Source organism: Pseudomonas sp. ADAK21, assembly GCF_012935735.1.
In the GTDB taxonomy this organism is placed as follows: Bacteria; Pseudomonadota; Gammaproteobacteria; order Pseudomonadales; family Pseudomonadaceae; genus Aquipseudomonas; species Aquipseudomonas proteolytica.
The window spans coordinates 2,277,745-2,335,229 of record NZ_CP052857.1 but is presented as its reverse complement, the minus strand read 5'-3'; the positions used below and the strand labels follow the sequence as shown (position 1 = coordinate 2,335,229).

The window sequence follows — 57,485 nt, the reverse complement described above, 5'->3', positions numbered from 1 at the left end:
CCTGCGCGGCATGGCCAAGTTCCTGCTGTTGTGGGAGCGCCAGGCCCAGGCCGAAGGCAAGGAGGCGGTGTTCGACCACGACTTCCTCAATGAACACACGGTCAACGTGCTGGATTACCTGGCGAAGATCGACGATACCTCTTGGGATGAAATCGTCGAGCAGTCCGGCCTGAGCCTGGTGGAGATCGAGCAGGCGGCGCGCATGTACGCCAAAGGCAAGAACGTGATCATGTGCTGGGCAATGGGCATCACCCAACATCGGCACTCGGTGCCGACCATCCAGGAAATCGCCAACCTGATGCTGCTGCGCGGCAACATCGGCCGCCCCGGCGCCGGCCTGTGCCCGGTACGCGGCCACAGCAACGTGCAGGGCGATCGCACCATGGGGATCAACGAACGGCCGCCCGTGGCCTTCCTCGATGCTCTGGAGCGCCGCTTCCAGTTCAAGGTACCCCGCGACAACGGGCATAACGTGGTCGAGGCAATCCACGCCATGCTCGAAGGCCGCGCCAAGGTGTTTATCGGCCTGGGCGGCAACTTCGCCCAAGCCACGCCCGACAGCCCGCGCACCTTCCAGGCCTTGAGCAACTGCGACCTGACGGTACAGATCAGCACCAAGCTCAATCGCAGCCACCTGGCCCACGGCAAACAGGCCTTGATCCTGCCGTGCCTGGGCCGTACCGACATCGATATTCAGGCCGACGGCCCGCAAGCGGTGACGGTAGAAGACTCGTTCAGCATGGTGCACGCCTCCAACGGCCAGTTGCAGCCACTGTCGAAGCTGATGAAGTCGGAGCCGGCGATTCTCGCCGGCATCGCCGCTGCCACCCTGGGCAGCAAGCCGGTGGACTGGAACTGGTTGGTAGCCGACTACCGCCGCATCCGCGACTTGATCGCCGATACCATTCCCGGCTTCAAGGACTTCAATGAGCGCGTGCAACACCCAGGCGGTTTCTACCTGGGCAACAGCGCCGGCGCACGCCGCTGGAACACGCCGTCAGGGCGCGCCAATTTCCGCGCCAATATCCTGCCCAAGGACCTGGTGCATGAACGCACCCGCGCCACTGGCCAATTGCCCGACCTGATCATGCAGTCCATGCGTTCCCACGATCAGTACAACACCACTATCTACGGCCTGGATGACCGCTATCGCGGGGTCAAGGGCCAGCGCGACGTGCTGTTCGTCAACGAAGCCGACATCATCCGCCTGGGCTTCAAGCCAGGGCAGAAGGCCGATATCGTGTCGATCTGGGATGATGGCCGCGAGCGTCGGGTCAAGGGCTTTACCTTGCTGGCGTTCGATATTCCGGCGGGGCAAGCGGCAGCCTACTACCCTGAGGTCAACCCGCTGGTGCCACTGGAAAGCACTGGGGACGGTAGCCATACGCCTACTTCCAAGTTCGTGGCGATCCGCCTGGAAGCGGCCAGCGAGACTGGTTTGATAATGGCCAGAATCGCCTGATCGACTCCACGCCGGGGAACGATCTTACGGGCACAAAAAAGGCCGCTTTTGCATAAAAGCGGCCGTTCCGAAGTAGCTAGAGACCGGCAAAAACGACTTAAGTTCCCGAGTTAAAACAGTAACTTAGCTAATTGTATACAACCTGCACCACTGGTCGGAATTCGATTGTAAGAATATTCCGACAACCTCAGGATCGCGCCGTCATCCCCTTGAGGTTCACCTATGAAGTTCTCCTCGATTCTCTTGTTGTCCCTTGGCCTGGTCAGTGGCGCAGCCATGGCCGGTGGCACCACCGAAGCCGGTGTAGGCGGCGCATTGGGCGGGGTTCTAGGTTCAGTCGTCGGCCAGCAGATCGGCGGCAATACCGGTTCGGCCATTGGTGCGGCCCTGGGTGGCGCCGGCGGTAGCGCAGTGGGCGCAGACAAACGCAGCCGAGGCGAAGCGGCCATTGGCGGCGCGCTGGGCGCAGCCGGCGGCAACGTGGTCGGTCGTAGTGTCGGCGGCAACACCGGTAGCCTGATCGGTGCGGCAGCAGGCGGTGGTGCCGGCGGCGCGCTGGGCAACTACATGGGCAACAAGAGCGACGACGACGACCGTCGCTATCGCGGGCGCGATAACCGTCGCTACGACCGCGATGATCATCGTGGCCGTGGGCATGCCTATGGGCATCGCAAGAACAAGCATCACTACCGTCACCGGTAAATCCAAAGAACACTGCATACCCCGTGTGGGAGCGGGCTTGCCCGCGATTGCGGTGGGTCAGTTATTGGATACTTGACTGATCCACCGCCATCGCGGGCCAGCCCGCTCCCACATTCGCTTCGGTGGCGTTTATGCGTTCGCGGTCAGATCACTAACCGCTGCAAAGCCTCGCGCAACACCCCCGCAATCGCCACCGGCTGGTTTGTCGCCCGGTTGACAAACACATGCACAAACCGCCCCGCCGCGCAGGCTTCGTCTTCGCCAGCCTTGAACACCGCCAACTCGTACTGCACTGAACTGTTGCCCAACTTGCCCACCCGCAGGCCGATATCGATACGGTCGGGAAAGGCTATCGACGCGAAATAATCGCACGCCGAACTCACCACAAACCCCACCACCTTGCCGTCATGGATATCCAACCCACCCTGCTCGATCAGGTAGGTGTTCACTGCCGTATCGAAGAAGCTGTAATAGGTGACGTTATTCACATGGCCATACACGTCATTGTCGTGCCAGCGCGTAATGATCGGCTGGAAGTGGCGGTAATCGGCACGCTGCGGCATTGAGTCAGGCATGGGCAAGTCTCGTGAAAGTGAATTTACAGGTCGTTCAGATGGACCCCGGCCCAATCCCGCACCTGGGCATACGGATACTCTTCCAGCGCGGCAAACCCTGGAATCCCGCGGGCCTTGAGTTTGGTAAACAATGGCACGCTGATCCCGCATAAAAACCGCGTCAACCGTTCAGCCCCCGGCAAGCTGCCGGTGTGCTGATGATGCCTGTGGATAAAATCCGCGCACAATGCCTGGAAGCTTTTATCCACAAGCGGCGCCAAGCCAGGTGGCGCTGGGAGATGGGCGATCTGGCCACGGCACACCGAACAATGCCCGCACTGGCGGGGCGCATCCGCATCACCAAAATACTCGGCCAGCCGAAAGCCCAGGCAACGCTCGCTGGCGAACAGCGCCAGCATCCCATGGATCCGCGCCACTTCCGTGACTTCGTGCTGCTTGAAGCCTGTGTGTAACTCGGCGCTCATGGCCTGGGGATCGAACCCGCTATCGAGCAGGCTGTAGACCTCGGTCATCTGCTTGCTCTCCAGCTCGATCAGGCCCTGCTCCTGGAAATAGTCCAGCGCCTTGACCACCCGCCCACGCTCGGCCTGGTGCAGTTGATAAAGCGCGTCGAAATCCACAGTGGCCCAGCTACGGGCCCGTTTGCATACCTGGATGATCGCGGCGACAAACTGCTGTCGCTCGCCGGAAAAACGCGCCAGCAACACATCCGGCTCCACCAGGTACTTGAAGCGATACTCGGCATAAAACGCATAGCGCGGTGCAATAACCCCCTTGAGCTCCAGTTGCACCAGCAAGGTCTTGAGCGGTAGCTCACGGATATTGCTCAGCTCTGCCAACGAGCGCAGCAGAAACTCCCATTGCCCGTCATCCCGGGCTGCCAGCAACTCCTCCAGCACCAGCCGGATGCCTTCCTGCTCGGGCGTATCGCCGTACACGAAGTTCTCCAGCACTGTGAGGCTGTCGCGATTGGCCAGCACCAGGCACTCGGAAGGCTGGCCATCACGACCGGCGCGCCCGATTTCCTGGCTGTAGTTCTCGATGGACTTGGGCAGGTCGAAGTGCACCACGTTGCGGATATCGCTCTTGTCGATGCCCATGCCGAAGGCAATGGTGGCGACGATGCAATTGGACTGCCCCCCCATAAACCGGCGCTGAATGCCCTCGCGTTGATCATGGGGCAGACCTGCGTGATAAGCCTCGGCCTGGATGCCGTGGCGGTTCAGGTGCTCGGCGATCTGCTCGGCGGTTTTCTGCAAAGTGACATAGACGATACTCGGCTGGTTGGCCCGCTCACCCATCCACTCCACCAGGCGCCGGCGCTTGTCCACGCCGCTGACCGGCTCTACCCACAGGTTGAGGTTGGGCCGGTAGAAGCCCGTGGTGATCACATCCGCGGGGGCGATGGCGAACTTGGCCTGCATATCCGCAATCACCTTGGGCGTCGCGGTGGCCGTCAACAGCAGCGCCTGGGGAATCTTGAACTGGCGCTGGTAGTCGGGGAGCTTCAGGTAGTCCGGGCGGAAGTTGTGGCCCCACTCGGAAATACAGTGCGCCTCGTCTACCACGAGTAACGAAATCGAAACGCTGTGCAAAAAGTTGCGAAAGCGCTCGTTCTTCAAGCGCTCCACGGAAATCATCAGGATTTTCAGCTCACCGGAGCGGGCCTGGGCCATGACGTCATTGGCCTCCTCGCGACTTTGCGCCGAATCGATGCTGCCGGCCGAAATACCATGACGCTGTAAAAAGCCCAACTGGTCCTGCATCAACGCCAATAGCGGCGACACCACCAGCGTCAGGTGCGGCAGCAATACGGCTGAGAGCTGATAACAGAGGGATTTGCCGGAACCGGTGGGAAAGATCGCCGCCGCCGACCGACCGGCCAGCACGGCGCTGACAGCGGCCTCCTGGCCTGGGCGAAACTGGGGGTAACCAAAGACCTGCTGGAGGGTGTCGTGCATAAGCTGTCACTCCATTGACCGCTGAACAGACCTAAAACATAGCCCGGTATTTTCAGCGGTTCGAGAAAGGTCGCGAGGAAAAGAGAGACAGGATGATACACAGGCCAGGAGGCCCAGTCGGCAATCCGGCAAACACTCAAAAACCAATGTGGGAACGGGCTTGCTCGCGAATGCGGTGTATCAGATACACATTCAGTGACTGACACTACGCATTCGCGGGCAAGCCCGCTCCCACATTTTTTACAGCGTCGTTACAGCTCGATCAGCGGTTTTGCACACGCTCAATGGCTTTGTCATACACCGGGTTGGCCTTCTGCTCCTTGGCCAACTGGTAGTGACGCAGCGCATCGGCAAACTGCCCGGCTGCTTCGTAGATCCGCGCGATGTTGTAGTAGGACCCGGCACGCACGGTAGCGGCGGTCGGGCCGCTGGCCAAAGCGATGGCCTTGCGGTTGGCCCAGATCGACTCTGCGGTGTTGCCGGCTTTCTGATAAGCCAGGCCGAGGTTGCCGTAGGCTTTGCCGAACGAGTTATCCAGTTCGATCGCCTGGCGGAAGTAGTCAATTGCCTGGTCCAGGTTACCGGCCTGGTAGGCAGCTTCGCCTTTGAGGTTCAGTTTTTTCGCATCACCCTGGACAGCAGAACTGACCACCACGGCATCAACCGCAACGCTGTCGTTGAGCAGCGGTTTGACTTCGTTGAGCACGTCCTTGGCTTCGACCAGCACGCCGGTGAAGGTATTGATGTCCTGGAAGTCGCCGCTGCCGGTCATGCGGAACACCGTCCACAAGTTGCCGGTACGATTGGTCGGCACGTAGTAGGTGCGCACCAGGGACTGGCCCATGTACACAAACACCTTGGCCTGGCTCTCGGACAGCGCCGTAGAGCCGGTGTTGGTGCGGTTGGAGAAGTCATGCACGGCGTACACATAGCTTTCGCCGTAGTGTTTTTTCTGCAGGGTGATGGTTTCCGGGCCGTAGCTGTCGGTGTCATCCACATCCAGCTCGGCGTCGGTGCCGGTCTTGCTGTTGAAGTAGATATTGTTGCCAGGGAAGATCATGTGGGAGTCAAGGTCCGAAGGCGATTGCCCCCAGGTCAGCACCACACGCAGGCCGTCGAGGTTTTCCATCACCGGGCTGATGGCGTAGGTCATGCCTTTGCACGGGCACTTGACCACCAGGTTGGAGTAGCCAGGCTTCTTGATGATCAGCAGGTTGTCGGCGCCATCGGCCACTTCGCTGGTGAGGGTGACTTGACCCTGGGCGTTGGTGCGCCCCACCACGTTCTGCGCGCCGTTGCGTTGCAGCAAGACTTCGGCGTCGGCGATTTTCTGGTCCTTGACCACCGCACTGAGCACTTCAATCGGCAACTGCTCGGCCTGGACGGCAAACGCCAGCGCACACAAAGACATCGCCGAAGCGACACGAAGCAAACCCATGCTTAACTCCCTTTAAGTAGTGGGCGGAATCGCCCTACAAGATTTTGCGGTGAAACATACGCTGAATTCAGGCGGCTTGCCGGGATTTTATACAAAATGTGACGTGGTTTTTATCCCAACTATGGGTGGGCGCCTCATAGCCCAACTTCAAGTATCGGAAGCCTCTGTAGGAAATCGCCAAGCAAGGCACCATACGCTTCCCAAACTACCTCCAGTGCAAACTCAACCCCCTACAGAATCAACCAAGCCTGATCGAAACTAGCGCCCTCTCAACCCTCTCGGCAAGAAATCCGTGGACCTTGAAAGGACTCAATACATTGGCCATTACGGGGTCACGTTCAGCGTGATTCGTTTCACCGTACGACCCAACAACAAGCAAGCACTTGCCAGTCTTTGCTTACTAGAAGCAAAGACCTCAGCGCAGGAAGTTCGCCTGCAACTACAAAATCTGTATGAGCGAATGCTCGCCCAAGACCTCCCTTGCCTCATGACAGTGGTCATTTCAAAACCGCTGACTAGAAAACAGGCAGATAGCTTGAACAACCGGAACAACGTCATCAAAGAAACTATATCGGGAGCGGTGGCAGCCCCAATTGGGCTCATGTCCAGCAAGGCAGAATCAATGGTCGAAAAAGCTACCAGCGATTTGATATCGCGCCAGCTACGCAACTTCCAGCATGCAGACATCATCATCGGCCTAGAGGCTCAGGTCAGCGGGGGAATTGGCCCGCAGCGCTCCAGCCTCTCACTACACGTGTACTCAAATGAGCCATAGTCAAATGCTCTATCTACAGGCGGCGATCTTCTTCGCCTTTTATCTGTTGCTGTATTACAAGATCACCGACTGCACACTCAGAAAACGTTTTGCTGTCACGTTTATAGCAAGCGGTTTGATCCTGACATTCTGGCTACCTTACGTAGCGATCATTCTTAGTATTCAACTGCTCCCCCTCGCTCTGTTCTTGATAGGCTTGGCACTGTTCTTCACCCGCAACAAGTACCGCTATCGCCATGACCACCCCCCTCACCCACTCCGGCGTGCCCCCACCATGAACCTGGCCCCGCACTTCCCAGAAGACCCCGTCATGCAGCAGCTCCTGCAATTGCTGCATGAAGAAATCGGCCTGCCCAAGCACAAGACCATCCGCCTTAAAACTTCGCTCAACTTCGACCTCGGGTGCGACGGCGCGGAGGCCAGGCAGTTTATGGAAGCGCTGGAGCAGACATTTGATCTGGACCTGGGCGACTATGATGCCTACCGTTACTTCAACCCACCGGTGTTTGACGTGTTCCTCAAACATCGCGCCAAGGGCCGGGGCGAGAAGATGCCGCTCACCATCGGCATGCTTTACCTGGCCATCAAGACTCATAGCTGGGATACGCAGACGCTGGAAAATCTGAGCTAAAGAACACTGCGTCATTAATGTCTGTGGGCTCGTGATAGCGGTGGGTCAGTCAATGCATCCAGCGGTTGATACACCGCAATCGCGAGCAAGCCCACATTCGGATCTGCGCCTTTTGCCGTCCTGCTCTACGTTCATAGAGATTTGCGCGCGCACAAAAAAGCCGCCCACTAGGGGCGGCTTTTTAACAGCTGGCGAATCTTACAACTTAGGACCCGCTGCCTTGATCGCGTCGCTCACTTCAAACTTCTTGAAGTTCTCGACGAACAGGCCGGCCAGAGCCTTCGCGGCTTCGTCGTAGGCTGCTTTGTCAGCCCAGGTGTTACGTGGGTTCAACAGGCCAGTCTCAACGCCCGGTACGGCCAATGGCACGTCGAGGTTGATGGTGTCCAGGTGCTCGGTTTGCGCACCGATCAACGCGCCGCTCTGGATCGCTGCGATCACTGCACGGGTGGTAGGGATGTTGAAGCGCTTGCCAACACCGTAGCCGCCGCCGGTCCAGCCGGTGTTGACCAGGTAGACCTTGGAGCCGAAGCCGCGGATGCGCTTGATCAGCAGCTCTGCGTATTCGCCAGCCGGACGCGGGAAGAACGGCGCGCCGAAGCAGGTAGAGAACGTCGACTTGATGCCGCTGCCCGAGCCCATTTCAGTCGAGCCCACCAGTGCGGTGTAGCCGGACAGGAAGTGGTAGGCCGCTTGTTCTTCGTTGAGGATCGACACCGGTGGCAGCACGCCAGTCAGGTCGCAGGTCAGGAAGATCACTGCGTTCGGCTCGCCACCCAGGTTCTTCTCGGAACGCTTGGCAACGTGCTCCAGTGGGTACGCGGCGCGGCTGTTCTGGGTCAGGCTGACATCGGTGTAGTCGGCGTGCTTGGCATCGTTGATCACGACGTTTTCCAGGACTGCGCCGTGCTTGATGGCTTTCCAGATTACCGGCTCGTTCTTCTCGGACAGGTCGATGCACTTGGCATAGCAACCGCCTTCGATGTTGAACACCACGCCTTCGCCCCAACCGTGTTCGTCGTCACCAATCAGGTAACGGCTTTCGTCGGCAGACAGGGTGGTCTTGCCGGTGCCGGACAGGCCGAAGAACAGGGTCACGTCGCCGTCTTCACCGATGTTGGCAGCGCAGTGCATTGGCAGCACGTCAGCCACCGGCAGCAGGAAGTTCTGCACCGAGAACATGGCTTTCTTCATCTCGCCGGCGTAACGCATGCCTGCGATCAGAACTTTCTTCTGGGCGAAGTTGAGGATCACGCAACCATCGGAGTTGGTGCCGTCACGCTCAGGTACGCATTCGAAGTTGGCAACGTTGAGCACTTGCCATTCTTCACGACCGGCCGGGTTGTACTGGGCCGGGTTGATGAACAGGCAACGACCGAACAGGTTCTGCCAGGCAGTCTGGGTGGTCATTTTCACGGCCAGGTAGTGGTCTTCGGCAGCACCAACGTGAACGTGGGAAACGAAATGCTCTTGCGCGTTGTTGAAAGCCTCGACGCGAGCCCACAGGGCATCGAACTTGTCGGCCGGGAACTTGCGGTTGATCGGGCCCCAGGCAATGGCGGCCTGGGTGGACGGCTCTTCAACGATGAAACGGTCGACTGGCGAACGCCCGGTACGGTGACCGGTTTCTACGACCAGCGCGCCGGTATCGGCAAGCACGCCTTCACCGCGCTGCAGGGCTTCTTTGACCAGATCGTCAACACTCAGATCGGTGTATACGGCGTTATTGGCTTGCGTCATGAGGTTCCCCGTCGGCCTATGGCCGAGTGCTCCAAACGTTTTGTAGTAGAAAGTTGCGCACTACTACCGCGAAAAAAGTGGGCCGGATTATGCCAGAAAAGCCCAAAAAAAGTAGGGCCCTCCCGTCAGAACACCTCTAATCCGGCGTTTGTCAGGTGATTTACCTGTGCTTAAACGTTTTAGTGGTGGGTGCCCGAAGGGGTGTCAACGCCAGCGCCAGCGAACAATTGGGCGATATCGGCAGCGTCGAACAGGTAGCGTTGATTGCAGAACTGGCAGTCGATTTCGATTCGGCCACCATGCTCCACAGCCAGGTTTTGCGCATCTTCCAGGCCCAGGCTCACCAGGGCATTGCCCGAACGCTCGCGGGAACAGCTGCAATGGAAACGCAGCGATTGCGCATCGAACAGACGCACCTCTTCTTCGTGGTACAGGCGGTGCAGGATGGTTTCGTTGTCCAGGCCCAGCAGCTCTTCGGCAGTCAGCGTACCGGCCAGGGCAGTGAGGCCGCGCCAGCTTTCTTCGCGCTCATCCTCATCCTTGATGCGGTCGGCCGGCAGCTGTTGCAACAGCAGGCCACGGGCGCGCTTGCCATCCGCATTGAGCCAGAAGCGGGTGCCCACTTGCTGGGACATGACGAAATAGTTGGTGAAGCAGTCGGACAGGGTTTCACCGTCCAGGTCGACAATGCCCTGGTAGCGCTGGCCAACGGTCGGGTCGATGGTCAACGCCAGTACGCCGTTGGGCATCAGGTCGGCGAGGGTCGCGTCCGCCGGGATCTGGTCCTCTTCATAACGGGCCAGGCCACGGATTTCGCGCTCGCTGGAGCACTCGATCATCAGCATGGGAACCGGGCCTTCGGAACGGGCCTGCAGAATCAGCAAGCCATCGAACTTCATGGTGCCCACCAGCAGCGACGCGGCGGCCATCAGTTCGCCGAGCAGCTGTGCGACCGGCTCCGGATAGGGGTGCTTGGCAAGGACTTCGGCATAGCTGCGCTCCAGGGCAACCAGTTCGCCACGAGCGTCGTTGTCGTCAAAGAGGAAACGTTGGGTGAAGTCGGTATCCGGTAGATCAGTCATAGGTCTGGGTATCTGAATTGATGACAAAGTGATGACAATGTTTCTAAAATTATGCGCTTTAGCACCAATTTGGTGCGCTTTTCTTCCGATAGATGAAGAGTTTTAGAGCGAAGAGGAAACAGTTTATGAACAATCCGGGTTTGTTCCAAGCCAAGTGGAACCTCGGGCGATTGGCCCTGTGCAATTTACTCGCTCTGGGGCTGCTGTGTTTTTGGCTATGGCCCGCAGGCCAGATGCTTTGCGTGATATTCGACGAATGGCTGTTTCATCTACTCAACGACCCTCTGGCCAGCAACCCGACCTGGCTGCATGTCTGGGCAGTAGCGAGCCTGCGACCATTTGATGCGGTGGTCGGGGTAATCCTGCTGATGCTGCTGATTCGCGGCGAATGGGTGTTCAAGGCGATTGAGGTGCGCCAGGCGTTTTTTGGTTTCCTCGCGATCCTGCTGTTACTGCTGTTTATCCGCATGCTGTTTTCCAAGCTCGCGGCGCAGATGGGCTGGCAGCACAACAGCCCCTCTATGGTGATCAGCGGGGCGATCCACATGAGCGACTACTTCCCTGACCTGGAAAAAACCTGGGAGTTGAAGGACCGCTCCAGCCAGAGCTTCCCTGGGGACCACGCTTCGGTGCTGCTGATCTGGGGGATGTTCATGAGTGTATTTGCCAAGCGGATCGGGCAAGTCGTGCTGGTCTGGGGGCTGGCGCTGCTGTTCATGATGCCGCGCCTGGTGGCCGGTGCACACTGGGGGCAAGACGACTATATCGGTGGCGTGCTGCTGGCGCTGTTGGCACTGGGCTGGGGTTATTACACGCCGTTTGCTGCGAAGGTCTCGGGTTGGCTGCTGCGCGTGACCGAACCGGTATTCGGGTTGTTGCAACGAGTACCTGTGATCAATCGCTTGAGCGTGATCCGCAACGCCTGAGCCCAGGTGCAGGAGCCTGGCCGGCTCCTGCACGTAAAGCCTCACTCATCATTGCCGCTGCCGCGAAACTTGAACAGGTCGCGGCGCTGTTTCTTGCTTGGCTTGCCGTCGGTGCTCATACCCAACGCTCCGGCCTTGCGCATGGCGGCCGCATTCTCGCGCTTGGCGATACTTGCCGGCGTCTCGGTATACAGCGCCTGCGCTTCGGGAGCGCCCCGGCGGACGATGGAAAGCGCCTGCACCACCACGGTCTTCTCTTCAAAGCCAACACGAATCTGCAACTCGTCGCCAATGTGCGGTTCCTTGCCCGGCTTGCAGCGTTCGCCACGGCAATGCACCTTGCCGCTCTCGATGGCGGCCTTGGCCAAGGCCCGGGTCTTGTAGAAACGCGCAGCCCACAACCACTTGTCCAAACGGACTTTTTCGTCATCTTCCTGCTTTTGAGCCACTTGAATTCCTCGCTCTGAAAAATGTCGCAACTTAACCGTCGAACCCCTTCGACGCACAAACGCCAAGGCTCACCTAAGATACGCCAGGTGTCAGGCAGTTTCCCTTCAGCCATGGTTTTTTATGGCGTGAAGATATCTGTCGCCATTTGGTGAATATTCTGCGTGAATACCGCGAATTCGGCTCCAAGCGCCCGTCAACGTTCCAGGGTTGTCATAATCCGTGAGCAGTTGGACGCTAGTGTCGTTTGACGTCGAAATATTTCTGATTGCCGGTTGTTCATATTGAAGACATTTGACCATTTGACCGTTGTCGGTCTGCGTGAATGGGTGGCGCTTCCCGATCTGGGAGTGGCGGGCCTGCGTGCGAAGATCGACACCGGGGCCAGTACCTCCAGCCTGCATGCCACCGAGATCGAGACTTTTGAGCGTGACGGTGAAAAGTGGGTGCGTTTCACGGCGCACCTGGGCAGCGTGGTGCAACTGCGTCACCGGCGTTGCGAAGCGCCGCTGGTGGCGATGAAAACCATTAAAAGCTCCAACGGCCAGGCGCAGGTGCGCTACGTCATCAGCACCACCCTGGCCCTGGGTGATCGGGTATGGCGGGTGGAGTTCACCCTGGCTTGCCGCAAAACCATGCGTTACCGCCTGTTGCTAGGTTCCAAAGCCCTGATCGACGGCCAGTTGGTGGTCAACCCGGGGCTCAAGTACGTTCAAGACAAGCCGGTGTTCCCGGTCTCTACTATTGCTGCCACAGGTGTTGCATGAAGATCGCTGTGCTGTCGCGTAACCCGCGTCTGTATTCCACCCGTCGTCTGGTCGAGGCCGGCACCGAACGGGGCCATGAGATGGTGGTGATCGATACGTTGCGCGCCTATATGAACATTGCCAGTCATAAGCCGCAGATCCACTATCGGGGCAAACCACTGGAAGGCTTCGACGCGGTGATCCCGCGCATCGGCGCCTCGGTGACCTTCTACGGCTGCGCGGTACTGCGCCAGTTTGAAATGATGGGGGTGTTTCCGCTCAACGAATCGGTGGCCATTGCTCGCTCCCGGGACAAGCTGCGCTCCCTGCAGTTGCTGTCGCGCCGCGGTATCGGCTTGCCAGTGACCGGCTTTGCCCACTCCCCCGATGACATTCCCGACCTGATCGAGATGGTCAACGGCGCTCCCCTGGTGATCAAGGTGCTGGAAGGCACCCAAGGCATTGGCGTAGTGATGTGTGAAACTGCCACGGCGGCTGAGTCGGTGATCGAGGCGTTCATGGGCCTCAAGCAGAACATCATGGTCCAGGAATACATCAAGGAAGCCGGCGGCGCTGATATCCGTTGCTTCGTGGTGGGGGACAAGGTGATTGCGGCGATGAAGCGCCAGGCCAAGCCAGGGGAGTTTCGCTCCAACCTGCACCGGGGCGGCAGCGCCAGCCTGATCAAGATCACCCCGGAAGAACGCATGACCGCCCTGCGTGCGGCCAAGGTCATGGGCTTGAGTGTGGCGGGAGTGGATATCCTGCGCTCCAACCACGGGCCACTGGTGATGGAAGTGAACTCTTCACCGGGCCTGGAAGGGATCGAAACCACCACCAACAAGGATGTGGCGGGGATCATCATTCAGCATCTGGAGAAGAACAGCGGGCCGAACATGACTCGTACCAAAGGCAAGGGCTGAGAACCCTTGTAGGATCTGGCTTGCCAGCGATGACTGACTAACATTCAACATCAATGTCGACTGTTATATCTTCGCGCAGGCAAGCCAGCTCCCACATTTGATATTCGTAAGGGTTTAGACCGCATCTCGGGGCAACATCAGCCCCAACGGCAAGCGCACCCGCGCCTCCAACCCGCCATCGGCACGGTTGCGCAGTTCGACATTGCCGCCATGCATCGAAGCAATCCGCCGCACAATCGCCAACCCCAGCCCGGTCCCCTTGCCACCACGGGCCCGATCGCCACGGGTGAAGGGGTTGAAGATGCCCTCCAGTTCCGCCGGATCGATCCCTGCACCACGGTCCATGACACTCAACACCACATAAGGCGCGTTGGTATCACCCGACACATAGGCGGCGACTTCCACCTCAGTCCCCGCGTGATGCAGGGCATTACCGATCAGGTTGTTCAGCAGGCGTTTCATCGAGACCCGACGCAAGGCAAAGGGCTGGATCGGCTCCAGGCGCATGCGCACCTGCTCGCCGTTCTGGTTATAGGGCGCCACGACCTCGCGTACCAGGTCGGTCAAGTCGACTTCCTCTACCACCTCATCGCGACCATCGCGGATAAACGCCAGGAACTGGTCGAGAATCGCATCCATATCTTCGATGTCGCGGACCATGTCATCGGTAAGATCGGTGTGGTTGCCCATCAATTCCAGGGACAGGCGCAAACGTGTCAGGGGCGTGCGCAGGTCATGGGATACCCCGGCCAACATCAGCTCGCGTTCACGCCCGGCCTGTTCGACATCTTCGGCCATTTGATTGAACGCGCTGTACACCTCGGTCATTTCGCTGGGCGTGTCGCTGATTGGCAGGCGCACACTGCGACCTTGCCCCAGTTGCCTGGCAGCAAACACCAGGCGCTTGAGCGGCTGGTTGAGTTGGCGCACGAAAATCCAGGCCGACGCGGTGGAAAGCAGGCCAATGGCCAGGAACCAGCCGAGTACGTTCCAGATTTTCTGCCCCCGTAGCGGATGGGGATACAGTGGCACTTTCAGCCATCCATCCCCCAGGCTAGGGGCTCGAACCCACAGGGCTGGCGAAACATGCATGCGTAGCCGCACCTCAGTGTCCTCGCCCAGTTCGGCCTGCATCTGGCGCTGGTAGATCTCGCTATAGGGCCAATGCTGCTCGCCCTCGGGAACACCCGCGCCCACCACGCGAGTCAAGGTCGCTGCCTTGGCGATTTTTTCACGGTTCTCCGGATCGGCAGCCCAATAGGCACGCAATGTCAGCGCCACACCGTGGCTGTACTGTCGATCCACCAGCACGTCTTCGTTCATCAGCAGGTAAACGAGGGTCAGGGCCTTGGAAAACAGAACGACGATCAGCACCAGCCAAAGGGTGCGGGAGAAGAAACTCTGGGGGAACCACAGCGGGGTTTTCATAGAAGACAGCTAGACACCTGGCAAGAGCGAGCACGGCTCGCAGAATTGCAGACGCCGGGCATCCGGCCGACCCATTGGGATCGAACTCCGGAGTACCCGCCTGTGCAAATCATCGGTTACTTGGTTGCTGTGCCATCCGGCACAAACACGTAACCCACGCCCCACACTGTCTGGATATAACGCGGCTTGGACGGATCCGGCTCGATCATCCGGCGCAGACGGGAAATCTGCACATCGATGGAGCGCTCCAGGGCATCCCACTCGCGCCCCCGGGCCAGGTTCATCAGCTTGTCACGGGTCAGCGGTTGGCGAGCGTTCATCACCAGCGCCTTGAGTACCGCGAATTCACCGGTGGTGAGCATATGGACTTCTTCGCCACGCTTGAGCTCACGGGTCGCCAGCGACAGTTCGTAGTCACCGAAGGTCACGCTTTCGTCTTCGCTGCCTGGAGCGCCCGGGACGGGAGCCGCCTGGCGACGCAATACGGCCTTGACCCGAGCCATCAGCTCGTCGGGGTTGAACGGCTTGGCCAGGTAATCGTCGGCGCCCAGTTCCAGGCCCTTGATACGACTCAGCTCGTCGCCCTTGGCGGTCAGCATGATGATCGGGATCTGGTTGTTGCTACTGCGCAGGCGCTTGCAGGCCGTCAGGCCGTCTTCGCCCGGCAACATCAGGTCGAGTACGACCAGATTGAAGACTTCGCGCCCCAGCAGGCGGTCCATCTGCTCGGTGTTCGGCACCGCGCGGGCACGGTAGCCCTTGGAGGTGAAGAACCGCTCCAGCAGGCTGCTCAGCCCCGGATCGTCATCAACGATGAGAATTTTTTCGCCTTCAGCAGTTTGTGCAGTGCTGCTCATTGGATGCTCCTCTTATCTGGCGCGCATTATGGCTTAGCTGCCGTTATACGCACGGTACGCATTGTTAGCAGATTTTTCTCCAACCACCAGTGCACGTGCCCTTGGCGCAATCCCCCCAAGAAGTGAACGCTGGTTATAATGCCGCGCCTCAGTGCCCGGCCATGCCATGGCCGGCCTGGTGTTTTTTCATCTGCTTGTCGTGACTTTTTCGATTTCGAGGGTCAATAGGCTGCCTCTTGACCCAGGCAGCGGCGCCAGTCGGGCCGCTCAACCAGCCGCGCACGGCCTTGTTTTCCGGGCCTGCGAACTGCTTTCAAGAATTTCAGGTGGTTTTATGGACAGCATCAACAGCCGCATCGCCGAGGAACTCGGTGTACGCCCACAACAGGTCGAAGCGGCCGTCGCTCTACTGGATGAAGGCTCCACGGTGCCCTTCATCGCCCGTTACCGTAAAGAAGTGACCGGCAGCCTCGATGACATCCAGCTGCGGCATCTGGAAGAACGCCTGCGCTACCTGCGAGAACTCGACGAACGGCGTGTCAGCATCCTCGCCAGCATCCAGGAGCAGGGCAAGCTGACCCCGCAACTTGAACGCGATATCAAGCTCGCCGACACCAAGACCCGCCTCGAAGACCTGTACCTGCCGTACAAGCAGAAGCGCCGCACCAAGGGCCAGATCGCCCTGGAAGCCGGCCTCGGCGAGCTGGCCGACGGCCTGTTCAACGACCCGTCCCTGGCCCCGGAAGCCGAAGCTGCGCGCTTTGTCGATGCTGAAAAAGGCATCGCCGACGTCAAGGCTGCCCTCGAAGGCGCCAAGTACATCCTCATGGAGCGTTTCGCCGAGGATGCCAACCTGCTGGAAAAATTGCGTAACTACCTGAAACAGGAAGCCACCCTCAGCGCCCGCGTCATCGCCGGCAAAGAGGAAGAAGGCGCCAAGTTCCGCGATTACTTCGAACACGACGAACCGCTGAAAAGCATGCCGTCCCACCGCGCACTCGCCATTTTCCGTGGTCGCAACGAAGGCATTCTCAGCTCCGCATTGAAAGTCGGCGACGAACTGCCGGGCACCATGCACCCGTGCGAAGGCATGATCGGCCAACAATTCGGCATCCAGAATCAGAATCGTCCTGCGGACAAGTGGCTCAGTGAAGTCGTGCGCTGGACCTGGAAGGTCAAGCTCTACACCCACCTGGAAACCGACCTGCTGGGCGAATTGCGCGACGGCGCCGAAACCGAAGCGATCAACGTGTTCGCCCACAACCTGCACGACCTGCTGCTGGCAGCGCCAGCCGGCCCGCGCGCGACCCTGGGCCTGGACCCGGGCCTGCGCACCGGTTGCAAGGTCGCCGTGGTCGACGCCACCGGCAAGCTGCTGGACCACGCCACCGTGTACCCACACGTGCCCCACAACAAGTGGGACCAGACCATCGCCATCCTGGCCGCCCTATGTGCCAAGCACGCGGTAGATCTGATCGCCATCGGCAACGGCACCGCCAGCCGCGAAACCGATAAGCTGGCCCTGGAGCTGATCAAAAAATACCCAGGCATGAAAATGACCAAGGTCATGGTCTCCGAAGCCGGCGCTTCGGTGTACTCGGCGTCGGAACTGGCCTCCAAGGAATTCCCCGACCTCGATGTGTCGATCCGTGGTGCCGTATCCATCGCCCGCCGCCTGCAGGATCCCCTGGCCGAGTTGGTGAAGATCGACCCCAAATCCATCGGCGTCGGCCAGTACCAGCACGATGTGTCGCAGCTCAAACTGGCGCGCGGCCTGGATGCGGTGGTGGAAGACTGTGTGAACAAGGTCGGCGTCGACGTAAACACCGCCTCGGTCGCCTTGCTCGCACGGATTTCCGGCCTCAACGCCACCCTGGCGCAGAATATCGTCAACCATCGTGACGAAAACGGCGCGTTCAAGACCCGTGCAGCGCTGAAAAAAGTCGCACGCCTTGGCGAAAAAACCTTCGAACAAGCCGCCGGTTTCCTGCGTGTCATGAATGGCGACAACCCGCTGGACTCCTCGGCCGTCCACCCGGAGGCCTATCCGCTGGTACAACGCATTGCCGCCGAGACCGACCGCGATATCCGCTCGCTGATCGGCGACGCCGCGTTCCTCAAGCGTCTGGATCCGAAGAAGTACACCGACGAAACCTTCGGCGTGCCGACCATCACCGACATCCTGCAAGAGCTTGAAAAACCAGGCCGCGACCCGCGCCCCGAGTTCAAGACCGCCGAGTTCCAGGAAGGCGTCGAAGACCTCAAGGACCTGCAACTGGGGATGATTCTCGAAGGCGTGGTGACCAACGTGACCAACTTCGGCGCATTTGTGGACATCGGCGTGCATCAAGACGGTTTGGTGCACATTTCTGCGCTTTCGGAGAAGTTCATCAAGGACCCGCGCGAGGCAGTGAAGGCCGGTGACGTGGTCAAGGTCAAGGTCATGGAAGTCGATATCCCACGCAAACGCGTGGGCCTGTCGATGCGCATGAGCGATACCCCCGGCGAGAAAATCGATGGCGCCCGTGGCGCACGTCCGGGTTCGGCACCGCGCCAGTCGCAAAACCGCTCGGAAAACAGCGCACCACGCAAGGAAACCGCCACCGCAGCCCCGGCAAACAATGCCATGGCTTCGCTGTTCGCCAACGCCAAGCAACTGAAGAAACGCTGATGGATCTGCCCGCCGGCCAGACCCACAGCGCCTTCAGCCAACTGCTCGGCTGCCGCCTGCAACGCCTGGACCAGGGCGTTGCCGAGGTGACCCTGAGCCTGGAGCCACACCTGCGCAACCGCGCAGGCAAGCTCCATGGCGGGGCGATTTTCAGCCTGGTGGACATTGCCATGGGGCTGGCCTGCTCCAGCGCCCATGGCTTTGACCAACAAAGCGCGACCATCGAGTGCAAAATCAACTACATCCGCGCCGTGTCCGACGGCGACGTGCTGTGTACCGCCCGGGTCATCCACCCCGGCCGGCGCACGCTGGTGGTCGAGGCCGAGGTGTATCAGGAGCAAAAACTCGTCGCAAAAGCACAAGGCACCTTCGCTGTCCTATAGCTCCCTGTGATCAATTTGGGTTAATTTCGGCGCTGCGAAAACAGCGTCGGAATTTTCTTCCTGCGTAATAGCCTAATTCAGGGAATGAAGTCGGCACTTTCAGAGCAGGTTATTCCGGCTCGAAAACCAGGCGATAACGCCAGTTTTAACTTCACCCTTGTAGACCGTCTTGCCCACCCCCATATTGGGGCGACTGACGCGTGAAGGAATCCAACTTGAGCGAACTTCTCAACCGCCGCCTGGCTCTGCTCGGCAAGCGCGAACACCTCTCTTTGCTTGAGCACTGCCTGCACGGCATCGAGCGTGAATGCCTGCGTGTCACCGGCGGAGGCCGCCTGGCTCAAACGCCGCATCCAGAGGCCCTGGGCGCCGCATTGACCCATGAATCGATCACCACCGACTATTCCGAGTCGCTGCTGGAGTTCATCACGCCGGCACTGCCAAACCCGGCAGACACCCTGCGCAGCCTCGACCGAATTCACCGTTTTGCCTACAGCAAGCTCGGCAACGAGTACCTGTGGAGTCCATCGATGCCGTGCCCGTTGCCGGCCGAGGAAGATATTCCGATTGCCTACTACGGCACCTCCAACATCGGACAGCTCAAGTACGTGTATCGCAAGGGCCTGGCCCTGCGCTACGGCAAGACCATGCAGTGCATCGCCGGAATCCACTACAACTTCTCCCTGCCGGAAGAGCTGTGGCCGCTGCTCAAGGAAACCGAAGGCTTCGTGGGCACCGACCGTGACTACCAGTCCACGGCCTATATCGCCCTGATCCGTAACTTCCGCCGCTACAGCTGGCTGCTGATGTACCTGTTCGGTGCCTCGCCGGCCCTGGATGCAGGCTTTTTGCGCGGGCGCTCCCATCAGCTTGAACAGTTCGATGCCGACACCCTCTACCTGCCGTATGCCACCAGCCTGCGCATGAGCGACCTGGGCTACCAAAGCAACGCCCAGGCCGGCCTTACTCCTTGCTACAACGATCTGGCCAGCTACACCGACAGCCTGCGTGAAGCGGTGGCAACGCCCTACGCACCTTACGTCGAAGTCGGCACCCATAAGGATGGTGAGTGGGTGCAACTCAACACCAACATCCTGCAGATCGAAAACGAGTACTACTCCAACATCCGCCCCAAGCGCGTGACCTACACCGGCGAACGGCCGATCCAGGCGCTGATGGCCCGTGGCATCCAGTACATCGAAGTGCGCTGCCTGGACATCAACCCGTTCCTGCCGATGGGTATCGATTTGCCAGAGTCGCGCTTCCTCGATGCGTTCCTGCTGTACTGCGCGCTGAATGACAGCCCGTTGTTCGAAAACAACGAGTGCGGGAATGCCACATCGAACTTCCTCAGCGTGGTCAAGGAAGGCCGGCGCCCGGGTCTGCAATTGCAGCGTCGCGGGCAACCCGTGGAAATGAAGGCATGGGCCGCCGAACTGCTGGAGAAAATCGCCCCGCTGGCCGCACTGCTGGACCAGAGCCATGGCATCAATGAGCACAGCCAGGCGCTGGATGCCCAATTGGCGAAGATTCAGGACCCGTCCCTGACCCCGTCGGCCCAGGTGTTGGCGGCGATGCAGGAGCGCAAGGAAAGCTTTGCGCAGTTCTCCCTGCGCCAGAGCGAAGTGCATGCCGAGTACTTCCGCAGCGAGCCGTTGCCGGCGGACGAACAAGCACGCTTTGAAGAGCTGGCCCGCAGTTCCCTGGCACAACAGGCCGAGCTTGAGCAGAACGAAGTGGGCGATTTCGATGTGTTTGTCGGGTCTTACCAGGCCAGCATCCTGGCGATCAGCAACTGACACGCCCTTTGTAGGAGCGAGCTTGCTCGCGAAAAACTCAAGCACGCCGCGTTTATCCAAGCCGAACGCGTCATCGTTAAGGTTTTTCGCGAGCAAGCTCGCTCCTACATAAGCTAATTCGAAAATGTTATTTATTTTCGGATTCTTAGATCATTTAGTCTCCTCCCACGCCGACCCTCGGCCGCCTGATGAGGAGCTACACCATGAAACTGCCTTCCCCTTTGCGCCTCCTGGCGGCTGTATCCCTGGCCGGCGCGAGCCTGTTTGCCCAGGCGGCCGACGTGACTATCGCCTACCAGACCACCGTTGACCCGGCCAAAGTCGCCCAGGCCGACGGCGCTTATGAAAAAGCCACCAACGCCAAGATCGACTGGCGCAAATTCGACAATGGCGCCGATATCATCGCCGCCATCGCGTCCGGCGACGTGCAGATCGGCTATCTCGGTTCCAGCCCGCTGACCGCCGCCATCACCCGCAAAGTCCCGGTGCAGACCTTCCTCGTCGCGACCCAGATCGGTGGCGCCGAAGCCCTGGTGGCGCGCAACGGTTCCGGGATCAACAGCCCCCAGGACCTGATCGGCAAGAAAATCGCCGTGCCGTTCGTGTCCACCGGCCACTACAGCCTGCTGGCCGCGCTCAAACACTGGAACATCGATCCCGCGAAAGTCACCGTGCTCAACCTCGCCCCGCCGGCCATCATTGCGGCGTGGAAGCGTGGCGATATCGACGCTACTTATGTCTGGGACCCGGCCCTGGGCGTGGCCAAGGAAAACGGCAAAGTGCTGATCACCTCCGGCGAACTGGCCAAGTTCGGCGCGCCGACCTTCGATGCCTGGATCGTGCGTAAGGACTTTGCCGAGAAGCACCCGGAAATCGTCAGCGCCTTCGCCAAAGTCACCCTCGATGCCTACGCCCAATACCGCAAAGACCCACAAGCCTGGCTGGCCGACAAGGGCAACGTCGACAAACTGGTGAAGCTCTCCGGCGCCAAGGCCAGCGACATTCCGCTGCTGCTGCAAGGCAACGTCTACCCGCTGGCCGCCGACCAAGTGACGCTGCTTGGCGCCCCCACCACCAAGGCTGTGACCGACACCGCCACGTTCCTCAAGGAACAAGGCAAGGTCGAGGCCGTGCTGCCGGACTACGCCCCTTACGTCAGCGCCAAGTTCATCACCAACTGATCGGGAGTTCACTGCGATGGCCTTGCTACAGCTGGAGCGCATCAGCGCACAGTACCCCGGCGCAACCACGCCCGTGCTGGCGGATATTTCCCTGACCCTTGGGCCCCAGCAATTGCTGGTAGCCCTCGGCCCTTCCGGCAGTGGCAAGACTTCGCTGTTGAACCTGATTGCCGGCTTCGTCGAACCCAGCGCCGGGCGCATCACCCTCGACGGCGTACCCGTCAAAGGCCCGAGTGCCGAACGTGGCGTGGTGTTCCAGGACGACGCACTGCTGCCCTGGCAGGATGTGCTGGCCAATGTCGGCTTCGGCCTGGAACTGGCCGGCGTGCCCAAGGCCCAACGGCAAGTCCGCGCCCGTGAAATGCTCGCGCTGGTGGACCTGGCGGGTTTTGACAGCCGGCGCATCTGGCAACTGTCCGGTGGGCAGAAACAACGCGTGGGCCTGGCCCGCGCCCTGGCCGCCGACCCGCGGGTATTGCTGATGGACGAACCCTTCGGCGCCCTCGATGCCTTCACCCGTGAACAGATGCAAGAGCTGCTGCTGCAAGTCTGGCGGCGCACGGCCAAGCCGGTGTTCCTGATCACCCACGACATCGAAGAAGCGGTATTTCTCGCCACCGACCTGATTCTGCTGGCCCCCAACCCCGGGCAAATCGTCGAGCGCCTGAGCCTGGATTTCGGCCAGCGTTACGCTGCCGGCGAATCGGCGCGCGCGATCAAGTCCGACCCACGGTTTATCGAAACCCGCGAGCACGTGCTGGGCAAAGTGTTCTCGCAACGGCAGGTGTACGCATGAGCAGTTATGAAATCCCGGCCACTGCCGTCAGCCAAGCCAGCCCACCGCTGCGTCGCACGTTGAGCACGCGCTGGATCAGTGTGCTGACGCTGGTTGCGCTGCTGGCGCTGTGGTGGGCCGTGACCGCCAGCGGGCTGATCGAGCCGCTGTTCCTGCCGCCGCCGGCGGCCGTATTGCAAAAAGGCTGGCTGCTGGCAACCAGCGGCTACATGGACTCCACCCTCTGGCAGCATCTGGGCGCCAGCCTGGGTCGCATTGGCCTGGGCCTGGGCTTTGCGGTGCTGACCGCCGTGCCGGTCGGCATTGCCATCGGCGCCAACCGTATCGCCCGTGGCATTCTCGACCCGCTGATCGAGTTCTACCGCCCGATCCCACCGCTGGCCTACCTACCGCTGATCGTGATCTGGTGCGGCATTGGCGAGCTGTCCAAGGTGTTGCTGATCTACCTGGCGATCTTCGCGCCAATTGCCATCGCTACCGCCACCGGCGTACGCACCGTAGACCCGGCCAAATTGCGCGCAGCGCAGTCCCTGGGCGCGACGCGGGCGCAGTTGATCCGCCATGTGATTCTGCCCAGCGCCCTGCCCGACATCCTCACCGGCGTGCGCATCGGACTGGGCGTGGGCTGGTCGACCCTGGTCGCCGCCGAACTGATCGCCGCCACCAGCGGCCTGGGGTTCATGGTGCAGTCAGCGGCGCAGTTTTTGGTCACCGATGTGGTGGTGCTGGGCATCCTGGTCATCGCCCTGATTGCCTTCGCCATGGAAATGGGCCTGCGTGCCCTGCAGCGCAAGCTGGTGCCATGGCATGGCCAGGCCCACTGAATAACAACAGCACTGACTACGCCGGCATCTCGGCGCCCGACATTTGCGAGAAGAGCATGAGCCGCCTGACCGTTACCCCCTTAAGCAGCGCCCTGGGCGCCCAGATCAGTGGCGTCGATATTGCCCAGCCGCTGAACCTCGAACAGCGCGACGCCATCGAGCAGGCGCTGCTCCAGCATTCGGTGCTGTTCTTTCGCGACCAGCCGATCACCCCGCAGCAGCAAGCGCGCTTCGCGGCGAATTTCGGTGACCTGCACATTCACCCGATCTACCCCAACGTGCCGGAACAACCCGAAGTGCTGATCCTCGACACCGCCGTCACCGACGTGCGCGACAACGCCATCTGGCACACCGACGTGACCTTCCTGCCCACGCCAGCCATGGGCGCCGTGCTCAGCGCCAAACTGCTGCCGGCCTTTGGCGGTGACACGTTGTGGGCCAGCGGCATCGCGGCCTTTGAGGCGTTATCGGAACCGATGAAGGGCTTTTTGACCGGCCTGACGGCGACCCACGACTTCACTCGCTCGTTCCCTCTGGAGCGTTACGGCAACACCGCCCAAGACCTGGCTCGCTGGGAAGAAGCACGCAGGAAAAACCCGCCACTGTCGCACCCGGTGATTCGCACGCACCCGGTCAGCGGGCGCAAATCGCTGTTTGTCAGCGACGGCTTCACCAGCAAGATCAACGAACTGGAACCAGCCGAAAGCGAGGTCATCCTCAAACTGCTGTTCGCCCACGCCACTCGCCCGGAATTCACTATCCGCTGGCGCTGGCAAGCCAACGACGTGGCCTTCTGGGACAACCGCGTCACCCAGCACTACGCCGTGGACGACTACCGGCCACAACGACGGGTGATGCATCGGGCAACAATCCTGGGTGACGTGCCCTTCTAACAGGCCCTTGTAGGGGCGAGCTTGCTCGCGAAAAACCCAAGGACGCTGCGGGGCATCAGATGCCCCGCGTTTTCGTTGGCGATCTTCACGAGCAAGCTCGCGCCTACAGTTTGTTCAGCGCACCAGATGCAGGAACTGCAGATGCCGCTCGTACTGGTCGAGGATGTCGTTGATGATCTGCTCCTTGGTGTAGCCCACCAAGTCGTAGTCCTGGCTACCCTCGCTCAAGTGTACTTCCGCGCGGTAGTAGCGACGGTTGTTCATCTCTTTGGAGCCCATGCCACCACGGGCAAAGGACGGCGTGAAGTAGCCGCGCATCTGCACCTGGTAGACAAACGGATGCTCTTCGCCGTGGCCGATTTCCAGGCTGACGCTGTCGTTGGACGGGTCGGGCTGGGTGACGACGTTCAGGCCTTTCTCGACAAACACCGCAGTCACTTCCTCAATGGCCGGGCGTACTGTGGTTTCGAGGAAGCGGTAGACCTCGTCCCGTGAAGGAAAGTGCACCGCCTGGCTCAAGCGCTGGCGCCAGCCGCCACGGCCCTTGCGGGATGCCGATACCGGGGCCAGGGAGTGCAGTTGGGCAATCTGCTTCTGGGATTCGAGGTAGAACGCCTTGTGCAGCCCCCACATCATCAACAGCAGGATCAACGAGAACGGCAGCGAGGTCAGTACGACTGCGGACTTGAGCGAGTCTATGCTGCCGGCAAACAGCAAGGCGCTGGTCACCAGCGCGGTCATCGCGCCCCAGAACACCCGCAGCCACTTGGGCCCGTCTTCATCGGCGTTGCCACCCTTGGACGACAGGGTCGACAGCACCACGGTGCCGGAGTCGGCCGAAGTGACAAAGAACACAAAACTGATAAACACCGTGACCGCGATCACGGTCTTGCTCCACGGGTAGGTTTCCAGCAGCAGGTACAGGCTCATCGAGGGGTCGTCGATGGCCGACTGACCCAGGGCGACCATGCCGTGGTTGAGCACCTGGTCAATGGCGCTGTTGCCGAAGATCGACATCCACGCCAGGGTGAAGCCCAGCGGGATCAGCAGCACGCCGAAGACGAACTCGCGGATGGTGCGGCCACGGGAAATCCGTGCGATGAACAGGCCCACGAACGGCGACCACGCGATCCACCAGGCCCAGTAGAACACGGTCCAACCGCCGAGCCAGTCGCTGGGCTTGTCGTAGGCGTACACATCAAAACTCTTGCTCGGCAATGCGCCGAGGTAGTCACCGATGTTCTGGATCAGGGTGTTGAGCAAATGCTGGGTGGGCCCGGCGAACAGCACAAACAGCAGCAGCGCACAGGCCAGCAGCATGTTGATGTCGGACATGACGCGCACACCCTTGTCGACACCGGCCACCGCGACCAGGATCGCCGCGCCCATCATCAGGGTGATCAGGCCGACCTGGATCCATTGGGTGTGGGCAATGCCGAACAGGTAGTCCAGGCCCGAGTTGAGGTGCAGCACCCCAAAGCCCATATCGGCCCCCAGGCCGAACACCGTGGCAATAATGCCAAAGCCATCCACTGCATAGCCAATAGGGCCGTTGATGCGCTTGCCGATCAGCGGGTACAGCGCCGAACGCAAGGCCAGCGGCAGGTTATGCCGGTAGGCGAAGTACGCCAGGGCCATGCCGACGAACGCAAATACGCCCCAGCCGTGCAGGCCCCAATGCAGGAACAGCACCTGCATGGCCTGGCGCGCCGCATCGGCGTTCAAGGCCTCGCCCTGGGGCGGTTGCACCAGGTGGGTCAAGGGCTCCGAGACGCAGAAGAAAAACAGCGTGATGCTGATCCCGGCGGCAAACAGCATGCCGGCCCAGGACAAATAACTGAATTCGGGCTCGTCGTGGTCGGCACCGAGTTTGATCTTGCCGTAGCCAGACAACGCGGTGACCACCACGAAGACCAGATACAGGGTCATCGCCAGCATGTAGTACCAGCCGACCGTATTGGCCGCCCAGTTTTGCGCGGCCAGCAACCAGGCGCCGGCCTGTTCGGGGATCGCGATGACGGTGAGGCCAAACAGCAGGATGAAGCTCGCGGCGAAGTAAAACACCGGCGCATTCATGCGCACCAGGCCGCTTGGAGGGGCAGACGATGCACTCATGAACGGTGCACCTCGAGGGTGTTGGATGTGGCTGTATAAAACGGACTCAGCAAAGGTAAGCCTCCTGTTGTGAGCGGGCAGCGAACCACCGGTTTAACTTGAACGAACGTTCAAGTTAAACATGAATAGGCGGTCTGGGACTAATCGCAAGGCTGAGTGGTAGGTAATTCCTACACTAGCTCAAGGAAGGGTATGACGGGCGGGAAAGGCAAAACGTTCAGCGATTACTGGTTGAATTTGGAATACAGGCAAAAAATGTGGGAGCGGGCTTGCTCGCGAATGCGGTGTGTCAGGCACAAAGTCAGTGGCTGACACACCGCATTCGCGAGCAAGCCCGCTCCCACATTAGATCGTCGCTACTTCAACACTATTTCTGCGTCCCATCATCATGCTGCAAATTCGCCTGTGTGATGTTCGCCCCCGCCGGCACGCTGCGGGTCAGCCACACATTGCCGCCAATGGTCGAGCCCTTGCCGATGGTGATCCGCCCCAGGATCGTCGCCCCGGCATAGATCACGACATCGTCCTCCACAATCGGGTGGCGCGGATGGCCCTTCTGCAACTGCCCATCCTCATCCGCCGGGAAACGCTTGGCGCCCAGGGTTACCGCCTGGTAGATACGCACCCGCTCGCCAATGATCGCCGTCTCGCCAATCACCACACCCGTACCGTGATCGATAAAGAAGCTCGGGCCGATCTGCGCGCCAGGGTGGATATCGATGCCGGTGGCCGAGTGGGCGATTTCCGCGCTGATCCGCGCCAGCAGAGGCAGCCCGGCGCGATACAAATGGTGGGCTAGGCGATGGTGGATCACCGCCAGGATCCCCGGGTAGCACAGCAACACCTCATCCACACTGCGCGCGGCCGGGTCGCCGTGATAGGCGGCCAGCACATCGGTGTCCAACAGGCTACGCAACGCCGGCAGGGCCAGGGCAAAGTCCTGGATCAGGCGAATGGCCAATGCATCGACTTCATTATCGGCATGGCCGCCTTGGCGCGCGGCATAGCGCAACTCCAGGCGGGCTTGGGCGAGCAAGGCATTGAGCGCCACATCGAGGGTATGGCCGACGTAAAAGTCCTCGCTCTCCTCGCGCAAATCCACCGGCCCCAGGCGCATGGGGAACAGTGCGCCACACAACGCCTCGAGAATCTGCGCCACCGCATCACGGGAAGGTAATTCGCGACCGCCCTGCTCGCCGCTGACCCGGCCGTTGCGCGTGCGCCACTGGTCCCGGGCGCCACGCAACTGGCTGACGATGGTCTGTAATTGCCAATGACTGGAACGCTCGCTCACGGTATTCACTCCTGACGTAATGGCCATCACTTTACGGTATGCAACCGGGCCGCCCTTAAGAACCAATGGTGCAATGCTAATAACCGCAGAGCATAAGCAACTGGCAGTTGCCCGCGCAAAAAGCCCTGCCTATAGTCCTTCCCATCTCCTCTTACCCGTGCGTGACCATGATCAAACAACAGCTCGACCGTTTTAATCGTCTGGAACTGCTGGGTGGCGCCACCGCCCTGGAAAAACTCGAACGACTGTCGACCTGGCTGGGCCGTGATATCTACATCAAGCGCGACGACACCACGCCCCTGGCCATGGGCGGCAACAAACTGCGCAAGCTCGAATACCTCGCCGCCGATGCCCTGGCCCAGGGCGCCGATACGCTGATCACCGCCGGTGCGATCCAGTCCAACCATGTGCGCCAGACCGCCGCCCTGGCGGCCAAGCTGGGCCTGGGCTGTGTCGCCCTGCTGGAAAACCCCACAGGCACCGACGACCCCAACTACCTGGGCAATGGCAACCGCTTGTTGGTAGAGCTGTTCGACGCCAAGGTCGAACTCGTCGAAAACCTGGACAACGCCGACGAGCAACTCCATGCCCTGGCCGAGCGCCTGCGCAGCAATGGCAAAAATCCCTATCTGGTGCCGATCGGCGGCTCCAACGCCCTGGGCGCCCTGGGCTATGTGCGCGCCGGGCTGGAACTGGCCGCGCAGATTGACGCCAGCGGCCTGCAATTCGCGGCGGTGGTCCTGGCATCCGGCAGCGCCGGCACCCACAGCGGCCTGGCCCTGGCATTGAGCGAGGTGCAGCCGGACTTGCCGGTGATTGGTGTCACCGTATCGCGCACCGACGAAGCGCAACGGCCCAAGGTCCAAGGCCTGGCCGAGCGCACGGCGCAGTTGCTGGGAGTGGAGGTACCCGACGCGTTCAAGGTGATCCTGTGGGACGAATACTTCGCCCCGCGCTACGGCGAACCCAACGCTGGCACCCTGGCGGCAATCAAGCTGCTGGCGAGCCAGGAAGGCCTGCTGCTCGACCCGGTCTACACCGGCAAGGCCATGGCCGGGTTGCTGGACGGCATCGGGCGCGGGGCGTTCGAAGACGGGCCGATCATCTTCCTGCACACCGGCGGGGCGCCGGCGTTGTTTGCCTATGACTCATTGTTCTGACCGAATGTGGGAGCGGGCTTGCCCGCGATTGCGGTGGTTCTGTGATGAGTCGGGCGCCTGACACACTGCTATCGCGGGCAAGCCCGCTCCCACATTGAATCTCCACTTCATATTCAAAAATAGAATATAAAACTGAATTTATATTATTTTTAACGCTTTAAACCTCGCCCTATAGTCGCGCTCCCACACACCGCGTTTTTAGGGCAGGATACGACCACTGCGTCACCTGCTTCGCACACCACAAAAAACACAGGGGCTTGTCATGACTATTTCTGTATTGCGTCGCACATTGCTGGTTGGCACATTGGGCCTGGCCCTTGGCGCCGGGTTGCTGGGCCAGGCGGTGGCCGGCGAGCAACTGGGCAAGATCAAGAAGGCCGGCGAGATCAAGATCGGCCTGGAAGGTACCTACCCACCGTTCAGCTTCGTTGATGAAAGCGGCAAGCTCAGCGGCTTTGAAGTCGAGCTGTCCGAAGCCCTGGCCAAGGAGCTGGGCGTCAAGGTCAAGCTGCAAGCCACACCGTGGGACGGCATCCTCGCCGCACTGGAATCCAAGCGCCTCGACGCCGTGGTCAACCAGGTGACGATCTCCGAAGAGCGCCAGAAAAAGTACGATTTCTCCAAGCCCTACACCGTCTCCGGGATCCAGGCCCTGACCCTGGCGAAAAACGTCGACACCATCAAGACCGCCGATGACCTGGCCGGCAAGAAAGTCGGGGTAGGCCTGGGCACCAACTACGAACAATGGCTCAAGGACAACCAACCCAAGGCCATCATCAAGACCTATAACGACGACCCGACCAAGTTCCAGGAACTGCGCATCGGCCGTATCGACGCGATTCTGATCGACCGCCTGGCGGCCCTGGAATATGCGAAGAAAGCCACGGACACCGCCGCTGCCGGTGAAGCCTTCTCCCGCCAGGAAGCCGGGATTGCCCTGCGCAAAGGCGAGCCTGAGCTGCTGGAAGCGGTCAACCAGGCCCTCGACAAACTGCGCGCCGACGGCACCTTGAAGAAGCTGTCCGAGAAATACTTCAACGCTGACGTCACTCAATAATGGAAGCAGGTTTCCAACTCGCGCTCGACTCCGCGCCCTTTCTGCTCAAGGGCGCGTACTACACGGTGATCCTCAGCCTCGGCGGGATGTTTTTCGGTTTGCTGCTGGGCTTCGGCCTGGCCTTGATGCGCCTGTCGCGCTTCAAGCTCTTGAGCTGGACCGCCCGGGTGTACGTCTCGTTCTTTCGCGGCACGCCATTGCTGGTACAGCTGTTTTTGATCTACTACGGCTTGCCGCAAGTGGGGATCGAGCTGGATCCGATCCCGGCGGCGATGATCGGCTTTTCGCTGAACATGGCCGCCTACGCCTGTGAAATCCTGCGCGCCGCCATCGGCTCCATCGAGCGTGGCCAGTGGGAAGCGGCCGCCAGTATCGGCATGACCCGTGCGCAAACCCTGCGCCGGGCCATCCTGCCGCAAGCCATGCGTACGGCCCTGCCGCCTTTGGGCAACAGCTTTATTTCGCTGGTCAAGGACACGGCGCTGGCCGCCACCATCCAGGTGCCCGAACTGTTCCGCCAGGCCCAACTGGTGTCTGCGCGCACCTTTGAAATTTTCACCATGTACCTGTCCGCGGCCCTGATCTACTGGGTCCTGGCAAGCATCCTGGCGCATTTTCAAAATCGCCTGGAAGACCGGGTCAACCGGCATGACCTGGAGTCTTGACGCATGATCGTGGTTGAAAAACTGACCAAACAATTCAAGGGCCAAGTGGTGCTCAACGGGATCGACCTGGAGGTCAAGGAAGGCGAAGTCGTCGCCATCATCGGCCCCAGCGGATCTGGCAAGACGACCTTCCTGCGCTGCCTGAACTTCCTTGAAGAACCCACCAGCGGCCGGATCAAGGTCGGCGACATCCAGATCGACGGCAGCCGCCCGCTCAACCAGCAACAAAGCCTGGTGCGGCGCCTGCGCCAGCATGTGGGCTTTGTGTTCCAGAACTTCAACCTGTTCCCCCACCGCACCGCGCTGGAAAACGTCATCGAAGGCCCGCTGGTGGTCAAGAAGATGCCACGCGAAGCCGCCGACCGCCTCGGTCGCTCGCTACTGGCCAAGGTCGGCCTGGCGGGCAAGGAAGACGCCTACCCCCGGCGCCTGTCCGGTGGCCAGCAGCAACGGGTGGCAATTGCCCGGGCCTTGGCAATGGAACCGGAAGTCATCCTGTTCGATGAACCGACCTCGGCCCTCGACCCAGAGTTGGTGGGCGAAGTACTGGCGACCATCCGCAGCCTGGCCGAAGAGAACCGCACCATGGTCATCGTCACCCACGAAATGAGTTTTGCGCGGGACGTGGCCAACCGGGTGATCTTTTTCGACAAGGGCGTGATCGTCGAGCAAGGCGAAGCCAAGGCGCTGTTTGCCAACCCCAGGGAAGAACGGACCCGGCAGTTCCTCAGCAAATTCCTCACCCACTAACCCCCCACTCACTGTAGGAGCGAGCTTGCTCGCGAAAAACGCCCAGACGACACGGTTAATTTGATTCTCCGCGTTATCGTTGACGTTCTTCGCGAGCAAGCTCGCTCCTACAGGGATCGGCGCTCATCACATAGAAAAGCACCCTACCCAAACCCGCCTTTACACCCCCTCCCAGTCAGACCCATCTGAATAATCCCAAACCCGCCGTTTAGCCTTTTGCCGCCATTGACGCCCCCTGGCCAACCCTCTTATCTAAGGCCCAGAGGATTGGATCCTATCCTGGCTTTTCAAAAAAATCGTTCCTTTCGAACCCCCCTCCGGGGCTCGGAACGATCGCTGCTGGCTGCATCAAGGAGATTATTTATGAAGCACCTTCCCCCCCTGGCCATGTTCGCCGCGCCGACAGTGCCCCAGGCCCTCAAACAAGGTATCAATGCGCACGCCGCCACCCATTTGCAGGTCGATATCGCCCCCTACCCAAACATGGGCAAGGGCGACCTGATCGAGCTGTTCTGGAACAACTGCTTTGCCGCCTCCAAGCGCGTAGGCGCCGCCGATATCGGCCAGCCCAGCAGCCTGCGGGTGCCCGAGAGTTTTGTGCAAAATGGCGCCGCACGGATTCATTACCGGGTCATGCAAGTGGGGCGCGGCCCGGCGCGCTCCCTGATCACCCGCGTGCAGGTCAAGACCGCGTGCCCTGGCGGCCAGCCATCGGTGCTGTGTGGTGAAGAAAACCAGAGCCTGGCCCCGGTCGGCCTGCCGGAAACCATTCGCCGCCATGGCGTCAACCCCAGCCAGATCCGCCGGGGCGTGCCGTTGATCATCGAACCCTACCTGAACATGGCCACCGGCGATGCAATCACCCTGCGCTGGGGCGACGCGCGCCTTGACCTGCCGCCCATCCAGGCCCATGAGGTGGGCCGGCCGGTGCATGTCTGGGTGCCTTCGGCGCTGATCCTCGACGCGGGCGACGATGCACGCCAGGAGGTCACCTACTGCGTGATCGACCGTGTGGGCAACAACTCCCGCTGGGCCCCGCCACGCACCGTGAGCATCGGCCAGGCCCAGGCCCATGGACCGGCCGGCCATCCGTCGGTGTACCAGCCACGGCGCCCTGGCTCGCCTTGCGAGCCGGGGTGACAGACCTTCTATGCATATTCCTAAAAGTTAGTTTATTTAAAAAATAAACACGCTTAGGGTATATACACCGGACCACCGGACATTCCTGATTTTTAAGCTTTCCACGGATGTGAGGTAGGTATGGTCAAAATTACCCCGGTGCACAACGCCAGGGCATTACGTGTAGCCACGCAGGGGCGCACCGATGTCTAACTTGGCGCAATCGCCCCTCCAGAGCGATCTGGATATCGCCCCGCTGCTATTGCCCGCCAAAGTGCTGCGCAACGACAGTGAAGCCCTCGCCGCCGCCCACGAGCTTGCCCAGGCTGCCCGCCTGCAAGCCGGGTTGCGCGACCGCCAGCGCAAACTGCCCTGGGCCGAACTCGAACAGTTCACCCGCAGTGGCCTGGGCAGTATTTCCATCCCCCGCGAATACGGTGGCCCGCAAGTGTCGTTCGTGACCCTGGCCGAGGTGTTCGCCATTATCAGCGCCGCCGACCCGGCCCTGGGGCAGATCCCGCAGAACCACTTCGGCATCTTGCACGTACTGCAAGGTGCGGCCAGCCAAGAGCAGAAAAAACAGCTGTTCCAAAGCGTGCTGGATGGCTGGCGCATCGGCAACGGCGGCCCGGAACGCGGCACCAAAAACACCCTGGATTTGAAGGCGCGGATCAGCGCCGAGGGTGACGGCCTTGTCATCAACGGCCAGAAGTTCTACTCCACCGGCGCGCTGTTCGCCCATTGGGTCGCGGTCAAGGCCCTGGATGACGAAGGCCGCCAGGTCATGGCGTTTGTGCGACGGGGCACGCCGGGCCTGCGCATCGTCGATGACTGGTCGGGTTTTGGCCAACGCACCACCGCCAGCGGCACCGTGCTGCTCAACAATGTGCCGGTAGACGCCGACCTGGTGGTGCCGACCTGGCGCCTGGGGCAAACCCCGGGCATCCAGGGCGCGGTCTCGCAATTGATCCAGGCGGCCATCGACGCCGGCATCGCCCGCGGCGCCCTCGACGACACCATCAGCTTCGTGCGTGAGCGCGCACGACCCTGGATCGACGCCAAGGTCGAGCGGGCCAGTGATGACCTCTACGTGATTGCCGATATCGGCAAACTGAAAATCGAGCTGCACGCCGCCGAAGCCCTGTTGCGCAAGGCCGGCCAAGTGTTGGACCAGGTCAGCGCCGCGCCCATCACCGAGCACTCCGCCGCCCGGGCCTCGATTGCCGTGGCCCAAGCCAAGGTGCTGACCACCGAAGTCTCGTTGCTGGTCAGCGAGAAGCTCTTCGAACTGGCCGGCAGCCGCGCCACCCTCGCCGAATTCAACCTCGACCGCCACTGGCGCAATGCCCGGGTACACACCCTGCACGACCCGGTGCGCTGGAAATATCACGCGGTGGGCGCTTGGCACCTCAATGGAACATTGCCGGCCCGGCATTCCTGGATCTGACGACCAGACCTCTGGAGAAAAACATGACGCTTTCCCATCCCGTCGCGGTCATCACCAGCGATGAACAAGCCCTGATTGTCGCCAGCGACCTGGCCGAAGACTTTCGCCGTGACAGCGCCCTGCGCGACCGCGAACGGCGCCTGCCGCTCGCCGAACTGGAAGCCTTTTCCCGTTCCGGCCTGTGGGGCATCAGCGTGCCCAAGGCCTACGGCGGCGCTGGCGTATCCAACGTCACCCTGGCCAAGGTCATCGCCCTGATCGCCCAGGCCGATGCCTCATTGGGGCAGATCCCGCAGAACCATTTCTATGCCCTGGAAGTGCTGCGGGTAAATGGCAGCCCGGCGCAGCAACAGCGCCTGTACGCCGAGGTCCTGGCCGGCCAGCGCTTTGGCAATGCCCTGGCGGAACTGGGTACCAAGACCGCCCATGACCGGGTGACCGCGATTACCCGTGACGGCGACGGGTTTCGTATCAGTGGCCGTAAGTTCTACGCCACCGGCGCGATCTACGCCCAGCGCATTCCCACATCGGTGGTGGACGAGCACGGCGTGCAGCAACTGGCCTTTGTCCCGCACGACAGCCAGGGCCTGACGGTGATCGACGACTGGAGCGGCTTTGGCCAGCGCACCACCGGTAGCGGCTCGGTGGTGTTCGACAACGTTTGGGTCGCGGCCGCAGACGTGATCCCGTTCCAAAGCGCCTTCGAGCGCCCGACCACCGTGGGCCCGCTGGCCCAGATCCTCCACGCCGCCATCGACACCGGCATCGCCCGCGCGGCCTTTGAAGATGCCCTGCATTTTGTGCGCACCAAGACCCGGCCGTGGATCGACTCGGGCAACGACAAGGCCAGTGAAGACCCACTGACCCTCAAGAGCTTCGGCCACCTGAGCGTGCGCCTGCACGCCACCGAAGCCCTGCTGGAGCGCTCCGGCGAATTCCTCGACCGCGCCCAGGCCGACAGCACCGCGCAAACCGTCGCGGCGGCCTCGATTGCCGTGGCCGAAGTACGCGCCCTGAGCACCGAGATTTCCCTGGCCGCCGGCAGCACCCTGTTCGAACTCGCCGGCAGCCAGGCGACCCTCGCCGAACATGGCCTGGACCGCCACTGGCGCAACGCCCGGGTGCATACCCTGCACGACCCGGTGCGCTGGAAGTACCACGCGGTGGGCAATTACTACCTCAACGATGAAAACCCGCCACTGCGGGGGACCATCTGATGGCGAAGAAAAAGATCCTGCTCAATGCCTTCAACATGAACTGCATCGGGCATATCAACCACGGCCTGTGGACTCATCCACGGGACACCTCGACCCAATACAAAACCCTCGAATACTGGACTGAACTGGCGCAACTGCTGGAGCGCGGCCTGTTCGACGGTTTGTTTATCGCCGATATCGTTGGCGTGTACGACGTCTATCAAGGCTCGGTCGACGTGCCGCTCAAGGAGTCCATCCAACTGCCGGTCAACGACCCGCTGCTGCTGGTCTCGGCCATGGCCGCCGTGACCAGGAACCTGGGTTTCGGCCTGACCGCCAACCTGACCTATGAGCCGCCGTATCTGTTCGCCCGGCGCATGTCCACCCTGGATCACCTGAGCCGTGGGCGGGTGGGCTGGAACATCGTCACCGGCTACCTGGACAGCGCCGCCAAGGCCATGGGCCTCACCGAACAGGTCGAGCATGACCGGCGCTACGACCAGGCCGACGAGTACTTGGAGGTGCTGTACAAGCTCTGGGAAGGCAGCTGGGAAGACGACGCGGTACTCAACGACCCGCAACAACGCATCTATGCCCAGCCGGGCAAGGTGCACAAGGTCGAGCACCATGGCGAGTTCTATCAGGTGGAGGGTTATCACCTCTGCGAGCCCTCGCCGCAGCGCACGCCGGTGCTGTTCCAGGCCGGTAGCTCGGAGCGCGGCCTGCTGTTCGCCGGGCGCCATGCCGAGTGTGTATTTATCAGCGGGCAGAACAAGGCCGCGACCCAGGTGCAAGTGGACAAGGTCCGCGCCAGCGCGGTCGAGGCCGGGCGCAACCCGCACGACATCAAGGTGTTCATGGGGCTCAACGTGATTGTCGGCGCCACCGAGGCACTGGCCTGGGCCAAGCATGCCGAGTACCTGAGCTACGCCAGTGCCGAAGCCGGCGTGGCGCACTTCAGCGCCTCCACCGCCATCGACTTCTCACAGTACGAACTGGATGAACCGATCCAGTACGTGAAGAGCAACGCCATCCAGTCAGCCACCAAGGCCTTGCAAAACAACGACTGGACCCGTCGCAAACTGCTGGAGCAGCACGCTTTGGGCGGGCGCTATATCACCCTGGTGGGTTCGCCTGCGCAGGTGGCCGATGAGCTGGAGTCCTGGATCGCCGAGACCGGCCTGGATGGCTTCAACCTGACGCGCATTGTTACGCCGGAAAGCTATGTGGACTTCATTGATCTGGTGATTCCCGAGCTGCAAAGGCGTGGGTCGTACAAGACCGCTTATGAGACCGGGACACTGCGCGAAAAAGTGTTCCACCGCGATGCCCGTTTACCCGAACAACACACCGGTTCCACCTACCGCCACTAACCCCTGTAGGAGCGAGCTTGCTCGCGAAAATCGTTAACGATAACGCGGGGTATCTGATTCCCCGAGGCGCCCTCAGGTTTTTCGCGAGCAAGCTCGCTCCTACATTTGGAATATCAATGATGAAAAAAACACTGCTCTCCCACCCAGTCAAGGCACTGGCCCTGGCCCTCGGCCTGTTCAGCTCGGCGGTTTTTGCCGCCGATGCGCCGCTCAAAGTCGGCACCACGGCCGCCTTCGCCATTCCCCTGGAGGCTGCCGTCGAAGAGGCCGGCAAGCAGGGCCTGAAAGTCGAGCTGGTGGAGTTCACCGACTGGATAGCGCCCAACGTCAGCCTCGCCGCCGGCGATATCGACGTGAACTACTTCCAGCACATCCCGTTCCTGGAAAACGCCAAGGCCGCTGCCGGTTTTGACTTGGTGCCGTTCAAGCCCGGGATCATCAACAACGTGGGCCTGTACTCGAAAAAATACAAAAGCTTCGATGAGCTGCCCCAAGGCGCCAGCGTGGCCATCGCCAACGACCCGATCAACAGCGGGCGCGGCCTGCAACTGCTGGCCAAGGCAGGCTTGATCACCCTCAAGCCGGGCGTGGGCTACAAGGCCACCGAAGAAGACATCGTCGCCAACCCGAAAAAAATCAAGATCCTGCAAGTCGAAGCGGTGCAGCTGGTGCGCGCCTATGACGATGCCGACCTGGTGCAGGGCTACCCGGCCTATATCCGCCTGTCCAAGACCTTCAATGCCGAGTCGGCGCTGCTGTTCGACGGCCTCGACCACCCGGAATACGTGATCCAGTTCGTGACCCAGCCCAAAGGCACCAGCGACCCACGGGTGATCAAGTTCGTCGAGATCTACCAGCACTCGCCGGTGGTCCGCGCAGCCCTGGATAAATCCCTGGGCAAGCTCTACCAAGTCGGCTGGGAAGGCTGAATATGAGCGCCGCCAACGCCCAACTGCGCGACCTCGGCACACCGCCCGCGGACGCCCGGCAGACAGAGCTGCATCCGGACTTGAACCACGCCCATGTGCGTTTTATCAACCTGGGCAAAACCTATGACGGCACGGTGCACGCGCTGCAAGGCATCGACCTGGCGATCCAGCGCGGCGAAGTGTTCGGCATCATCGGCCGCAGCGGCGCTGGCAAGTCGTCGCTGATCCGCACCATCAACCGCCTGGAACAACCCAGCAGCGGCCGGGTGTTGATCGACCAGGTGGATATCGGCGGCTTCGACGAAGACCGCCTGGTGGCCCTGCGGCGGCGCATCGGCATGATCTTCCAGCACTTCAACCTGATGTCGGCCAAGACCGTGTGGCAGAACGTCGAACTGCCGCTGAAAGTGGCCGGTGTGCCCAAGCCACAGCGCGAGCAAAAAGTGCGTGAGCTCCTGGAATTGGTCGGTTTGCAGGACAAGCACAAGGCGTACCCGGCGCAGTTGTCCGGCGGCCAGAAGCAACGGGTGGGCATCGCCCGATCGCTGGTGCACGACCCGCAGATCCTGCTGTGCGACGAAGCCACCTCGGCCCTGGACCCGGAAACCACCCAGTCGATCCTCGGCCTGTTGCGCGAGATCAACCAGCGCCTGGGCCTGACCATCGTGCTGATCACCCATGAGATGGCCGTGATCCGCGAAATCTGCGACCGCGTGGTGGTGCTCGAACATGGGCGGATCGTCGAGCAAGGCCCGGTGTGGGAGGTGTTTGGCAACCCTCGGCACGAGGTCAGCAAAACCCTGCTGGCGCCCCTGCAACACGGCTTGCCCGATGAGCTGCAAAAACGCCTGCAGGCCACGCCGCAGTCGGCGCATGCGGCGGTGGTGCTGCGCCTGCAGTTCACCGGCGCCAGTGCCGATGAACCGGACCTCGCCGCGCTGTTCAGCGCCCTGGGTGGGCGCGTGCGCCTGCTGCAAGGTGGGGTCGAACGCATCCAGGGCCACGCCCTGGGGCAATTGCTGCTGGCGGTGACGGGCTCAACCCTGGACGCCGACACATTACGCACCCGCGCCACGCGCTGGGCACAACAGGTCGAGGTGCTGGGTTATGTGGTTTGATCGTTTATTGCAGGGCGCCATCGACACCTTGTTGATGGTGGGCGTGTCATCGTTGATCGCGTTGCTGGTGGGGATCCCGCTGGCGGTGTTCCTGGTGACCAGCGACAAGGGCGGCATCTACCAGGCCCCGGCGTTGAACCGGGTGCTGGGGGCGTTCGTCAATCTGTTCCGCTCCATCCCGTTCCTGATTCTGATGGTGGCGCTGATCCCCTTCACCCGGCTGATCGTCGGCACCACCTATGGCGTGTGGGCAGCGGTGGTGCCGCTGACCATCGCCGCCACGCCGTTCTTTGCGCGGATCGCCGAAGTCAGCCTGCGTGAAGTCGACCACGGCCTGATCGAAGCGGCGCAGGCCATGGGCTGCCGGCGCTGGCATATCGTCTGGCATGTGCTGTTGCCGGAAGCGCTGCCGGGGATTGTCGGCGGGTTCACCATTACCCTGGTGACCATGATCAACTCCTCGGCCATGGCCGGGGCGATTGGCGCCGGCGGCCTGGGGGACATCGCCTACCGCTACGGCTACCAACGCTTCGACAGCCAGATCATGCTCACGGTGATTGTGCTGCTGGTGATTCTGGTGGCGGTGATCCAACTGGGCGGCGATCGCCTGGCGCGCGGGCTCAACAAGCGCTGAGGTATAGTCGGCACCTCTCTTTGCCCTGGTGCCGACTGCCATGAAACTCGCCCCCGACGACCTCCACCAGATTACTTCCACCACCCTGGGCCACTACAACCAGGTGGCCGAGGATTTTCGCGAAGGCACCCGCGACCATGATGTGAGCCAGAACATCGACGCGTTGCTGCGGCATATCCAGGGTGATGCACCGTTTACCGTGCTGGATTTCGGCTGTGGGCCGGGGCGCGATTTGCAGACATTCACCCGCCTGGGACATATCGCCGTCGGGCTCGACGGCGCCGAGCGGTTTGCACAGATGGCGCGCCAGGACAGCGGCTGCGAGGTACTGCACCAGGACTTCCTCAAACTCGACCTACCGGCCGGGCGGTTCGATGGGATCTTTGCCAATGCGGTGCTGTTTCATATTCCCAAGCAGGAATTGCCGCGCATTCTCAGGCAACTGCATGGGGCGTTGACGCCGGGTGGCGTCTTGTTCAGCTCCAACCCCCGAGGGGAAAACCAGGAGGGCTGGAACGGGCCGCGGTATGGCTCGTACCACGACCTTGCGGCCTGGCAGGGGCTGCTGACGACGGCGGGGTTTGAGGAGCTGGAGCACTACTATCGCCCAGCAGGCCTGCCGCGCGAGCAACAGCCTTGGTTGGCCAGTGTGTGGCGCAAGGTTGGGGTTGTCTGAGCGGACGCCATCGCGGGCAAGCCCGCTCCCACATTGGAATGCATTCCCCTGTAGGAGCGGGCTTGCCCGCGATGGACTCAAGAACACCGCTAATCCACCTGATACACCACCGGCCCTGCCCCCACCACCAACGCCGTCACACTGCGCCCCGCATAGCCTTCCCTTTGCTCCTGCGCAAAATTGGCCACCAACCGCGTGCCATCGGCAAAGGTCGTCTGCTGCACCAGCCGGTCGCTGCTCAGCCAGCGGAAATCCGTCAGTGCCTGGGTCGCGAGGCGCTCATGTAATGGGCGAAAGAACCCATCCTGGCGCTGGATCATTGGCAAGCGCTGCTTCAACGTAGCGGCACTCAGGTGATAGAGCGGCGGCACGTTGTAAAGCAGCTGGGTCAGCTCGTTCTGCGCCTGCACATTGCTCAGTTTCAGGCTGTCGAACAGCCAGTGATGGGTGGTGATGACCGAGCCATGGAAGACCGCCTGATACAACGGCAGGCGCATCGCCGGGGCGAAGTACACGGTGCGCAGCGGCTCTTTGAGTGGCACACGCTTGAAGAATACCGCTGGCTGTTCCGGTGGGTACCAGGCCCCAACGTAGTAAGGCGATTGTTTGTCCTGGGTCATCTCGCGGTCGCCCCAGCCCATGACCGGCGTCTGCATGCCATGGGCGAACAACACACCCCGGGCGGTGGTGGCGTTGCCGTCTTCGGAGCCCACCGGCACCTGGAGGTGGCTGCCGATCCAGCGTGCCGCATCGACATTGCCTTCAGCGTTCTGCGCCTGGGTCATGCCCAGCACTGAGCGGTAGCTGTCAAACAGCATGCCGGTGGCATAGGCATCGAGAAACCAGGCATTGAAACCGGCCGCGGCCTGCACCGCTGTCACCCGTGCCTGCAGCAACGGGCGCACGCAGCGCGGGTCGGTGTAGTGCCCGGATTTCTGGAAACCCGTCTTGAGCTGGCCGTTCTTGAGCATGATCGCGCAGTCTCGGTGGGCGCGGCTGCCCAGGTGCGCGGTGATCCAATCGGGGTTTTCGCTATCCGCCAGCGCGGTTTCATAAGAGTCATAGGGCGCCATCAAGTATCCGGCCTCGACCCCCTTGCGCACCGCCTCGGGGTGCCAGAGCCCGCCTTCCCAGCCCTCCCCCAGGGTCAACAGCAGGCGTTGCAGGCCGCTGTCCTGCAGGGTCTTTATCGTGGCTGTCGACAACGTGCTGCCCCAGCCTTGAGGGGCGGAGTTCAAGGCGCTGGCAAACGCCAACGCCAGTTCCTCACGGACTGCGCCGTAGCCGGCGACGAGTGCCTGCATATCGGGCTGCACCTGGGCCTGCCAGTTCAGCCGCGCCTTTTTGTTCAGCGCAGCGTTAAGCCCTCTGAGCAGCACGCCTTGCTGATAGCGATCCAGAAACGGCAGGGTGACTTGCACCACCTGCGCCGCTTGCGGGTCCAGCAGGCCATTGAGTTGCGCGCCCAGCCCGTCAGGGGCGCGCAGCAATGTGCGTAACTGCGCCCAATCGCGCACATCGCCCAGGCCCAGCAGGTCATTGCCCCACAGGTACACATGGCTGGCGCCCAACAGTTTTTTGCCGGCGGGGATCTGTTGCAGCTTGTCTGCCAAAGGCTCGTAGCGCCCCTGCTCTATCAACCATTGGCGATAGCGTTTGGCGCCGGCCAGCAAGTCGGCCTCGCCAAGGTTCAGACGCAAGCTCATGGGCGCGGTGGGGTCCAGGGCGGTGAATTCATGGCGCAGCGACAAGCCCAGGCGCGAGCCCTCGGCCTGCCACTGCAAGCGATTGTTGTAGGGGTTGGTCAGCAGCCAATTGAGGGTAAAGCGGCCATGGTCGACGCCCCATAACGGCAGGCTCAGGTCCTGGGTGCTGTTCACGTCGCCCTGCTCAAGCAGGAAGTCCTGCCAGAGACGATTGCCGGCAGGGATGTAATGCCCCTCGGCCAACGGCCAGATCAAGCCGTTGCCCATGGCACTGGCGGGCTGGCGGATAAGCTCAAGCTCCGCGGCCTCGCGTGCGGTGACGGTGAGAATCAGGTCGCGCTGATCCAGTGTCGCGCTCAGGCGATAGGCGCCGTTGTCCCATTGCCAATTGGCCTGTTGCTTGGACTGTTTCAACCGGCTGACCTGATGGGCCGCCACGCCACTGGCGGCTTGCACCGGTTCGCGTCCCGCCGGGGTCACGCGCACGGCCAGGGTCGCCGCGTCGAGTTCGACGCGCCACTGGGGGTTTTCCAAAACGGTGCTGGCCACTGCCAGGGGCGAGAGCAGCAGCAGGCTGATGCACAGGACACGGCGCAGGTTACGGGTCATGACGTTGGCCTTCACAGGAGCGAAAGCCCGAGGGTAAAACAATTCGGGGATCGGAACTTTTCCAAAGCCCATTTAAAGATTTTTCCCACTGCCTGGCCCTGTGGGGAGGGGGCTTGTCCCGCTGGGTTGCGAAGCAGCCCCAGTAAGCCTCACCCAGGTCTATCAGATAGACCGAGATAGCAGGTTTTGGGGCTGCTTCGCAGCCCAACGGGGGTGCCCCCTCGCCACAGTTTGAGTTACGGCGCGGTCTTGGGCTCGCGGATTTTGTACCAGGCCACATACAGCGCCGGCAAAAACAGCAACGTCAGCAAGGTCGCGATGATGATACCGCCGATCATCGCGTAAGCCATCGGCCCCCAGAACACCTCCCGCGCGATGGGGATCATGCCCAGGCTGGCCGCGGCTGCCGTCAGCAGGATCGGCCGACGCCGGTGTTCGGTGGCTTGCACCACCGCGTCCCACGGCGTGTAGCCATCACGCTCATAGGCGTCGATCTGGGTCACCAGGATCACCGAGTTGCGGATGATGATGCCGATCAGCGCCAGGATCCCCAGGATCGCCACAAAGCCCATGGGCGTGCCGGTGGGAATCAGCGCCAGCACCACGCCGATCAAGCCCAGCGGGGCCACACTGGCCACCAGGAACATTTTCTGCACGCTGTGCAACTGGATCATCAGGAAGGTCGCCATCAAGAACAGCATCAACGGCACCACGCTGGCAATCGGGCCCTGAGCCTTGCCGCTTTCTTCCACGGTACCGCCGGTTGCGACCTTGTAGCCCACCGGCAACGCGGCGCTGAACTTGTCGATTTCAGGCTTGAGCTGCTTGACCAGGTCGGTCGGCTGCATCTCGTCGCGCACGGCGGCCTTGATGGTGATGGTTGGCTTGCGATCGCGCCGCCACACCAGCGGCTGCTCCAACTCGTAGCGCACGGTGGCAAAGGCCAACAGCGGGATCGAGGTACCGCTCGGCGTGACAATCTGCAGGTTCTGCAAGGTTTCCGGGGTACCGCGTTCGGCGTCTTCGGCGCGGCCGACCACGTTGATCAAGTAGATATCGTCGTGCACCTGGGTCACGGCCGAGCCGCTGACCACGCTGTTCATCAACTGCGCCACATCTTCGGACGACAGCCCGAGCTGGCGCGCCTTGTCCTGGGCGATATCGACCCGCAGCACTTTGCCAGGCTCGTTCCAGTCGTAGATGATCTCGCCCAGGTGGCTGTTTTTATCCAGCAGTGTCGCCAGTTCGATGGCGTGTTTGCGCACCTGGTCGATGTCCTTGCCCGATACCCGGTACTGGATCGGGCGCCCGACCGGCGGGCCCATTTCCAGGGGTTGGACAAAACTGCCGACGCCCACGAAGTCATCGCGCAAACGTTTTTGCAGGCGCTCGATCAACGCGCCGCGCTCTTCCAGGCCTTTGCTGACGATCACCAACTGCGCGTAGTACGGGTTCTCCAGTTGCTGGTCCAGGGGCAGGTAGAAACGGATCGCACCCTGGCCGATGTAGGTGCTCCAGCGTGCGATGTCCGGGTCGTCCTTGATGATCGCTTCAAGCCGGTCCACCGCCTTGCGGGTTTCATTGATCGAGGCATTTTGCGGCAGGTTGAGGTCGACGAGGATTTCCGGGCGATCGGACGACGGAAAAAACTGGTTCTGCACAAACTGCATGGAAAACACCGACGCCACGAACAGCAGTACCGTGAGGCCGATCGCCCACCAGCGATTGCGCATGGCCCACAACATGCCGCCATTGAAGGCCCGGCCAATACGCCCCGGCTCTTCATTGTGCGGTTTGACCTTGCTGCTGAGGATATGCACGCCAATCACCGGCGCAAACAACACGGCCACCACCCACGACACCAGCATCGCCACCGCAATCACCGCAAACAGGGTGAAGGTGTATTCGCCGGCCGAGCTGGCGTTGAGGCCAATAGGCACAAACCCGGCCACGGTCACCAGGGTGCCGGTGAGCATCGGGAACGCGGTGGAGGTGTAGGCGTAGGTCGCAGCCTGCTCCAGGGTCTCGCCTTTTTCCAGGCGGGTGATCATCATTTCCACGGTGATCATCGCGTCGTCCACCAGCAAACCAAGGGCGATGATCAACGCGCCCAGCGACACCCGCTGCATGGTGATGCCGCTGTACTCCATAAACACAAACACCAGCGCCAGCACCAGCGGGATCGAGCATGCCACCACCAACCCGGCACGCAGGCCGAGGCTGATAAAGCTCACCACCAGCACGATGATCACCGCTTCGAACAGCGCACTGGTGAAGCCGCCGACCGCTTCTTCCACCACCTCTGCCTGGTCCGACACCTTGTGCACGCCAATGCCCACCGGCAGGTCGGCCGTCAGCTCGTCCATGCGCTGGTGCAGCGCCTTGCCAAATTCCTGGATGTTGCCGCCCTTCTGCATGGCGATGGCCAGGCCGATGGCTTGCTGACCGTTGAAACGAAACATCGGCCGCGCCGGATCCACATAACCACGGCTGATATCAGCGATATCCGCCAACCGATAGAAACGATCATTGAGCCGCAGATTGACGTCGGCCAGATCCTTTTCCGAGGCGAATTGCCCCGAGGTACGCACCGAAATCCGCTCCGGCCCGGCCTCGATCACCCCGGCCGGGGTCACCGCGTTCTGCGATTGCAGGCTCTGCACCACCTGGCGCTGGTCGATCCCCAGGGCGGCCAGTTTGCGCGTGGAAAAATTCAGGTAAATCACTTCGTCCTGCTGGCCGATCATCTCGACCTTGCCCAACCCCGGCACAGCCCGGATCTCGGCGCGCACCTGCTCGACGTAATCGCGCAACTGGCGCATCGACATGCCGTCGGCGGTAAAGGCATACACCGAGCCAAACACGTCACCAAACTCGTCGTTGAACGAAGGCCCCTGCAAGCCCTGGGGGAAGGTGCCGCGGATGTCGTCGATCTTCTTGCGCACCTGGTACCAGATCTCGGGGATCGCCTTGGCGCTGGTGGTGTCCTTGAGGAACACGAAAACCGTGGACTCACCGGGCCGGGTGTAGCTTTTCACATAGTCCAGCGAGTCCAGTTCTTCGAGCTTTTTCTCGATGCGGTCGGTGACCTGCTTGAGGGTTTCTTCCTGGGTCGCGCCCGGCCAGCGGGTCTGGATCACCATGGTCTTGATGGTGAAGGACGGATCTTCCTCGCGCCCCAGGTTCATGTAGGAAAACACGCCCATCAGCAGCGCGACGAACATCAGGTACCAGACGAAGGACTGATGCTTGAGTGCCCAGTCGGATAAGTTGAAGCTCCCTTTCATCGCGGGCTGTCCTCGTCGGTTTTGACTTTTTGTCCGGGTTTGAGGCTGTTGACGCCGGCGCTGACCACACGCTCCCCAGGCTGCACCCCGCCGTTAAGCACGACACGGCTGGCATCGCGGCTGACCAGGGTTACATCACGGGGCTGCACGCTCTGCTGCTGCGTATCGATGACCCAGATACGGGCCTTGCCTTCGACATCCTGCACCGCGCTGGCGGGCAACTCGATACGCGGGGCGATGGCCGAGCTCAGGGTCACGCTGATCGCCGTGCCCAAGCGGAACGCCGGCGGCGTCTGGGCCAGGGTCAGGCGTGCGCGCCGGGTGCGGGTTGCACTCTGCGCCTGGGGCTCGATCTCGCGCACGGTGGCGGTGGTGTTGATGCCGGGGTCCAGCTGGCTGGCCACCAGAAACACCACATCGCTCGGCAGGCGCTCGGCGAGGCCGGCGGGCAGGTCGATCACCGCTTCCTTGATATCCGGACGGGCCAGCGTCACCACTTGCTGACCGGCACTCACTACTTGGCCGGCCTCGGCATTCCAAGCGGTGACGATGCCGCCATGGTCGGTGCGCAACTCGGCGTAGTTGAGCTGATCCCTGGCCTGGTCCACCGCCGCCTTGGCCTGGTCGAGTGAGGCCTGGGTGGTTTTCAGGTCGGTCTGGGCAACGTCCAGTTGTGCCTGGGCGCCAACACCACGATTGAACAATTCCTGCTGGCGACGGGCATTGGCCTGGGCATTGATAAATTGCGCCTGGATCCGCGCCAGGTCGCCCTGGGCGGCGCGCAGCTGGTTCTGCTGGTCAGTGGGGTCGAGCACCGCCAGCAGGGCGCCCTTGTCGACTTCGGCGCCCACATCGACCGCACGCCGCGCAATGCGCCCCGGCACCCGGAAGCCCAGGTTGCTTTCATAGCGCGCCTGGATACTGCCGGCGAAGCGCCCAAGGTGCTCCTGGTCTTCGGCTTTTACCTCGACCCAAAGCACCGGGCGCACCGGTTCCGGCGCCGGTTCTTCCTTGGAACAGGCGATCAGCAACAGGCTGCTGGCGAGGATCAGCGTCTGGCGCTTCATGGCTGCACTCCCTGGGCCTGGGCCTGGTCCGGCGCCTGGGCGATCTCCACTAGCATGCCCGGATGCAGCAATTGCCCACCGGCCACTACGACGTTTTCGCCGCCCTTGAGGCCATCGCCGATGATCACCTTACCGGTCAGGTAGCGGGCGACGGTGACCTTGTGCAGTTGCGCCTTGCCGTCGCCATCCACCAGCCACACGGCGGGCTCGCTTAGATCCTTGGTCAACGCGGCCCAAGGCAGCTCGATGCTGGCCTTGGCTTGCCCGTTGGCGGTGGCACTGACCACCGAGCCCAGTTGCATGCCCGTGGGCAAGGCATCCAGGGCGATCTTCACCTGCACGGTGCCGCTGTTGGCCGCAACGGCCGGGGTCACTTCACGCACCCGGCCCACGGCCTTGATGCTCGGGTTATCCAACAAGCTGACGGTGATCGGTACATCCGGCGCAGGTTCGGCCAGCAGCGACTCGTAGACGTTGAACACCGCGTCGCGCTCGCCATCGCGGGCCAGGCTGAAGATCGGTACGGTGGCCTGCACCACCTGGCCCACTTCGGCCTGGCGCGCGGTAATCACCCCCGGCGCTTCGGCGATCAACGCCGTATAGCCCAACTGCTCGCGGGCATTGGCCAACTGCGCCTGCGCGGCAGCCAGGGCGCTTTGACTGCTGCGCAATGCAGCCTGGGCGGCATCGTATTCACTGCGGCTGGTGTAGCCCTTGGGCAGGAGTTTTTCCTGGCGCACAAAAGCCGCCGCTGTCTGTTTGACCCGTGCCTGTTCTGCCACCACCTGGGCCTGGGCGGAATCGACATTGGTCTGCAAATCCTTGGGATCGAGCTTGGCCAGCACTTGCCGGGCCGTCACGCGGTCGCCGACATCGACCATGCGCTGGATAATCTTGCCGCCCACGCGAAATGACAAATCGGTCTGCACCCGCGCCTGGATATCCCCGGTGAGGGTCACCGCCGCTGCAAAATCGGTCGGCTGCACCGTTTGCACAAACACCCTGGAATGGGCCTTGGGCTCAGGTTTTTCCTGGCCGCAGCCGCTCAGCAGCACCAGCAGGGCAACGCTACAAATAACTGTTGAGGTGGGACCGCCCATGCAGACTCCTTTCGCGTGATACCGACGTGCCAGTGTGTATGCGACTGTGAGCTTAGTTCAGGGTTCCACCTTCGCCTATGGGAATTGCGCGACGTCGCCTGATCGCCGGCAAGCCGGCTTCCACAGGGTAAGATGGCAGTCCATGCCGGCCGGGAACGCCCCTGATGCTGAAAACCTTAGCGGTGGCCAATTACCGCTCGATCAATAAATTGGTGGTACCGCTGGATCGGCTGAACCTGATCACCGGCCCCAATGGCAGCGGCAAATCCAACCTGTACCGCGCCTTGCGCCTATTGGCAGAAACCGCCCAGGGCGGCGTGATCAATGCGCTGGCCCGCGAAGGTGGCCTGGACTCGACGTTCTGGGCTGGCCCCGAAAGCATCAGCAGACGCATGCTCAATGGTGAAGTCGCGGTGCAAGCCAGTGTGCCCCACGGTGCCAAGCGGTTGCGCCTGGGATTTGCCGGGGACGATTTCAGCTACGCGATCTCCCTGGGTTTGCCAGAGCTCAGCACGTCATGTTTTTCCCTCGACCCCGAAATCAAGAAAGAATGCATCTGGGCCGGCCATGTCTACCGTCCCGCAAGCCTGCTGGTGCAGCGCTCCGGGCCGATGGTCCGTGCCCGAGACGGGCGGGCCTGGGATGTGCTGGCCCAGCACACGCCCAACTACCACAGCCTGTTCGATCAGGTCGGCAGCCTGCGCGGCTCGCCGGAGGTGCTGATGCTGCGCGAAAGCATTCGCGGCTGGCGCTTCTATGATCACTTTCGCAGCGACGCCAATGCACCGGTACGCCAGCCGCAGTTGGGCACCCGTACACCGGTCCTGCATCACGACGGCCATGATCTGGCGGCAGCGTTGCAGACCATCCGTGAAATCGGCGATCCCCAAGCATTGCAACAGGCGGTGAGTGATGCGTTTCCTGGCGCGCGCTTGCATATCGCGCCCTTGCAGGGCGGGCGTTTCGCCATTGAGTTCTATCAGGAAGGATTGCTGCGCCCACTGTCAGCGGCGGAGCTCTCGGACGGCACCTTGCGCTACCTGCTGCTGATCGCCGCGCTGCTGACGCCACGCCCGCCAACGATGATGGTGCTCAACGAGCCGGAAACCAGCCTGCACCCGGATCTGCTGCCAGCCTTGGCACGCCTGATCATCCAGGCATCCAAGCAATGCCAGGTGTGGGTGGTGTCCCATGCCAGCCGCTTGATCGCGGCGCTGCAGCAGGATGAGGGGTGCAATTCGATTGTGCTGGAGAAGGTGCTAGGGCAGACACAGATTGTGGGCCAGCGGGTGTTGGATGAGCCGGCTTGGCATTGGCCTCAGTAGGCGGCGCCTGTACTGCCGCCATCGCGGGCAAGCCCGCTCCCACATTTGGAATGCATTCTCCTGTGGGAGCGGGCTTGCCTGCGATAGCGGTGGAGCATTCAGTACAGGATCAACCCTGCCACTTACCCCCCTCAACAATCACACTCTCAGGCTTGGTGTCATCGCTCAGTTCTTTACGCACGTACTGGTCATACAGCTTGAGCAAGAACTTCTCTTCACCCAACTTCGCCAACTCGGCATTCACCCAGTCGCGCAGTTCGATATTGCCCTTCTTCACCGCCGGCGCAATCGGCGCTTCATCACCCAGCTTCTCTTCAAGCACACGGTAGCCCGGGTTCTGCTTGGCCCAGCTGAACAGCACCAGGTTGTCTTGCGCATAGGCATCGCCACGCCCAGCCGACAGGGCTTGCAGCGACTCGGAGTTTTTCTCGAACTTGAGCAGTTTCCAATCCGGGTGGTTCTTGGTCAGCCAGATATCGGCCGTGGTGCCGGTGGTGACGATGGTGGTGCGGGTCGCCAGGTCGTCGAGGCTTTTGACCACGCTGTCGTTAGGCACCAGGGCCTGGACCGCGACTTTCAGGTTGGGGTTGGTGAATTCCACCGCTTCCTTGCGCTCGGGGGTCACGGTCATGTTGGCCAGGATCAGGTCGACCTTGTCGCTCTGCAGGAACGGGATGCGGCTGGCCGGCTCCACGGCCACGAACTCGACCTTGTTTTCGTCGCCCAGCAGGTCCTTGGCAAACTGGCGGCCGATGTCGGTATCAAAACCCACGTAGCGCCCGGCTTCATCAACAAAGCCAAACGGCGGCTTATCGGTAAATACGCCGACGATCAGCTTGTCGCGAGCTTTGATCTTGTCGATATAGCTCACCGCCGCCGGCGCGGCAGCGGCGGGTTTGGCCGGTTCTTCGGTTTTGTTGCAGCCGGCCAGTAAGGCGAGGCCGAGCAGCGGCAGTAACAACTTGGCAGTTTTCATGACAGCTCCAGTTCCTTGATTTTCTTGGGCAGTGTTGAAACAAACGAGAATTTCTCGAGGAACTGCTGCGCGCGTGCGGTCTGCGGGTTCGTAAAGAAGGCCTCGGGGGTGTTGTGTTCGAGGATGCGGCCGGCCTCCATAAACACCACGCGGTCGGCGACGGCGCGGGCGAAGGCCATTTCATGGGTGACGATCAGCAGGGTCATGCCATCGCGCGCCAGGTCCTGGATCACCTCCAGCACTTCCTTGACCATTTCCGGGTCAAGGGCGGCGGTGACCTCATCAAACAGCATGACCTGGGGGTTCATGCACAACGAGCGGACGATGGCGATGCGTTGCTGCTGACCACCGGACAACTGGCGCGGAAACGCATCGCGCTTGTCGGCGAGCCCCACCCGCTCCAGCAGTTTTTCGGCCTGATGACGGGCCTCGCGGGGTTCGCGTTTTTGCACTTTCAGCGGGCCCAGCAGGATGTTGTCGAGCACGCTCATATGGGGGAACAGGTGATAACTCTGGAACACCATGCCCACGTCCTGGCGCACCTGGCGCCAGTCGGTGTGCTTATCCAGCAGCTCTTTGCCGGCCAGCCGCAGGCTGCCGCTGTGGGCCACTTCCAGGCCGTTCAGGCACCGCAGCAAAGTGCTTTTGCCGCAGCCGCTGGGGCCGAGGATTACCACTACTTCGCCGCTTTGCACACTCAGGTCGATGCCGTTGAGCACCTGCTGTTCGCCGAAGAATTTATTGAAACCCTGGAACTCGATCAATGCGCTCATGCTTGGGCCCAGCGCCGTTCCAGCACCTTGGAGGCGGCCGACAACGGGTAGCAGATAAAGAAGAAAAACAGGAACAGCGCGCCGTAGATCAATACCGACTCATAAGTGCGCTCGATGATTTGCTGGCCGACCTTGATCACATCCACCACGCCGATCAGCACCGCCAGGGAGCTGGTCTTGATGATCCGCGTGTAGACGTTGATGGTCGGCGGCGTCATGCGTTTGAGCGCCTGGGGCAACAGCACATAGCCGTAGAGTTGCGGCGCCGACAAACCAATCGACAGCCCCGCCTCCCGCTGCCCACGTGGCAGCGAATGCAACGCGCCGCGCACCACTTCGCCCACTTCACTGGCGCCCCACAGCGACAGCACCAGCACTGCACACCAGAAACTGGGGATGCTCAGGCCGGTAAAAATCGGCAGGCCAAAGAACAGCAGATACAGCCACACCAGCACCGGAATCGCGCGGAACAACTCCAGGTAAATGCGCAGCAGCAGGTTGATCGCACGCACATTCAACGTGCGCAGCACCCCATACGCCACCCCGCCAAGGGTGCTGAAGGCGATGCTCAAAAACGAAATCGACAGGGTTTGCGCAGCGCCCTTGCCCAGTTGCGGCAACGACACCCACAACAACTCAAGACCCGAACTGGCCATGCTGGAGCCTCCTTTCCAGGCGGCTGAGCAGCAGCGACAGCGGCAAGAACAACAACACGCAGATCAGCGTGAGCACGGCGAGCATCTCGTAAGTCTTGTAGTAGAGGGCGATGTAGCTTTTGGTGGTGTAGAGAATCTCCGGCACCGCCACCGCCGAGACCACAGTGGTCTCCTTGAGCAGGAAAATGAAATTGGCGAACAACGCCGGCAGGCTGAGGATCCCGGCCTGGGGCAGGATCACATGGCGCAGCAGTTGCCAGTCGGACAGGCCGATGGACTTGCCCGACTCGATCTGCGCCAGCGGCACCGCCTCCACACCGGCGCGCAGCACTTCGGTGAGGTAGGCACCGCCCAAAAAGGTCATGGTGATAATCGCCGCCCAGAACCCGGAGATATTGAAACCCAGGGCCGGCAAGGCGAAGTACACGAAGAACAGCTGGATCAGCAGCGGCGTGTTACGCGCCAGCTCCACATACAACGCCACCAGGCGCGACAGGTAGGGCGTGCGGAACACCAGCAAGGCTGAGTTGATCAGCGCCACCAGCAGCGAGGTGCCGATGGCGATCAAGCCCACTTGCAGAGTCACCCCAACGGCCTTGAGAAACGCCGGCAGGGTGCTGAGGATAAACGCGTAGTCAAAAGTCATTTCAAGTCCTGGGCGCCGCAGGGGTAATGCGGCGTAAACGCAGTCCGGTCCAGCGTGGGTAACGCCGGGAAGCGCTGACTTTAAAGGTATAAAAACCAAAATTTAAATACCGAAATAGCATATTGATATCACCCAAAAAGCTAACCGGTGGATTCGCCGGGTTGGCAGGTGACAGCTAAGGTTCTTGGGCGTGTAGGAAGGGTCTTTTTTTCAGCGCTGAACGACAGGGATGGGCAGCGCGTGGCCAGACTGAGGGCCATTTAATCAGCGAGGGAATGACAGATGAGCGAAACCAAACCGATCGACCCGCAGGACTTGGTGAAGTGGTTGGTGGCGTTGCGCCGGGCGATCAACAGCCGGGATTAACAGGCATGACACCCACCCATGTGGGAGCGGGCTTGTGTGGGAGCCGGGCTTGCCCGCGATAGCATCACCTCTGTGTCACTGACACACCGAGGTGCCTGCATCGCGGGCAAGCCCAGCTCCCACAATTTTGGCCATCATTGCCCAATAAAAAACGCCGACGCTGTATCAGCCGTCGGCGTTCAAACCTTGAAGGGGGTTTGGGCAATCAGAACGCTGGGACCACCGCGCCGCTGTATTTCTTCTCGATGAAGGCTTTGACTTCCGGGCTGGTCAGGGCCTTGGACAGCTTCTGGATCGCGACGCTGTCCTTGTTGTCTGGACGGGCCACCAGGAAGTTCACGTACGGCGAATCGGACGATTCAATGATCAGCGCATCCTTGGCCGGGTTCAGGCCGGCTTCCAGGGCGTAGTTGGTGTTGATCAGGTCCAGGTCAACCTGGTCGAGGACGCGGGGCAGCAGGGCCGATTCCAGTTCCTTGAACTTCAGGTTCTTCGGGTTGCTGGCGATGTCTTTTGGCGTGGCCAGGGCATTGGTCGGGTCTTTGAGAGTGATCACACCGGCCTTCTGCAGCAGCAACAGGGCGCGGCCGCTGTTGGAGCCTTCGTTGGGAATGGCAACAGTGGCGCCATCTTTCAGGTCTTCGATTTTCTTGATCTTTTTCGAGTAGCCACCAAACGGTTCAACGTGCACGCCAACGACGGTGACCAGGTTGGTGCCTTTACCCTTGTTGAAGTTTTCCAGGTACGGCAGGGTCTGGAAGTAGTTGGCATCCAGGCGCTTCTCGGCCACTTGCACGTTCGGTTGCACGTAGTCGGTGAAGACCTTGATTTCCAGGTCCACGCCTTCTTTGGCCAGGGTCGGCTTGATCAGCTCAAGGATCTCGGCGTGGGGCACTGGAGTGGCCGCGACCACCAGTTTTTCGTTGGCTTGAGCGATGCCGGCAGTCAGGGCAGCCGCCAGTGCGGTGAACAACAGAACCTTTTTCATGCAGTGTCCTTAATCGAAAATCCGGGGCGTCGGTGACGACCACTTCTTATGGGGGTGCCAGCGATGTGCTATCGCGGCGTGGGATGGACAATACCGATATTTTTTATTCCCGAACAATACCTTTTATTCACTTTGATATTCCATTTTGCTCATACAGAGCCCAACCCCCCAAACAGACGCGTCAACGCTGCGCGCTCGATTTCGCTGCCGTTGCTCAGGATCTGTCGCACCTGATGCTCAATCTGCGCCACCGACACCACCGGCAGGTTCAAGTGCTCCGGCAAGATCTCATCGCCGCTGCTGACCAGCAGCGCAAAGTGGATCACGTTCTCCAGCTCGCGGGTATTACCCGGCCAACTGTGCTGCTCCAGCACGCGCTGCGCGTCCTCGCTGATCAATGGCACCGGCAGGTCCAGGCGCTGGCTGTAGATACCCAGGAAGTACTCGGCCAACGACAGGATGTCACCCACCCGCTCGCGCAGGGCCGGCAGTTCCAGTTGGCCTTCGCTGAGGTAATGGAACAGGCGCTCATGGAACTTACCCACGGCCACGGCCTGGGCCAGGTCGATGCTGGTAGCGGCGACCAGGCGCACGTCCACCGGGCTCGGCTGATGGGCGCCGACACGGGTGACTTCGTGGTTTTCCAGGGCGGCGAGCAGCTTGACCTGGATCGGCAACGGCAGGTCGCCGATCTCATCGAGGTACAAGGTGCCGCCGTTGGCCGAGCCGAACCAGCCAGCCCGGCTGCTGGCCGCGCCGCTGTGGCTGCCGGCGGCATAGCCGAACAATTCAGCATCGGCATAGGTCGGGCTGATGGCGCCGCAGTTGACCGACACAAACAGGCCGCTGCGGTCACTGCCGCGATGGATATGGCGCGCCAGCAATTCCTTGCCGCTGCCGGTTTCGCCGCGAATCAACACGGGCAAGGCTCGCGGGGCCAGGCTTTCGAGGTCTTCGCGCAGCTGTCTTGAACGGGGGTCGACAAACACCAGTGCCTTGGCGCGGATGCTCAGGGGGCTTTTTTCGGCGTCGGGGAAGGTCAGCAGTGGCTGGCCAAAGGTTTCATGCAGGCTCATGGCAGGCTCCCGCCCCAATTCCACTTAAGGGACGGGGCGTTGAAAAGGTATTAGGCGCGGCGCCGGGAGTGATGCTCCAGACGGTTTTGCAGGCGATAGAGATAGGCGAAACCCTGCTCCCAACGCTGGTGGCCGGACTTCACGTTGATATGCCCGGCCCCCGCGAGAATCCCGGCTTCAGCCCCCCAGTTACGCGCCAGTTCCAGGGCCCGAGGGGCACTGACGGCGCTGTCGTTGTCGGAGCTGACGATCTGGCTGGGGAACGGCAACAGGTCGCGGGGGATCGGCGCAAAGTTGCGCAAGGCAGGCGCACACGCCGGGCGCTCGACATCCGCCGGGGCCACCAGCAACGCACCGCGCACCTGACGCAAGAACTGCAACGGCGCGCTGGCCGCCCAATGCGCCACGGTGATGCAACCCAGGCTATGGGCGATAAGGATCACCGGAGTGCTGTCGGCCGCAATGGCTTCGGCCAAGGCCGCCACCCAGTCTTCACGGCGCGGGGTCAGCCAGTCGGCCTGCTCCACGCGAGCGCTGTTGGGCAGGCTGTTCTGCCAATGGGTTTGCCAATGATCTTCTGGCGATCCTTGCCAGCCCGGCACGATCAGGTAACGGATCAACTCGCTGTGCATGGGTGTGCCCTCCTGCAGCGTTTAACGTTGCTGACCAGTATAGGGACGGGGCATATATTCGTTAAGGAATAAGAAGCTATTTGTTAATAACCAAAAACACAGCCCCATCAATCAAATAATGTGGGAGCGGGCTTGCCCGCGATGGCGGTGGTTCAGGCAATGCACGGGCATCTGACACACCGTCATCGCAGGCAAGCCAGCTCCCACATTTATTTTGTGGTGTATCCAACCGACAAGCCCGCTCGCCACAGGCAAAAGCGGCATCAACTGACCACCGCTATCCCAGGCAAAAAAAAGGCCGCACCCTGCCAAGGAGACGGCCAAAAAATTGTCGAGGCTTTTGACACTAACGCGCAGTAATCACCGACAGCTTGGTAATCCCCGCTCGCTCAATCGACGCCATGGCCCGAGCCACTTCGCCATAATTCACACCATCGTCAGCCTGCAGTTGTACCCGCACCTCAGGGTCCTTCGCCTTGGCGGCCTGCAGGTTGAACTCCAGCAGGTCCGGCTGGATTTCATCCTTGTTGATAAACACCTTGCCGGCACCGTCGATGCTCACCACCAGCGGGTCTTTCTGCTCCACCGGGGCCACGGCCTCGGTCTTGGGCAGGTTGATCGGAATCGCGTTGGTCAACAGCGGGGCGGTGACGATAAACACCACCAGCAGTACCAGCATCACGTCCACCAGGGGCGTGACGTTGATCTCACTGAGTACCTCGTCGCTGTCTTGGGTAGAGAAGGCCATATCAGGACGCCTCCTTCACTTTTTGCGCGCTGCCCTGGGCGGCGTTTTTATGCAGCGCCGGGTGGACCAGCACGCGGAACGAGTTTTTCTGCGCCAGGCTGTAGAAGTCATGGGCGAAGTCGTCCAGGTCGGCAGCCGTGAGCTTCAGGCGACGCAGGAAGTAGTTGTAGACCAGCACCGCCGGCACGGCGACGGCGATCCCCACACCGGTCGCGACCAGCGCCGCGCCGATCGGGCCGGCCACGGTTTCCAGGCTGGCGGAACCGGCAGCGCTGATCCCTTTCAACGCTTCCATGATCCCCCACACGGTGCCGAACAGGCCGATAAAGGGCGAGGTGCTGCCGATACTCGCGACCACGGCCAGGCCGGTTTCCAGGGAGCGCCGTTCACGCACGATCTGCTGGCGCAGGGCACGTTCGAGGCGGTCCTGATGGTTGATCGCCTGGCTCAGGTCAGCGGCGTGCGGCGCATCCCCCACCTGGATCGCGGCGTAGCCAGCCTGGGCCACACGGGCGGCGGCGCCGGGATGGGTTTCGCTCAGCTCGGCGGCCGAATCCAGGCTCGACGCCGCCCAGAACTGTTTGTGGAACTTGCGATCCTGAGCCTTGAGGCGGGCGAACTGCACGCCCTTGAGCAGAGCCAGGCCCCAGGTGGCGACGGAAAAAACCACCAGCAGCCAGATCACCGCGCTTTCGATGGATTCAAGTGGAGATGCCAGTAACGTCATGATGTGTACCTCGGTGTAAGCGATAGGGTGTCGAGCAAAGGCTCAATGAATCTTGAAATCGATGGGCACGCTGACCCAGCCATCCTGTGCCACGTCGCCCTGCTTGGCGGGCACGAAGCTCCAGCGCTTCACGGCGCTGAGTGCGGCGTCGTCGAGTTGCTGGCGACCGCTGCTCTTCTGCACCTGGATTTCACCGGGCTTGCCGCTGGCCAATACATGCACCCGCAACAACACAGTGCCTTCCCAGCCACGGCGCTGGGCCAGTGATGGGTACTCGGGTGCCGGGTTCTTCAGGTACGCGGCGTTGGCCGAAGCAGGTGTTACCGGTGCCGGCGCAGGCGGGGCTGGCGTGGGCGCCGGTGGTGCCGGCTGGGGTGGCGCGGGCGGTTGTTCGATGGCTTTTGGCGCAGGCTTGGGTTCGGGTTTGGGCACCGGTTTGGGCTTGGGCTTGGGGATCGGCTTGGGTGGCGCCGGCTTGGCCGCCAACTCATCCACCACAGGCGGCGGTGGTTCCACGACCGGCGGCGGTGGCGGCGGCGGTACAGGCGGCGGCGGTTCCACCACCGGTGGCGCCGGCTGGGAAAACTCGATGGTCATTGGTGGAATTTCCGGCGGCACAATCGGCAGCACCGGCACCGGTTTCTGGCTGACCCAATAGATCACCGCGCCATGCAGCGCCAGTGCCAACAGGCCCAATAAAATGCCTTCACGGCGGCTCAAGATCCCCTTGGGGGTTTTCTGCAACCGCAACTGCCCCAAGGGCGCGCGGTGCGGCCGGCCAAGGTCGACCAACTCACCACTCGGTGCCTGGCGCCACAGCGCCTCATGTGCACTGGCGGCGGTCTGGACATTGCCCATTGATTCACTCCCTGCTGTCTTCAGCGAAAAAACCGACGGGCCTGCGGGGGCGACCGTCGAGAGCTGAATCATCGGGGGCAGACGCTTATCTCTTAAAGTAATCTTTAAAGTTATACATAGACCGAACAGGAATATGAAAACTCAGCCAATCCAGCAAAGCCACGCCCCACGC

At 61.4% G+C, this 57,485-nt stretch carries 51 protein-coding genes (1 of these 51 running past the window's edge); 27 read left to right on the top strand and 24 right to left on the bottom strand.

The features are described 5' to 3' along the window. Both HKK57_RS10600 and HKK57_RS10595 read left to right on the top strand, forming a co-directional pair. Positions 1–1,462 carry the 3' portion of an FdhF/YdeP family oxidoreductase gene (locus HKK57_RS10600; RefSeq protein ID WP_070995020.1) on the top strand. It extends 887 nt beyond the left edge of the window, so 1,462 of the gene's 2,349 nt are visible here — the last part of the coding sequence; the start codon falls outside the window, past its left edge; it ends in the stop codon at positions 1,460–1,462. Positions 1,463–1,684: 222 nt separating this feature from the next. Beyond that, a complete protein-coding gene (locus HKK57_RS10595; protein WP_029299799.1) occupies positions 1,685–2,164 on the top strand; it encodes a glycine zipper domain-containing protein in 480 nt (159 codons plus the stop codon). A 143-nt stretch (positions 2,165–2,307) separates the two neighbouring features. Here the strand turns inward: HKK57_RS10595 and HKK57_RS10590 are convergent, their stop codons facing one another. The 3 genes from HKK57_RS10590 to HKK57_RS10580 form a co-directional block, all read right to left on the bottom strand. Continuing rightward, on the bottom strand, positions 2,308–2,739 hold the full coding sequence (locus tag HKK57_RS10590) for an acyl-CoA thioesterase (RefSeq protein ID WP_029299798.1): 432 nt from the start codon (positions 2,737–2,739) through the stop codon (positions 2,308–2,310). 23 nt (positions 2,740–2,762) lie between these two features. After that, positions 2,763–4,700 carry a RecQ family ATP-dependent DNA helicase gene (locus tag HKK57_RS10585; RefSeq protein ID WP_169390133.1) on the bottom strand — a complete coding sequence of 646 codons (1,938 nt, stop codon included), beginning with the start codon at positions 4,698–4,700 and terminating at the stop codon, positions 2,763–2,765. Between the two features lie 262 nt (positions 4,701–4,962). Further along, the gene (locus tag HKK57_RS10580) at positions 4,963–6,138 is read right to left on the bottom strand and encodes a tetratricopeptide repeat protein (protein ID WP_029299795.1); all 1,176 of its coding nucleotides are present in this window, start codon (positions 6,136–6,138) and stop codon (positions 4,963–4,965) included. Between the two features lie 343 nt (positions 6,139–6,481). Here HKK57_RS10580 and HKK57_RS10575 point away from each other — a divergent pair, with 343 nt between their 5' ends. Then, a complete protein-coding gene (locus HKK57_RS10575; protein ID WP_186351788.1) occupies positions 6,482–6,913 on the top strand; it encodes a hypothetical protein in 432 nt (143 codons plus the stop codon). A gap of 274 nt (positions 6,914–7,187) precedes the next feature. Beyond that, positions 7,188–7,544, top strand: a complete 357-nt coding sequence (locus HKK57_RS27205) for a DUF1493 family protein (RefSeq protein ID WP_029299791.1) — start codon at positions 7,188–7,190, stop codon at positions 7,542–7,544. 198 nt (positions 7,545–7,742) lie between these two features. Here HKK57_RS27205 and HKK57_RS10565 read toward each other — a convergent pair whose 3' ends face one another. Both HKK57_RS10565 and hslO read right to left on the bottom strand, forming a co-directional pair. Further along, the gene (locus tag HKK57_RS10565; protein ID WP_169390132.1) at positions 7,743–9,284 is read right to left on the bottom strand and encodes a phosphoenolpyruvate carboxykinase; all 1,542 of its coding nucleotides are present in this window, start codon (positions 9,282–9,284) and stop codon (positions 7,743–7,745) included. A 179-nt stretch (positions 9,285–9,463) separates the two neighbouring features. Further along, complete coding sequence (gene hslO / locus HKK57_RS10560; RefSeq protein WP_029299788.1) at positions 9,464–10,366, bottom strand: Hsp33 family molecular chaperone HslO; 903 nt, start codon at positions 10,364–10,366, stop codon at positions 9,464–9,466. Between the two features lie 125 nt (positions 10,367–10,491). On the opposite strand from hslO, the gene HKK57_RS10555 reads away from it, so the two are divergent. Continuing rightward, positions 10,492–11,292 carry a phosphatase PAP2 family protein gene (locus tag HKK57_RS10555; RefSeq protein WP_070995017.1) on the top strand — a complete coding sequence of 267 codons (801 nt, stop codon included), beginning with the start codon at positions 10,492–10,494 and terminating at the stop codon, positions 11,290–11,292. Positions 11,293–11,333: 41 nt separating this feature from the next. Here the strand turns inward: HKK57_RS10555 and HKK57_RS10550 are convergent, their stop codons facing one another. Then, on the bottom strand, positions 11,334–11,741 hold the full coding sequence (locus tag HKK57_RS10550; protein ID WP_029299784.1) for an RNA-binding S4 domain-containing protein: 408 nt from the start codon (positions 11,739–11,741) through the stop codon (positions 11,334–11,336). 282 nt (positions 11,742–12,023) lie between these two features. Between HKK57_RS10550 and rimB the strand changes: the two genes are divergently transcribed. Continuing rightward, positions 12,024–12,506, top strand: a complete 483-nt coding sequence (gene rimB / locus HKK57_RS10545) for a retropepsin-like aspartic endopeptidase RimB (RefSeq protein ID WP_169390131.1) — start codon at positions 12,024–12,026, stop codon at positions 12,504–12,506. Further along, positions 12,503–13,408, top strand: coding sequence for a 30S ribosomal protein S6--L-glutamate ligase (gene rimK / locus HKK57_RS10540; RefSeq protein WP_029299780.1), 906 nt, complete (start codon positions 12,503–12,505; stop codon positions 13,406–13,408). Before rimB ends, rimK begins: the two co-directional genes overlap by 4 nt. A gap of 114 nt (positions 13,409–13,522) precedes the next feature. Here the strand turns inward: rimK and HKK57_RS10535 are convergent, their stop codons facing one another. Then, positions 13,523–14,836: an ATP-binding protein gene (locus tag HKK57_RS10535; RefSeq protein WP_029299778.1), complete on the bottom strand. Its 1,314-nt coding sequence runs from the start codon at positions 14,834–14,836 to the stop codon at positions 13,523–13,525. A 116-nt stretch (positions 14,837–14,952) separates the two neighbouring features. After that, positions 14,953–15,693: an osmolarity response regulator transcription factor OmpR gene (ompR, locus tag HKK57_RS10530; protein ID WP_029299776.1), complete on the bottom strand. Its 741-nt coding sequence runs from the start codon at positions 15,691–15,693 to the stop codon at positions 14,953–14,955. A gap of 334 nt (positions 15,694–16,027) precedes the next feature. Between ompR and HKK57_RS10525 the strand changes: the two genes are divergently transcribed. The 7 genes from HKK57_RS10525 to tauD all read left to right on the top strand — a co-directional run bounded on the left by HKK57_RS10525 (position 16,028) and on the right by tauD (position 24,240). Continuing rightward, positions 16,028–18,364: a Tex family protein gene (locus HKK57_RS10525; protein ID WP_169390130.1), complete on the top strand. Its 2,337-nt coding sequence runs from the start codon at positions 16,028–16,030 to the stop codon at positions 18,362–18,364. Further along, positions 18,364–18,747 (top strand): PaaI family thioesterase, encoded by a 384-nt coding sequence (locus HKK57_RS10520; protein WP_050493039.1) that lies wholly within the window; start codon positions 18,364–18,366, stop codon positions 18,745–18,747. The genes HKK57_RS10525 and HKK57_RS10520 overlap by 1 nt, the downstream gene beginning before the upstream one ends. Positions 18,748–18,962: 215 nt before the next feature. Next, complete coding sequence (gene gshA / locus HKK57_RS10515) at positions 18,963–20,546, top strand: glutamate--cysteine ligase (protein WP_029299770.1); 1,584 nt, start codon at positions 18,963–18,965, stop codon at positions 20,544–20,546. A gap of 203 nt (positions 20,547–20,749) precedes the next feature. Then, positions 20,750–21,727 (top strand): taurine ABC transporter substrate-binding protein, encoded by a 978-nt coding sequence (gene tauA / locus HKK57_RS10510; protein ID WP_154907178.1) that lies wholly within the window; start codon positions 20,750–20,752, stop codon positions 21,725–21,727. Positions 21,728–21,743: 16 nt separating this feature from the next. Further along, positions 21,744–22,523, top strand: a complete 780-nt coding sequence (gene tauB / locus HKK57_RS10505) for a taurine ABC transporter ATP-binding subunit (RefSeq protein ID WP_029299767.1) — start codon at positions 21,744–21,746, stop codon at positions 22,521–22,523. Next, on the top strand, positions 22,520–23,347 hold the full coding sequence (gene tauC / locus HKK57_RS10500; protein ID WP_029299766.1) for a taurine ABC transporter permease TauC: 828 nt from the start codon (positions 22,520–22,522) through the stop codon (positions 23,345–23,347). Before tauB ends, tauC begins: the two co-directional genes overlap by 4 nt. 56 nt (positions 23,348–23,403) lie before the next feature. Further along, the gene (tauD, locus tag HKK57_RS10495; protein ID WP_029299765.1) at positions 23,404–24,240 is read left to right on the top strand and encodes a taurine dioxygenase; all 837 of its coding nucleotides are present in this window, start codon (positions 23,404–23,406) and stop codon (positions 24,238–24,240) included. A 114-nt stretch (positions 24,241–24,354) separates the two neighbouring features. Here the strand turns inward: tauD and betT are convergent, their stop codons facing one another. Together betT and epsC are read right to left on the bottom strand one after the other, a co-directional pair. Beyond that, positions 24,355–26,316: a choline transporter BetT gene (gene betT, locus HKK57_RS10490; RefSeq protein WP_166647830.1), complete on the bottom strand. Its 1,962-nt coding sequence runs from the start codon at positions 26,314–26,316 to the stop codon at positions 24,355–24,357. Between the two features lie 406 nt (positions 26,317–26,722). After that, positions 26,723–27,649, bottom strand: a complete 927-nt coding sequence (gene epsC / locus HKK57_RS10485) for a serine O-acetyltransferase EpsC (protein WP_029299762.1) — start codon at positions 27,647–27,649, stop codon at positions 26,723–26,725. A gap of 167 nt (positions 27,650–27,816) precedes the next feature. Here epsC and HKK57_RS10480 point away from each other — a divergent pair, with 167 nt between their 5' ends. From HKK57_RS10480 to HKK57_RS10425, 12 genes are all read left to right on the top strand, one after another. Continuing rightward, positions 27,817–28,809, top strand: a complete 993-nt coding sequence (locus HKK57_RS10480; protein ID WP_029299760.1) for a D-cysteine desulfhydrase — start codon at positions 27,817–27,819, stop codon at positions 28,807–28,809. A 262-nt stretch (positions 28,810–29,071) separates the two neighbouring features. After that, a complete protein-coding gene (tcyJ, locus tag HKK57_RS10475; protein ID WP_154907947.1) occupies positions 29,072–29,866 on the top strand; it encodes a cystine ABC transporter substrate-binding protein in 795 nt (264 codons plus the stop codon). Continuing rightward, complete coding sequence (tcyL, locus tag HKK57_RS10470) at positions 29,866–30,531, top strand: cystine ABC transporter permease (RefSeq protein ID WP_029299561.1); 666 nt, start codon at positions 29,866–29,868, stop codon at positions 30,529–30,531. Before tcyJ ends, tcyL begins: the two co-directional genes overlap by 1 nt. Positions 30,532–30,534: 3 nt before the next feature. Next, positions 30,535–31,281: an L-cystine ABC transporter ATP-binding protein TcyN gene (tcyN, locus tag HKK57_RS10465; protein ID WP_029299559.1), complete on the top strand. Its 747-nt coding sequence runs from the start codon at positions 30,535–30,537 to the stop codon at positions 31,279–31,281. 363 nt (positions 31,282–31,644) lie between these two features. Beyond that, the gene (locus HKK57_RS10460; RefSeq protein ID WP_029299557.1) at positions 31,645–32,421 is read left to right on the top strand and encodes a hypothetical protein; all 777 of its coding nucleotides are present in this window, start codon (positions 31,645–31,647) and stop codon (positions 32,419–32,421) included. Between the two features lie 184 nt (positions 32,422–32,605). Further along, complete coding sequence (locus HKK57_RS10455; RefSeq protein ID WP_104911350.1) at positions 32,606–33,847, top strand: SfnB family sulfur acquisition oxidoreductase; 1,242 nt, start codon at positions 32,606–32,608, stop codon at positions 33,845–33,847. Between the two features lie 23 nt (positions 33,848–33,870). Beyond that, entirely contained in the window at positions 33,871–35,064 is a 1,194-nt protein-coding gene (locus HKK57_RS10450) for an SfnB family sulfur acquisition oxidoreductase (RefSeq protein WP_092232716.1), read from the top strand. Further along, positions 35,064–36,416 carry an LLM class flavin-dependent oxidoreductase gene (locus tag HKK57_RS10445; protein WP_169390129.1) on the top strand — a complete coding sequence of 451 codons (1,353 nt, stop codon included), beginning with the start codon at positions 35,064–35,066 and terminating at the stop codon, positions 36,414–36,416. The genes HKK57_RS10450 and HKK57_RS10445 overlap by 1 nt, the downstream gene beginning before the upstream one ends. A 119-nt stretch (positions 36,417–36,535) precedes the next feature. Continuing rightward, positions 36,536–37,345: a MetQ/NlpA family ABC transporter substrate-binding protein gene (locus tag HKK57_RS10440; protein ID WP_029299550.1), complete on the top strand. Its 810-nt coding sequence runs from the start codon at positions 36,536–36,538 to the stop codon at positions 37,343–37,345. Positions 37,346–37,347: 2 nt separating this feature from the next. Beyond that, positions 37,348–38,463, top strand: a complete 1,116-nt coding sequence (locus tag HKK57_RS10435; protein ID WP_169390128.1) for a methionine ABC transporter ATP-binding protein — start codon at positions 37,348–37,350, stop codon at positions 38,461–38,463. Then, entirely contained in the window at positions 38,453–39,097 is a 645-nt protein-coding gene (locus HKK57_RS10430) for a methionine ABC transporter permease (protein WP_029299545.1), read from the top strand. Before HKK57_RS10435 ends, HKK57_RS10430 begins: the two co-directional genes overlap by 11 nt. Positions 39,098–39,137: 40 nt before the next feature. Then, the gene (locus HKK57_RS10425; protein ID WP_169390127.1) at positions 39,138–39,773 is read left to right on the top strand and encodes a class I SAM-dependent methyltransferase; all 636 of its coding nucleotides are present in this window, start codon (positions 39,138–39,140) and stop codon (positions 39,771–39,773) included. Between the two features lie 89 nt (positions 39,774–39,862). On the opposite strand, the gene HKK57_RS10420 is transcribed toward HKK57_RS10425, so the two are convergent. The 4 genes from HKK57_RS10420 to HKK57_RS10405 all read right to left on the bottom strand — a co-directional run bounded on the left by HKK57_RS10420 (position 39,863) and on the right by HKK57_RS10405 (position 47,542). Next, positions 39,863–42,088: a glycoside hydrolase gene (locus tag HKK57_RS10420; protein ID WP_169390126.1), complete on the bottom strand. Its 2,226-nt coding sequence runs from the start codon at positions 42,086–42,088 to the stop codon at positions 39,863–39,865. A 236-nt stretch (positions 42,089–42,324) separates the two neighbouring features. After that, positions 42,325–45,375, bottom strand: a complete 3,051-nt coding sequence (locus HKK57_RS10415; RefSeq protein ID WP_029299540.1) for an efflux RND transporter permease subunit — start codon at positions 45,373–45,375, stop codon at positions 42,325–42,327. Further along, the gene (locus tag HKK57_RS10410) at positions 45,372–46,442 is read right to left on the bottom strand and encodes an efflux RND transporter periplasmic adaptor subunit (protein ID WP_092232705.1); all 1,071 of its coding nucleotides are present in this window, start codon (positions 46,440–46,442) and stop codon (positions 45,372–45,374) included. Before HKK57_RS10410 ends, HKK57_RS10415 begins: the two co-directional genes overlap by 4 nt. Continuing rightward, on the bottom strand, positions 46,439–47,542 hold the full coding sequence (locus HKK57_RS10405) for an efflux RND transporter periplasmic adaptor subunit (RefSeq protein WP_070996399.1): 1,104 nt from the start codon (positions 47,540–47,542) through the stop codon (positions 46,439–46,441). Before HKK57_RS10405 ends, HKK57_RS10410 begins: the two co-directional genes overlap by 4 nt. Before the next feature lie 164 nt (positions 47,543–47,706). Here HKK57_RS10405 and HKK57_RS10400 point away from each other — a divergent pair, with 164 nt between their 5' ends. Further along, entirely contained in the window at positions 47,707–48,867 is a 1,161-nt protein-coding gene (locus tag HKK57_RS10400; RefSeq protein ID WP_169390125.1) for an AAA family ATPase, read from the top strand. Positions 48,868–48,976: 109 nt separating this feature from the next. Here the strand turns inward: HKK57_RS10400 and HKK57_RS10395 are convergent, their stop codons facing one another. The 10 genes from HKK57_RS10395 to HKK57_RS10350 form a co-directional block, all read right to left on the bottom strand. Continuing rightward, positions 48,977–49,843: a transporter substrate-binding domain-containing protein gene (locus HKK57_RS10395; RefSeq protein WP_029299533.1), complete on the bottom strand. Its 867-nt coding sequence runs from the start codon at positions 49,841–49,843 to the stop codon at positions 48,977–48,979. Continuing rightward, a complete protein-coding gene (locus HKK57_RS10390; protein ID WP_029299531.1) occupies positions 49,840–50,616 on the bottom strand; it encodes an amino acid ABC transporter ATP-binding protein in 777 nt (258 codons plus the stop codon). Before HKK57_RS10390 ends, HKK57_RS10395 begins: the two co-directional genes overlap by 4 nt. Continuing rightward, positions 50,613–51,272 carry an amino acid ABC transporter permease gene (locus HKK57_RS10385; protein WP_029299529.1) on the bottom strand — a complete coding sequence of 220 codons (660 nt, stop codon included), beginning with the start codon at positions 51,270–51,272 and terminating at the stop codon, positions 50,613–50,615. Before HKK57_RS10385 ends, HKK57_RS10390 begins: the two co-directional genes overlap by 4 nt. After that, complete coding sequence (locus tag HKK57_RS10380; protein WP_029299527.1) at positions 51,253–51,918, bottom strand: amino acid ABC transporter permease; 666 nt, start codon at positions 51,916–51,918, stop codon at positions 51,253–51,255. Before HKK57_RS10380 ends, HKK57_RS10385 begins: the two co-directional genes overlap by 20 nt. Positions 51,919–52,489: 571 nt before the next feature. Beyond that, positions 52,490–53,272 (bottom strand): MetQ/NlpA family ABC transporter substrate-binding protein, encoded by a 783-nt coding sequence (locus HKK57_RS10375; RefSeq protein ID WP_029299526.1) that lies wholly within the window; start codon positions 53,270–53,272, stop codon positions 52,490–52,492. 149 nt (positions 53,273–53,421) lie between these two features. After that, entirely contained in the window at positions 53,422–54,348 is a 927-nt protein-coding gene (locus tag HKK57_RS10370; protein WP_029299525.1) for a sigma 54-interacting transcriptional regulator, read from the bottom strand. 50 nt (positions 54,349–54,398) lie between these two features. Then, positions 54,399–54,980, bottom strand: a complete 582-nt coding sequence (locus tag HKK57_RS10365) for an alpha/beta hydrolase (protein ID WP_029299524.1) — start codon at positions 54,978–54,980, stop codon at positions 54,399–54,401. A 346-nt stretch (positions 54,981–55,326) separates the two neighbouring features. Then, the gene (locus HKK57_RS10360) at positions 55,327–55,728 is read right to left on the bottom strand and encodes an ExbD/TolR family protein (protein WP_029299521.1); all 402 of its coding nucleotides are present in this window, start codon (positions 55,726–55,728) and stop codon (positions 55,327–55,329) included. Position 55,729: 1 nt separating this feature from the next. Continuing rightward, positions 55,730–56,455, bottom strand: a complete 726-nt coding sequence (locus HKK57_RS10355) for a MotA/TolQ/ExbB proton channel family protein (RefSeq protein WP_029299520.1) — start codon at positions 56,453–56,455, stop codon at positions 55,730–55,732. Positions 56,456–56,497: 42 nt separating this feature from the next. Continuing rightward, a complete protein-coding gene (locus tag HKK57_RS10350) occupies positions 56,498–57,313 on the bottom strand; it encodes an energy transducer TonB (protein ID WP_169390124.1) in 816 nt (271 codons plus the stop codon). Positions 57,314–57,485: the final 172 nt, after the last annotated feature.

Coding starts and splice junctions, on each gene's coding strand:
- HKK57_RS10595 (WP_029299799.1), top strand. CDS start 1,685: ATGAAGTTCTCCTCGATTCTCTTGTTGTCCCTTGGCCTGGTCAGTGGC.
- HKK57_RS10590 (WP_029299798.1), bottom strand. CDS start 2,739: ATGCCTGACTCAATGCCGCAGCGTGCCGATTACCGCCACTTCCAGCCG.
- HKK57_RS10585 (WP_169390133.1), bottom strand. CDS start 4,700: ATGCACGACACCCTCCAGCAGGTCTTTGGTTACCCCCAGTTTCGCCCA.
- HKK57_RS10580 (WP_029299795.1), bottom strand. CDS start 6,138: ATGGGTTTGCTTCGTGTCGCTTCGGCGATGTCTTTGTGTGCGCTGGCG.
- HKK57_RS27205 (WP_029299791.1), top strand. CDS start 7,188: ATGAACCTGGCCCCGCACTTCCCAGAAGACCCCGTCATGCAGCAGCTC.
- HKK57_RS10565 (WP_169390132.1), bottom strand. CDS start 9,284: ATGACGCAAGCCAATAACGCCGTATACACCGATCTGAGTGTTGACGAT.
- hslO (WP_029299788.1), bottom strand. CDS start 10,366: ATGACTGATCTACCGGATACCGACTTCACCCAACGTTTCCTCTTTGAC.
- HKK57_RS10555 (WP_070995017.1), top strand. CDS start 10,492: ATGAACAATCCGGGTTTGTTCCAAGCCAAGTGGAACCTCGGGCGATTG.
- rimK (WP_029299780.1), top strand. CDS start 12,503: ATGAAGATCGCTGTGCTGTCGCGTAACCCGCGTCTGTATTCCACCCGT.
- HKK57_RS10535 (WP_029299778.1), bottom strand. CDS start 14,836: ATGAAAACCCCGCTGTGGTTCCCCCAGAGTTTCTTCTCCCGCACCCTT.
- ompR (WP_029299776.1), bottom strand. CDS start 15,693: ATGAGCAGCACTGCACAAACTGCTGAAGGCGAAAAAATTCTCATCGTT.
- HKK57_RS10525 (WP_169390130.1), top strand. CDS start 16,028: ATGGACAGCATCAACAGCCGCATCGCCGAGGAACTCGGTGTACGCCCA.
- HKK57_RS10520 (WP_050493039.1), top strand. CDS start 18,364: ATGGATCTGCCCGCCGGCCAGACCCACAGCGCCTTCAGCCAACTGCTC.
- tauA (WP_154907178.1), top strand. CDS start 20,750: ATGAAACTGCCTTCCCCTTTGCGCCTCCTGGCGGCTGTATCCCTGGCC.
- tauB (WP_029299767.1), top strand. CDS start 21,744: ATGGCCTTGCTACAGCTGGAGCGCATCAGCGCACAGTACCCCGGCGCA.
- tauC (WP_029299766.1), top strand. CDS start 22,520: ATGAGCAGTTATGAAATCCCGGCCACTGCCGTCAGCCAAGCCAGCCCA.
- tauD (WP_029299765.1), top strand. CDS start 23,404: ATGAGCCGCCTGACCGTTACCCCCTTAAGCAGCGCCCTGGGCGCCCAG.
- betT (WP_166647830.1), bottom strand. CDS start 26,316: ATGAATGCGCCGGTGTTTTACTTCGCCGCGAGCTTCATCCTGCTGTTT.
- HKK57_RS10480 (WP_029299760.1), top strand. CDS start 27,817: ATGATCAAACAACAGCTCGACCGTTTTAATCGTCTGGAACTGCTGGGT.
- tcyJ (WP_154907947.1), top strand. CDS start 29,072: ATGACTATTTCTGTATTGCGTCGCACATTGCTGGTTGGCACATTGGGC.
- tcyL (WP_029299561.1), top strand. CDS start 29,866: ATGGAAGCAGGTTTCCAACTCGCGCTCGACTCCGCGCCCTTTCTGCTC.
- tcyN (WP_029299559.1), top strand. CDS start 30,535: ATGATCGTGGTTGAAAAACTGACCAAACAATTCAAGGGCCAAGTGGTG.
- HKK57_RS10460 (WP_029299557.1), top strand. CDS start 31,645: ATGAAGCACCTTCCCCCCCTGGCCATGTTCGCCGCGCCGACAGTGCCC.
- HKK57_RS10455 (WP_104911350.1), top strand. CDS start 32,606: ATGTCTAACTTGGCGCAATCGCCCCTCCAGAGCGATCTGGATATCGCC.
- HKK57_RS10450 (WP_092232716.1), top strand. CDS start 33,871: ATGACGCTTTCCCATCCCGTCGCGGTCATCACCAGCGATGAACAAGCC.
- HKK57_RS10445 (WP_169390129.1), top strand. CDS start 35,064: ATGGCGAAGAAAAAGATCCTGCTCAATGCCTTCAACATGAACTGCATC.
- HKK57_RS10440 (WP_029299550.1), top strand. CDS start 36,536: ATGAAAAAAACACTGCTCTCCCACCCAGTCAAGGCACTGGCCCTGGCC.
- HKK57_RS10435 (WP_169390128.1), top strand. CDS start 37,348: ATGAGCGCCGCCAACGCCCAACTGCGCGACCTCGGCACACCGCCCGCG.
- HKK57_RS10430 (WP_029299545.1), top strand. CDS start 38,453: ATGTGGTTTGATCGTTTATTGCAGGGCGCCATCGACACCTTGTTGATG.
- HKK57_RS10425 (WP_169390127.1), top strand. CDS start 39,138: ATGAAACTCGCCCCCGACGACCTCCACCAGATTACTTCCACCACCCTG.
- HKK57_RS10420 (WP_169390126.1), bottom strand. CDS start 42,088: ATGACCCGTAACCTGCGCCGTGTCCTGTGCATCAGCCTGCTGCTGCTC.
- HKK57_RS10415 (WP_029299540.1), bottom strand. CDS start 45,375: ATGAAAGGGAGCTTCAACTTATCCGACTGGGCACTCAAGCATCAGTCC.
- HKK57_RS10410 (WP_092232705.1), bottom strand. CDS start 46,442: ATGAAGCGCCAGACGCTGATCCTCGCCAGCAGCCTGTTGCTGATCGCC.
- HKK57_RS10405 (WP_070996399.1), bottom strand. CDS start 47,542: ATGGGCGGTCCCACCTCAACAGTTATTTGTAGCGTTGCCCTGCTGGTG.
- HKK57_RS10400 (WP_169390125.1), top strand. CDS start 47,707: ATGCTGAAAACCTTAGCGGTGGCCAATTACCGCTCGATCAATAAATTG.
- HKK57_RS10395 (WP_029299533.1), bottom strand. CDS start 49,843: ATGAAAACTGCCAAGTTGTTACTGCCGCTGCTCGGCCTCGCCTTACTG.
- HKK57_RS10390 (WP_029299531.1), bottom strand. CDS start 50,616: ATGAGCGCATTGATCGAGTTCCAGGGTTTCAATAAATTCTTCGGCGAA.
- HKK57_RS10385 (WP_029299529.1), bottom strand. CDS start 51,272: ATGGCCAGTTCGGGTCTTGAGTTGTTGTGGGTGTCGTTGCCGCAACTG.
- HKK57_RS10380 (WP_029299527.1), bottom strand. CDS start 51,918: ATGACTTTTGACTACGCGTTTATCCTCAGCACCCTGCCGGCGTTTCTC.
- HKK57_RS10375 (WP_029299526.1), bottom strand. CDS start 53,272: ATGAAAAAGGTTCTGTTGTTCACCGCACTGGCGGCTGCCCTGACTGCC.
- HKK57_RS10370 (WP_029299525.1), bottom strand. CDS start 54,348: ATGAGCCTGCATGAAACCTTTGGCCAGCCACTGCTGACCTTCCCCGAC.
- HKK57_RS10365 (WP_029299524.1), bottom strand. CDS start 54,980: ATGCACAGCGAGTTGATCCGTTACCTGATCGTGCCGGGCTGGCAAGGA.
- HKK57_RS10360 (WP_029299521.1), bottom strand. CDS start 55,728: ATGGCCTTCTCTACCCAAGACAGCGACGAGGTACTCAGTGAGATCAAC.
- HKK57_RS10355 (WP_029299520.1), bottom strand. CDS start 56,455: ATGACGTTACTGGCATCTCCACTTGAATCCATCGAAAGCGCGGTGATC.
- HKK57_RS10350 (WP_169390124.1), bottom strand. CDS start 57,313: ATGGGCAATGTCCAGACCGCCGCCAGTGCACATGAGGCGCTGTGGCGC.